Raw genomic sequence first — 57,671 nt, forward strand, 5'->3', positions numbered from 1 at the left:
GCATCAGCCCTAAAATAGAATTTACAATATATAAAGGAAAACGGTTGTTCCTACAAAAAATTTGCCGAGAAAGACCCCCTTCCTCGACAATCTGAAGTCCTAAGGATATCAATCCTTAGGAACTTTGTTATTTAATTCTGCAGTTTTTGCAGACTTTGATGGTTTGGTTTGTTTCTGTTTTAAACGGATATAACAGCTTTATTCTTGTTCTCCCACATAGAGGACATGTCCCTCGTCCTCTTGATGGCAGGTAGTTGATTGTTTTCCCTCTGTTCCTTTTCGCCATTTTCTACCCATCCCTATCTATAATAATCTTGTCTCTTTATCTAATGTTGGACTGGCTGAAAGATTGTTAGGCATTTAATTGTTTTTTGCAACAAAATTCTCCAATGCCATTATTTTCAAGTTCTCCATACATAGTGGACTTCCGGTGGTTCATATAATGGTCGATGGAGGTGGGGTTATGGTGAGACGGGTGTTGGCAGCTGCAGTATTTGGCCTTTTGCTTGTTCTAGCTGGTTGTGGGGGACCGGTTCAGGATGATATTTTAAATTATATAAATGAGGAGATGAAAACAGCACAAACCCTGGAGGATAAGGCTGTTTCTGCTTATGAAGGGGTTGCGGGAGTCAATTATACAGATGATCAAACCATGTATGATGCCTTGGTCAACGAGGTCATTCCAAACTATGCAGATTTAATTTCTGAACTTGAGACCGTTAGTATTGAAAGTGATGAGTTGAAGGAGGTCCATGAGATTTACCTTTCTGGTGCCAAACTCCAATTTAGTGCGTTTGAAAAAATTATGGAAGCACTCGAAAAACAAGATGCTAGTTTGGTTGAAGAAGCCAATCAGCTTCTAGAAGAAGGACGTCTGCAAATCGAAGACTATAATGATAAGCTGGATGAACTGGCAAAAGAACATAACGTCGAAATTGAAAAAGAGTAATAAAAAGAGGCTGACACGTTTAGTTCACACTAAGTGACCATTCGCGTCAGCCTCTGTCCATTTAACCTTAACCTTTTACATAGTAAAGATCATGGCTGGATTCAACAATATAATCAGGCTTCTCTGCCTTAGGCTTCGCCTTATGGCCGGCAATATGCTCGGGGCTCTTCTCCCAATTTTTCCAATCCTCTTCGGATTCCCATTGAACCATAACCATAACTTCTTCTTCACCACGGCGAACTTTTTTAACCAAAATCTGTCTGCCAATGTATCCAGGTCGAGTTGTCAATAAACCGCCTCGGTTTGAAAAGTTCTCGACCACCTGATCGCTATATCCCTCTTTAACTACAATCCTTCTAACTTGATAAAACATCAAATCACTCCTTATTAATAAAGCCAGGAATGAAACCTGGCTCAAATTTTTATAATGAAGCTTCGATCTCTTCAGCCATTAATTTAACAGATTCTAATCCGCCGCCGCTTAGGTACCAAGTATCTGGATCTAAGTAAATAATCTTATCTTCTTTAAAGGCCGTTGTCTTTTTAACAAGCTCGTTTTCGATTACCTTTTCAGCACCGGCTTCACCGCCTACTGCTGTGTTACGGTCAATAACAAACAATACGTCTGGGTTTGTTTCCATAATGTACTCCATGGTAATGCTTTGACCATGCGTGGATACTTCAATTTTCTCATCTGCTGCACCAAAACCATACACGTCATGGATAATACCAAAACGGGAGCTTGGTCCATAGGCACTTACTTTTCCTTCATTTGCAAGAACGATTAACCCTTTTTTGCCATTTGCAGAAGCTTTCTTATTTACCTCTTCAACGGTTGCATTAATCTCTTCTAATGCACTGGCTACTTCTTCTTTCTTATCAAAAATCTCAGCAACGAGGTTCATATTCTTCTCAAAAGATTCCATGTATTTGGTATAATCTAATTCTACAAAAACAGTTGGAGCAATTTCTGCGAACTGTTCGTACAATTCTGCTTGACGGCCGCTGATGAAAATTACATCAGGCTGCATCGCATGAATCGCTTCAAAATCTGGTTCTTTTAAACTTCCGACGTTTGTATATTTTTCACCTGCATATTTTTCTAAGTATGGAGGAATGGCTGCTTGTGGAACTCCAGTAACTTCCACACCTAATTCATCCAATGTATCTAAAATACCAAAGTCAAAAACCACTACTTTTTCTGGATTTTTATCGATTTCAACTTTCCCATACTTATGTTCAATGGTGATTTTTTCAGCCGCTGCCGTTTTTGCATCCGCTGGTTCTGCCTTACTTTCTTCCTTAGATCCGCATGCTGCTAATAATAAAATCATTGAAACCATTAAAACTAAAAAACTCCACTTTTTCACAACATATCTCTCCTTTTATTATGCGCTAAAGTATACGCAAATTCTGCAGCCATCCATTTTCTGAATGGGAATATCCATATCGTATATCTCTTTTAATGCAGCTGATTCTATTATTTCTTCTGTAGGTCCATCTTTAACAACCTTACCATCCTTCATCGCTACTATTCTATCTGAATAAACCGACGCAAAGTTGATATCATGCAGTACAATGACAACTGTTTTTCCAAGTTCATCAACCAGACGGCGCAGGATTTTCATAATTTGAACGGAATGCTTCATATCTAAATTATTCAATGGTTCATCCAGCAAAATGTACTCTGTATCCTGTGCAATAACCATCGCAATAAAGGCGCGCTGCCTTTGACCGCCAGATAATTCATCTAAAAAACTATCCTGCATTTCGGTTAGGTGCATATATTCAAGAGATTGGTCAACAATCCTTTCATCTTCCTCCGTTAGCCTCCCCTTCGAATAGGGAAAGCGTCCGAAGGATACGAGTTCGCGAATCGTCAGGCGTACATTCATATAATTGGATTGTTTTAGGATCGATACCTTCTTAGCAAAATCATTTGACTTCATCTTTTTTACATCAGATTTATCAATTAGCACTTCACCTGTATCTGCATCAAGAAGACGGCTCACCATTGATAGTAAAGTAGATTTACCTGCCCCATTCGGACCGATAAAGCTCGTGATTTTCCGCGGCTGAATATCAACGGTCACATCCTCAACAACGGATTTCTTCCCATATAACTTTGACAATCCTCGTACTTGTATCATGCAGCTTTCCTCTCCTTTAGCAGTAAATAGATGAAGTACACTCCACCGATAAAGTTAATAATGACACTTAACGTTGTTGAAAAAGTAAAGACTCGTTCAACCACCCATTGCCCGCCAACAAGAGCGATAATACTCATGAGGATCGCCCCTGTGATTAGGATATTGTGTTTGTAAGTCTTGAAAAATTGATAGGATAGATTGGCCACAATTAAGCCAAAAAAGGTAATCGGTCCAACTAAAGCAGTCGAGATTGAGATGAAGACTGCAACGACGATCAGCATTTGTTTGACGATTGAATCATATGGAACCCCTAAATTGATTGCTGTATCTCGACCTAATGACAAGACGTCTAAATACTTTAAAAAACGCCATGCATATATCATCACAAGAGCAACGATGACAATCGCCAGCCAAACTAAGTCTGAATTGATATTATTAAAACTCGCAAACATCCTGTCTTGGACAATCTGGAATTCATTTGGATCAATCAGTACCTGAAAAAACGTTGAGATACTAGAGAAAAATGTCCCCACAATGATTCCGACTAGCAATAAAAAGTAGATCGGCTGATTTCCCTTTTTAAATAAAAACTTGTATAAAATTAGTGCAAAAACAATCATTACAACAACTGAGAGTAAAAAATTCACCTGTTTATTGACGATAATCATGTGACCCGAGCCTAAAAAGAAAATAATTAAGGTTTGCAGGAGCATGTAAAGTGAATCCAACCCCATAATGCTCGGTGTCAATATTTTGTTATGTGTGATCGTCTGGAAAACAACTGTTGCATATGCGATTGTGACTCCGGTTAAAACCATCGCCAGCACTTTTATGGTTCGTTTTGGAAGAGCATATCCAAAACTCCCGTTTAATTCATGGAATAGATAGATAGCGCACACTCCGGCAGCAATTAAGGCAAAGACAAGTAGTTTGATTGAGTTACGCATATGCCTTCCTCCGGAACAGTAAGTATAAGAAAATTCCGCTTCCTATTACCCCAACCATAAGACTGATTGAAATTTCATATGGATAAATGAGCACTCTGCCCAAAATATCGCAAATCAGAAGGAAGATGGCACCAAGGAGTGCGGTATGCGGCAATGTTTTTTGTAAGTGATCGCCTTTAAAAATTGATATGATATTTGGAATAATTAAGCCTAAAAACGGAATAATTCCGACGGTCAGAACCACTGTTGTCGTTACTAGTGCAACAAGGATGAGACCGATATTCACCACACGGCGATACGCAAGTCCAAGATTCTTTGAAAAATCCTCACCCATTCCAGCGACTGTAAAGCGATTCGCATAAAAGTAAGCAATAATTAATATCGGAATACTTATGTAGAGCAATTCATATCGGCCCTTCATAATCATTGAAAAGTCACCCTGCAGCCATGCAGACATATTTTGAATGACGTCAGCGCGATATGCGAAAAAAGTCGTCACTGAGGACAATATATTTCCGAACATCAAACCCACAAGCGGTATGAATATAGCATCCTTAAACTTAATTCGGTCAAGAATTTGCATAAAAACAAACGTACCAGCAAGCGCGAAAACAAAGGCTACTGCCATTTTTTCAAGCATGGTTGCATTTGCAAACAACAGCATCGAGACAAGGATACCAAGTCGGGTTGCGTCCAGTGTTCCAGCGGTAGTCGGTGAAACAAATTTGTTTCGGCTAAGCTGCTGCATAATCAATCCTGCAATACTCATCCCAGCTCCTGCAAGTAGGATTGCTACTAGCCTTGGCATTCGGCTGATAAGGAAAATCTGTGTCTCTTCAGATTGGACATCTAACAAGTCCAATGGTGATATACTGCTAACCCCAACAAACAAGGAAACAGCAGATAAGACGATTAATCCTAGTAGTAAATATCTTTTCTTCATCATTGCAGTCCTCAACATTTCTATTTTTCTATCATTCTCAATTTTATTGAGAATCCTTATCACTTAGAAACAAAAATAAATGACATTGAAAATCATTATCAATGTCTTATACCCTTGATTATAAACAGTGTAATTTGTCTAGTCAATAAACAATCGTGAACTATTTCCAATTATTTCTGAATAATTTGTGACATAAACGTGGTGTTTACCTCGTAAATCTAATATATGATTCCTAAGCTATCCGCCTTTAGGCGGAGGAGAAATCCAATTTATGGTCAGTATTAAAATATAAGAGATTTATAAAATATTAGGAGAATTTAAAAAAGGAGTTGCTTACATGAAATATCAGCATTTAAAAAAGATATCATTGTTAAGCCTCCTATTAATCCTTCCAATCTACTATGCTTCTAACTCTCCGATTCAAACGAGCGCAAAATTTAAATCTGATGTTCATATAAACCGGACAGTTGTTGTATTCCGAAAGGAGCCCATAATGAGACAAAGTTTCCTATTAACTGTTCCAACATTGCAACAATTCCCTGAACTGCCTCGGGGCTGTGAAGTAACCAGTTTGGCGATGTTACTTAATTTTGCTGGTGTTTCCGTTGACAAACTTACTCTGGCAGACGAGATTCCCAAGGTTTCTTATTTCAGTGCTGGATACTTCGGAAATCCTCATCAGGGATTTGTAGGAAATATGTATACCTATAATCAACCTGGATTAGGTGTTTACCACGAGGTTATTGAAGACCTTGCGAACCAATATCTGCCCGGTCAAATCGATAATCTTACTGGTAATAGCTTTACTTCCGTGCAAAAAAAGCTAAACGAGGGTAAACCTGTTTGGGTAATTGTCGGCAGTACATTTGATTTTTTACCAGAAGAGCAATGGGAAACATGGAAAACAAAAGAAGGAGAAATCAATATCACCCGCAGAATGCATTCTGTTTTAGTCACTGGCTACGATGACAACAACGTGTATTTTAATGATCCCTTTTATCCGGAACAGAATAAATCAGCCAATTTTCAGAGCTTTGTCACAAGCTGGAACCAGTTCGGAAGCCAAGCAATTTCTTATTAAGCACAATTAGATGGTGCCTAAGCACCATTTTTTTGTGTAATTTTTTAAGAAGATGGTAATCCTAGCAATGGATATTGTTTCAAGAATGGAGGAGTTATCTTGGAATCAACCTTGAAGGTTGGGGATACAGCCCCTGATTTTTCATTACCGGCAACAACAAAGGATCCCCTTTCGCTTTCCGGTTATCGGGGGAAGACGAACGTGGTTGTCGCTTTTTATGGGATGGATTTTACTCCCGGCTGAATTAAAGAAATATCCTCTTGGAAAGAGGACTACAAACGATTTGAACAGCTAGGTGCAGAGGTTATTGGAATCAGTGCGGATCATATTCACTCGCACCGCGTTTTTGCAGCCAGTATGGGGACATTGCCATATCCATTAGCTTCCGATTGGCAAAGGCAGACGATTAAGGACTACAAGGTGTATAACGAAAAAGGCGGCGTTGCGGTCCGCTCCGTGTTTGTTGTCAATCGAGATGGAGTGATTACTTATATGAATACCTCCTTTAAAGCCGACAAAAAAGAAGATTACGAAGCAGTTTTTTCAGAGCTAGAAAAGCTCGTCTAAGCATTACAGAAAAGACATCTCCCGACCAATCGAGAGATGTCTCTTCTTATTTAATGCACGACCTTTAAACCAACCACTGAAAAAATAATACCTAGAATACAAGCCATACGAAGCCTGCTCTTTGATTCTTTAAAGAAAACCATACCAACTACCGCAGCTCCTACCGTTCCAATCCCTGTCCATACGGCATAGGCGGTTGATAAGGGAATCGTCTCCATCGCCCGAACGAGCAGCTGGAAACTCATTATAAACCCTCCAATTAGGATTAGATAATTGATAAAGTTACCTTTATCAGCTGTTCTTTTTAAACCGATAACCCCAACGACTTCAAAACACCCGCCTAAAAAAAGCATTAGCCAATCCATTAAACATCACCCTCCTTGTTTGTTAATTTCAAGCCAATAATGCAAGCCAAAAGTAATAAAATAAGGGCAACTCTTAATGGACTAACCGAGCCGTTTTCAAATACAATCTCGACTATAACCGTTCCTATGGTCCCAATCCCGGCAAATACAGCATATACCGTCCCAACAGGTATCACTTTTGTCGCTCTTATAATTAAATCAAAACTTAATAAAATCGCTATAAGCACAACAAGAGAAGGTACTTCTTCATATTTAAATCCGCTTGCCCAGACTACTTCAAGAAATCCTGCAAGGATCACAAATAACCATGCACTTGATTCGCTTTTTCCCTTTGATTCAACTAATCCTTTTGAATCACTCATTTTTATTTTTCCTCTCTTTCCACTACTCGCTTAATCTTACCAAATTATCATTTGCATATCATTCCCTATGAACGTATGATTGCTTATGAAAATCATTCTTTTTATAAGGATTGGAGAGTTTTACTAAATGAAACAAAACAAGGATGGTTTAAAACCATTTCTCTCTCTCATTTTATCTGCAAACATCCCGAAAGCTGCATTAGTTTTTGGGTTATCTGCCAGTCTTATTACGACACTTGCAGGACTTCTTGTTCCAGTACTAACGAAAAACTTAGTAGATGGTTTCTCTGTAGCATCGCTAAGTGTTCCACTGATGATTGGGATTGGTGCAGCATTCATCTTCCAAGCAATCATTAGCGGGGTTTCGATTTACCTGTTAAGTTTTGTCGGCCAAAAAATTGTCGCCCGACTGCGTGAAAAAATGTGGGTAAAATTAATTCGTTTACCTGTCAGTTATTTTGATAAACAATCGAGCGGCGAAACCGTCAGCCGGATTGTAAATGATACAAGTGTTGTTCGCGATTTAATTTCGAATCATTTTCCACAGTTCATCTCAGGGATTATTTCTATTATCGGTGCCATCGTCATTTTATTGATAATGGATTGGAAAATGACACTTATCATGTTAATATCTGTTCCTCTTACGTTTATGATTATGATGCCGCTCGGAAGGAAGATGGCAAAAATCTCCCGCGGCCTGCAGGATGAGACTGCCGCCTTTACAGGAAGCATTCAACAAACGTTAAGTGAAATCCGCTTAATGAAAGCATCCACGGCAGAACACCATGAAGAGACAAAAGGGGTAGCAGGCATCGGCAATTTGCTCAGTTTTGGGTTAAAAGAAGCACGAATCACCGCCTTAATTGCTCCTATCATGTACCTGGTGGTCATGATCGTCATCGTGATGATTATCGGATACGGCGGCATGCGGGTGGCCAACGGAACCATGTCTACTGGTTCACTTGTAGCATTCTTACTTTACCTTTTTCAAATCATTTTTCCGATAACGAGTTTCGCGATGTTCTTTACCCAGCTGCAAAAGGCAAAAGGGGCTACCGAGCGAATTATTGATATCTTAAACCTGCCTCTAGAAGAAGGGCAGGAAGGGCTGGAGCTGGACATCACAAATAAACCTATTCTCGTCAACCATGTATCTTTTGCCTATAGTGAAGATGAACCAGTCCTGGAAGATGTATCGTTTGAAGCACAGCCAGGTGAAATGATTGCCTTTGCTGGTCCTAGCGGCGGTGGAAAAACGACTATGTTCGGTTTACTTGAACGCTTTTATGAGCCTACCTCTGGAAAAATAATGGTAGGTAATATTCCAATAACGGATTTATCCATTGAAGCATGGCGCAGTCAAATTGGTTATGTTTCACAGGAAAGTGCAATGATGGCGGGAACCATCCGTGAAAATTTATGTTATGGGCTGCCAAATAGTAAATCAATTTCAGACGACCAGCTATGGAAAGTGGCAGAGATGGCATATGCAAGTGAATTTATTAAATCCTTTTCGGAAGGATTGGACACAGAGGTTGGCGAGCGCGGGGTAAAACTTTCTGGCGGTCAAAGGCAGCGTATAGCGATTGCACGGGCTTTTTTACGTGACCCTAAGATACTAATGATGGACGAAGCAACAGCAAGCCTTGACAGCCAATCGGAAGGAATTGTTCAGCAGGCATTATCCCGGCTAATGGAAGGCCGTACTACCTTTGTTATTGCTCACCGTTTATCTACGATTGTCGACGCTGATAAAATCATTTTCATCGAGAAAGGGCGAGTCACAGGAATGGGGACTCATCAAGAATTAACGCAATCACATGAATTATATCGTGAATTCGCTGAGCAGCAATTAACAACCGGTGATCAAGAAAGCCATAAAAAAGGTGCAGTAAGCTGAGCTTATTGCACCCTTTATTTTCTTAAGCCTGCGGCTGCTTCTCTGTCATTGAGAGGTTTGCCCCCTCGTCTTTCACATTGAATAGCGGAACTACCAGTAAGGCCCCAATCAGAAATAATACACCAGAAACAGTATAAACACCGGATAATGTCAGTGGGATTTTCACAACACCTGAAACCGACATTCCAATCACCATCATCCCCATAAACAACGGACTAAGGACTCCATTCACACGCCCAATAAATGCTTCTTCCGAATATTTTAGTATGATGGTGTTAATGCCAATATGAATACATGGGAAGAATATCCCGTTCAATACTTGTAGTACAAGTGTTACCGTAAAGCTTGTTGACCAGCCAATACTAACTGTAAATATCATGCTGGTAAATATCCCGATTGCAAGCAGTTTTTGGGGAGAAATCTTCTTGGAGAAGGCCATCACAATCCCGCCGCCAGCTAACATCCCAATACCGTTTGCCATAAGCAACCACTGCAGGGATTCCTTTGGCATTCCGAGCTTTTCAATCGTGATAAATATCATTAAAGGTGAAATCAACCCAACGGCTAAACCACATACTGCAAAAATACCACCCATTGATTTCAGTACCTTTTTTGACATTACATAGCGGAAACCATCTGCTAGTTCTTTTTTAAAGTTATTTTCAACTGCTGATTTTTCCTTCTCCAAATCACGTGGCAGGAACATTAAAACAAGTCCTGAAAGTAAGAACATCGCACCCATGACACCAATCGAAATGTAAATTCCATACTTTTGATAGACAAGGGTTCCAATCACCGGACCGATGACCATGAAAATCGCCATCAACGATTGGAACATAGCCATAACAGATTGCAGCTGTTCACCCGGTACATGCTGCTTTAATAGCTTCATTGCTGAAGGCATGGAAAATTGTGATAGAATCGCTGAAACTAGCGTTGCCAAAAAGATTGCCTGCCAAGAGCCAAAAAGTAGAGCTAGCAGTACTAAACCTATTGAAACTGCAGATAACATATCACACCAAACCATCGTCAATTTAGGTTTCCATCTGTCAGCAAAAGTCCCGCCAATAAATGAAAAAATAAATATCGGGGTAAACTCAACAACCGATATTAAGGAAACATATACCGGATCATTATCGGTAATATCGGTCACGTATAGTAAAATCGCAAAATTCCTTATCCAAATTCCTAACTGAAGTAAGAAGTTTGAAGACATAATGGCTAATACAATTCGATTTGAAAATATACTCCCGGTAGAAATGGATGTCGCGCCCTGATTGTTAACCTCCATCGTATTCCCCCTTTAATTCGTTATAAAGTTATTTTTGCCAAAATTCTGCATAATCATATCATACTGGAAAATTAATTTCAGCGAGAAACCTAAGGTTTCCGAAAATTATTTATTTTATCACGATTATTAGTTGATAGTATTGTAGATGTTTTGTTAAGTTAAAGAGTGAAGAGTATCTTTTTGAGGTGTTTTTTGATGATTAAGAATTCGAGTACTGGTTTACAACATCCAATTGTATTACTATTAGTTGTTTTGTTTGTAAAAATTTATGCTTTCCAGGTTGTCGTTTTTGAAAATATATCGTTTTTTCATGTGCTGCTTGTTGAGTTTCCAATGTGGGCATTTGTTTTATCTGTCCTAATGCTGCTTTTCAAAAAACGGACCTGGTTAGCCATATGGCTTTATAGCTTAATCCTATCCGTTCTGTTCATTGTCGTTGTTTATTATACACGGTATTTTTCAACCGTACCATCTTATTATGATGTCAAACAAATTTATCAATCCAACTCTGTTGGAGGCACAGTTGCCCTGCTTGGCAGCCCTTATGACTTTTTATTTTTCTTAGATACAGTCTTAATCGTCCCGCTAATGTGGTTTTTCAAAAAAAGCTCAACATCCTTTGTCTCAGCAAAGAGATGGGCAGTCAGCTTTGGCTGTATCGGACTCATCATGACTGTTATCGCTTTTCGCTATCCTTTAATTGATGTATCCTACTTTGCAAAGAAGCATGGCTATATCCAATCTCAATTCGTTCAAGCCTATGAAAACAGCCTTGGGACAGCCTTTGCCAGCCAGGAGTATATGTCAGAAAAGGAACTAGAAAAGCTAAAAGGCAATAAATATGTCCCAGCTGCAGAACACAGCACCTTTGGTCTTGCAAAAGACCGCCATGTTTTTATTATTCAATGGGAGTCATTACAGGAATTCACCATTAATAAAAAGATTAATGGACAGGAAATCACACCCAATTTAAATGCACTCTTAAAAGAAAGTGCCTATTTCGATAATGTTTATCAGCAAATTGGGGCAGGTAACACATCAGATGCTGAATGGCTCATGCACACATCCTTATACCCGGAAGGCATGGACCCTACCGTTAATACCCTTGAGAGTGAAGAGATTCCTTCACTTGTTCGTACTCTAAAAAAGAATGGCTACGGCGCTGCAACTTATCATGCTGATGATATTACCTATTGGAGTCGTGATAAGTTATATCCAGCACTAGGATTTGATTATATCTATACCAGTAACGAGATTCCAAATGAAAAGGAAATTGGCTTTGGTCCCGCGGATGAAGTGCTGTTTCACTTTGTGGACGAACAACTTCCTAAACAGTTGAAGACGCACGAGAAAATGTATTCGAATATTATTACGCTCACAAGCCATACCCCATTTGAAATGCCTGAAGAATACGAGTTTCTAGACTTACCAGAAAACTATAAGGAAACGTATGTGGGGAATTACTTTCAATCAGTTCGTTATACGGATGAACAAATTGGCTTATTCATCAGACAACTAAAGAAGCTTGGAATCTATGATGAATCTGTTATTCTGATTTATGGTGATCACTCTGGCCTTCACGGTGCACCTGTTACTGAAAAAGATAAGACCCTATTAAAAGAGGTTTTAGGTCACGAATATACAATGCAGGATCGCTTCGTCGTACCGGTGTTTTTTACGGTACCAGGTCTCTTTACCGGTGATAAGTATTCCCACCTCGGCGGGCAAGTTGACCTGATGCCGACCCTATTAAACTTACTCGGCATAGAACACGATACGCAAATGATTGGCCATAATCTTTTTCACTATAAAAAGAACCTGCTTGGAATGCGTTATTACCTACCAGGAGGATCGTTTATAAGTGATAAAACTTTTTACATGGCACCAAGTGCGAAGCTTCCCGCCTCCATCTATGACCGAAAAACGATGAAGAAAACAAAGAATACCAATCGCCTTCAAGAAAGCATTGATAACACCTTAGCCATCATGGAATACTCAGATTATATTCGCAAGGAACAAACAGAAGGTAAGTAAAGGACCTGAATTCCATAAAAAAACGAGCCGAAATGACAGTCATTTGCATCGTTATTGGTATATAAAAAAGGTAAAACTCGCCCTAGTTGGCGAGTTTCTTTATTAGGAATACAAATTTAATTAAATAAAACCTTGGATTTTTCCTTTAAATACGATGTCTTGTCCTTATTCGAGTATCCAGCAAAAGGACAATAAGCGGAGATTTTGGTCTTCTGTCAAGAAAGTGGACAATAAAATTTGAGACTATTGAACCAAAATCCTACCGCACTTCGTTTGGTACGCTATTAGAAATGGGCAGTCGAAATACATGACTGACCATTTCTAATACCAAATGGCCCTTATGAAATTATTTCGGATTTATTTACCGAGTGGTTTCTCTCAAATTGGTTCGGTGAGGAATTCCCCAATGTTGAATGTTTTCGTCTTTCATTATAAAAGCTGCTAATATAATAATTTACCGCCTTAATCGCCTCTACCCTTGTTTTAAATCGCCTTCTATAAATCAAATCTTTTTTAATTGTGGCATGAAACGACTCGATACAAGCATTATCATAAGGATCGCCTTTTTTACTCATACTGATGTTCATTTCTTTCTCTTTCAAAATATCAATGTAGTCATGAGAACAATATTGAGACCCACGGTCTGAATGGTGAATTATTTCCTTGCCAGGCTGTCTTTGAATAATTGCCATGTTCAATGCTTGTATAGCTAACTCTTTCTTCATATGGTCTGCTAAACTCCAACCGACTATCTTTCTTGAAAATAAATCCATTACGGATGCCTAATAAACCCAGCCCTCAAGCGTCCAAATATATGTAATATCTGTAACCCAAGCTTGATTAGGTTCTTCCACACTAAATTGACGATTGAGTATATTAGGATAAATAATTAAATCGTGACTTGAGTCAGTTGTGACCACAAACTTTTCTTTTTGTGTAGCTTTTAAACCCAATTCCCTCATCATTCGAGCTACTGTTTTTTGAGAAATCGTATAACCCCATTCAATTAAGTCGTCGTGTACTCTAGGGCTTCCGTAGGTTCCAAAGCTCTCATGAAATGACTTGCTTATTTTCTGTTGAATTTCTACACGATATTTTTTCTTTTCGGATGGGGGACTAGATTGATCCTTAAGCCATTTATAATAGCCACTCGTTGAAACCTTTAACACCTGGCACATCTTCAATATAGCGTGTTCATTTGAGTGGGCTTCAATAAAGGTATAAACTACGCTTGGTTTTTGGTGAAGATGTGCATGGCCTTTTTTAGGATTTCAATTTCCTCTCTTGCATCTGCCAATTCTTTTTCATGTTGTTTTTTTAATTTTTCAAGCTCGGTAGGTGTAATATAAGTCTCATTAGTCTTCCCAGCATTACATTTAGTCCTATAAGCTAAAACCCATCCGCTTATCGTCTTAGGTGAAATTTCTAATTCACGTGCAACATGCGATGCTTTTCGGCCTTCCTCAACAATTAATTTTGAAACATAGTCCTTGTACTCTTGATCAAAATGTTTACCCAAAGTGAACACGTCCTTCTAAATGATGATTGTATTATAAACTAAATCTCATTTTTACGTGTCCACTTTTTAGACTAACCTCAATTTTCCGGTTAAATGCAGAATGGAGCTCGTTTCGAGGGAAATAAGCGGAGTTTTTCCGCTTATGCAAAGCAAAATCTCCCATTTTCGAATTTTTCGATCCAATAGGCGGAATCTCTCCGTCTATTAAAGCCTTTTTTTATAATATTTACGAATTAAGCGGAATTTCTCCGTCTATTTATTCAGCAGGTGTTTGATCTAACATGACGTCCCAACTGTCCTAACTTTAATGTACCCCTTTCACTCGTTTCCTCAATGGAGGAACCTCTAAATAAGTGACAACACGCCAAATCCACTCTAATGGTCCAAAGTGGAAGAACCGCAGCCAAATCATACTAAAGGGAATCTGGATACTATAAATGGTTACACAAACGAAAAGAGATTGAAGATACGTTAATGACTCATACAAGTTGAATACATAGCCTGCTAGATAAATAAAAACCGTTTGAACTATATAGTTTGTCAGTGCCATCCGCCCATAGCTCTTCAAAGGAGATAACAGTTTCTGAACAATCTGGAATTGCAAAAGCAGAATTAACACCCCAACATATAAAGCGGTAACAAGTGGTCCAATCATAATTCCTATACTTAAAAATTGATAAGTTGTTTCATCTACTCCATTATAAAAACCAAATGGATACGGCGGCGCATGTTGATGCTGATAAATCAGTCCCGTTATACTAACGATTAACAAAAGAGCCACACCGATTACTACCTTTTTCACCTTCCCTGCCACTCCTTCAAACAGGCGATATTGACCAGCAGCAATCCCCAGCAGCATCAGTGGTACAACCATAAACAGCTTCGAAGCCATTATACTTAGGGCGATTAGCAAGATTAAGCCAAGGGCAAGGTTATGTTCCTTTTTCAATTTGTAAAATGGAAGTAAAAGCAGTCCAGTTATCGCATAAACGGTCAATGCCTCACCCGGGTGGAATTTAACATGGAACCAGCCTAAGATAAACAGGGCCGCCACCCGTCGCAAAAATAAAACATAGCCATTTTTCCCCTTCGCATTCGCTCTTGAGATAAATAGAAAAAAGCCTACACCGAACAAAAAAGAAAAAAGCGTATAAAATCTGCCCTCAACAAATAAAAAGAGAAACCTTTGATAGGAAGCATCCCCTGTTCCTTGTTCAGGCAATTTAACTGACAACAGCGGCAAGATATTGACTAGGATTATTCCCAGCAAGGCAAACCCCCGTAAATAATCGAGGATTTCTATTCGTTCAGTACGTTTCGTTGGCTTCAACAAACTCACCTCCATTAAATTGGAATGAAAATATACAAGGATGAAAAGAAAAAAGATCATCGATGCTGTGAGATGGAAAATCCGCACTTGATTTTTTCTGTGTTGTGCAAAATTAGTACTTTACTAAACTCATACCTTCATTCGTTTTTGGAAAGTATGTATCAATTACCTGTAAATCCTCATCCGATAAAGTCAGTTCTAATGCCTCAAGATTACTCTTAATATGTGCAGCGTTTTTGGCCTTTGGAATCGTAATGAGACCCTCATGTCTTAGGATCCAGTTTAATGCCACCTGGTAAGCCGTTGCTCCATATTTTCCGCCAATCTCATCCAACACCTGTCGTCCCTTTGTACCCTGTTCTGGGAATCCAACTCCTCCAAAAAACTGTGGGGCGTAACCAAATGGAGAGTAGCCCATGACCGTCACCTCATTCTTCTGACAGTATGGGATAACATCGTTCTCAACCCGCCTGTCATTCAAATGATATCCCACTTGATTGCACGAAAGAACATGATGACCTATGGCACTTTGTGCCTCCATTATCAATTCAGGTGTGAAATTACTAACTCCAATGAATTTAACTAACCCCTTTTCAACTAAATATGTCATAGCCCGCATCGTTTCTTCTACTTCATGTTCTTTACTAGGCCAATGCTGCAAATAAAGATCGATATACGTGGTGTTTAACCTTTCCAAACTTTTCTCACAAGCTTCAATTACACCCTTATAGGAACAGTTTTTAGCTGAGACCTTTGTGGTCAAAAAAATATCCCCGCGGCAATCCTTAATGGCCTCTGCTACTATTCGTTCTGCGCCGCCTTTCGCATATTCCTCTGCTGTATCTATTAACGTAAGTCCGTTTTCAATTCCATATCTTAAAGCCTTTATTTCTTCTAATGCTTCACTTTGATTTTCTCCATAGGTCCAAGTCCCCTGCCCTATGAGTGGTAACTTTTCATTTGTTGTCCCTAAGCTCCGATATTTCATTACAATCCCCCTTAACAACATTTTTATTTTTGAACTTGAACAAAATAAATGATCAAATCATAATTTAGTATTAAAATAAGTATAACAAAAAAAAACCGTGGACCACCTAATACCACGGTTCAACTTTATAGCACTAGAGTGAAGAATAATCCATCCTTGTCAGCCAAACAAGCTTGGATTATTTTTTGTGTTCATTTTTCAATGGTTACTACTCCTTTACATTTAAATAAATTTGATTGCGTTATCACATTTCCTTTATGCGAAATGTATTGTTTTTACATGCTCTAAATTGCGATACACGATATCCCTTTCTGCTGTTATTAGTGTTAATTGGTTATTCCAGACTTTTTGAAGTAAGCCAATCTTTTCACTGCTATCACCACCATCAATAACCACAAGCTGGTTTTCTAACTTTTTGCATTGATCTTCAAAACTTCTCGCTAATGGAATGGAGGCAGGAGCTGCTGGAAGGGTCTGATTGTTTATGGAATAGGGTGAGCTGTGCTCTGGATAAGGAATGAGCCATTTAACATGATCCATTGAAATAAATACTGTTTTGTATATAGGTGAGTAAAATACAAAGTGATTATTCATGATACTCGTCAAATAGCCGTGAATGGATTTATTACCTGTTACATATACCTCGACAAATCTTCCCTTTGCATTCGTCAATATTCCCCGAAATGAGATCGTTTGTGATTCTGATTCAAGCGGTTTTTCTAAAGGAGGTTCATACACTACCGAATTTTGGTCCACTTTTGCTTCTTTCACCCGCTGAATATGAACAGTTGGAATATAAAAGAACCTATCACTTCTTCCCACATATAAAACAAGAATATCTAATCCAGAGTCAACTAATATACCTGAGTAAAAATTCCCACCTGATATCTCTATCTCAATATTTTTTCCAAGTAATTCTTTAAACACCATCATTTATTCTCCTTTAATCGTTTCTTTACTTTACTGTAGTGCTCCACCAAATAACCATGAAACCCAATAATATAAGACAACTAATGTAAACAGCGTCGCTGGAGGAATAACAACAAATGTGATTTTTACATATTCCCACCACGTGATCATGACTTTTCCTTTTCGAACAATGTGCATCCACATTAACGTTGCAAGTGTTCCCATTGGCAGTAATAATGACCCCATATCACTTCCTATCACATTGGCTAAATAGGAGATTTTTAAGGCTAGCGGGCTAAGGTCCATATTCATTAACGTAAGCGTTCCGACCATGAGTGCCGGATGATTATTAAAGATGTTTGAGAGAACTGTTAATAGTGCTCCCATCATCACACTCGCATGGAGCAGGCTTCCTTGTACCATTGGACGTATATAATCAATAAGCATATTGGTCAAACCAATATTATGCAGACCGTAAATAATGACATACATACTAAAGGCGAAAACAAGAATATACCATGGAGTTTTTTTCAGCATGTCGTCTGGCGAAATTTTTAAATAAACCCATCTCCAGCCTAAAAGAACAAGAGAGCCAATAACAGCCATTAACGAAACAGGGATCGCAAAGTATGATGCGGCAAAGAGACTAAGGCGTACAGCAAACACAAACAGAAGGACATTTCGCATAAACCGAGAACGTTCTTTTTCAGTGGAATAAGCAGTACTAGGTTTTAGTGGATGATACGACTTCCGAGTCAATCCGGATACTTTAATAGGAACAGTTTTCGGGATTACCTTTTTAAAGCGAAGGAAAAGAAGTCCTACTAGTAACAAAAGACCGAGCGTAGCAGGTACAAACATCATCGCCGTATGCAAATACAAATCCATATCTACTATTTTTAAAGCAATAAGGTTGACGATGTTGCTTACACCAATCGGAGCGCTCGAAGCTGTAGCAATTAACCCTCCTGATAATAAATAGGGTATCTTTTGATGATTTTTCAACCCCATATGTTTTAACAACATGACAAGGATGGGCGTTGTGATTAAAATACTTCCATCATTATTGAAAAAAAGTGTCATCAGAAAGCATAAAAGGTTAACATACCAGAATAAGCGGATGCCTGACCCGTTTGCTTTAGCAGCGAGCTTCTCTGCCACCCAATTAAAAAATCCAAAACTTTCTAAAACAATCGCCATTACGATGGTGGCCATAATGGTAATGGCTGCACCTGAGATGGTTTCGGTAATAACTCCAAGGTCTGTAAGAGAAACACTTCCACTGATCATCACAAAAATTGCACCAATTGTGGCAGGAATGGCTTCATTTATTCCTCTAGGTCTCCAAAGTATAAAGATGAGCGTAGCTGCAAAAGCGAAAATGGTCATCCAAACCATAGGTTGAATCATAATTTTCTCCTTCCAATCTAACTAGTTCTTCATGATGTGTCATGAGATGACTCTACCTCCTCATAGGCCCAAGTCCGCTCATGTCCCCCCCTTCCATCTATCCCTATTGTCAGAGTGTACTTTATTTATATGTATCCTTACTGTTACAGGCATTGGGTTTGTACCCTTTTCCTCAATAAATCCACTAGAATCTATGGACAACTGTCTTTAATGAACCGACCCAGGCATTAGAAATTATATTAATTTATGCAAAAAAAACAGACAGTGATGAGGATGTCTCATTACTGTCTGTAAAGATTAAGCAATACCATTATGCAACAAGGTATTAATCAATTGTAAAAATATAAGCGATTATAAATGTCTATTAATTACTGATAAAATGTTCCGTAAATCGGTGACAGGCACCTGACCAGGAGCGGAAGCTTTCTTGGCAGCGCCAAATGTTAGTGCAGATCCAAATATTTCACCTGCTAAACGGCTGATCACTCCTTTACCTGCCATTGACATCGTAATGATTGGTCTATCTGCGTATTGCTCATTCATTGTATTGGTGGCATCCAATAAGGCTAATACGTCCGCAGTGTTCCTCGGCATAACCGCAATTTTCGGTAAATCTCCGCCCAACTCCTGAGCCTTACGTAAACGGGAAACAATCTCTTCCTTTGCCGGAGTTTTATCAAAATCATGATTAGAAATAATAACAAATACATCGCAGCTATGTGCTGTGGCAACAAGCCTTTTGACCTCTTCATCATCATTAAATAGCTCAACATCCACAATATCTACCTGACCACTCTCCGCCATCACCTTATTTAATTCAAAATAGTATGCAGCGCTGACTTCCTTTTCTCCGCCCTCTTTTTTACTGCGGAATGTAAAAACGAGCGGTGTATCAAGCAGAATGGATCGTATTGCATACAATGCCTCTTTTACTTTCTCGATATCCTCCACATGCTCAAAAAAATCAACTCGCCACTCCACAACATCTAAGTCAACTGTTTTAAGAAATGAGGCTTCTTCTACTAATTCCGTGATGGTTGCCCCAACCATTGGAACACATATTTTAGGTGCGCCTTCCCCAATAGTTAATCCTCTAACCGTAACGTTTCTTCTCATCGTCTCCACTCCACTCGAACCTTTTACTTGGTTTCGTGCAATTCCCAAGATAATTTCAGGGTTTTTACAATGCTCTCCGCTAATTCATCCATGTCTTGATTGCTTATTTCAATCGTTGAGTGATAGTTATTTTTATAAATTTCTTTTCTTTTGTAAAATAACTCTTCTATCTCTGCCATTGACTTACCTTGAAGGACCGGACGGCTGTCAATAATCGAACTTAAACGGGTCTTCCATGCCTCCCAGGTAATATCCAAATAGAATACAATACTTGATGAAAGACATACCTTTCGGATTTCTTCCTGAAGGAATGCTCCCCCTCCAACTGAAATAATCTTTAGCTTATAGTCACATAAATTCTGAATTAATTCTTTTTCCTTTTTTCTAAAGGCTTTTTCACCAATTTCAGCAAAAATTTTAGGTATTGGCATGTTGTACTCTTTTTCAATTTCTTCATCAATATCAATAAAATCTCGGTACAGCTTTTTAGCTACCAGCTTTCCAATCGTTGTTTTCCCTGCACCCATAAAACCAATAAAAACGATATTTTTTTCTTTCAATGAACTGTTTGACAACGGCTTCCATCTCCCAAGGACAAATAATATTGATTCCATTATAAGCCTTCCAATCTATAAAACCAATCATGGTTATTTTCTAATCTTTTTAGGGAATATAGGTTTAAACGGTTACTCTAAAGCTAGGAGAACTATGGGAATGTCATTTAAAAAATCACTATATTACCTAACAAAGCTTCGTAACAGAATCTTTTTTCCTCTATTTACACTATACGTTCTATTTGCGGCTTATATTGCTTTATACATTGAGCCACAAACCTTTGAAACCTATCTTACAGCGATTTACTGGGTACTAACCACACTTGCAACTGTCGGGTTTGGGGACTATGCACCAGTCACCGCTGCGGGCAAGGCATTTACGATTGTTCTCTATATTACAGGGATCGGTCTGGTCAGTGTCTTTATTGGAAAGATGTTAAAAATCGTCCATGTGTTAGATAAACTCAAGGTTGGTGGAAAAATGAAATATACAGGGAAAAACCATATCATTCTAATTGGCTGGAGTGACAAATCCAAGCTTGCTATCCAAGAAATTTTGAAATCGGACAAATCTATTGATATTGTCATTATTGACGAACTAGAAAATTCACCAATGGTCGAGAAACAATTGTATTATGTCCGCGGTGATGCAACCGATGAAGAAACCCTATTACAAGCAAATTTGCCTGAAGCAAAGGGTGTTATTATTTTTGCCGATCAAATAACTCAAGACAATTATGCAACAAAGGACCCCATGCTCGTTGATGGAAAATTGCAGCAGCCATTACATCAATAGAAGAAAAACTAAATACACCGATTCACGTAACGGCAGAAGTTGTTTATCAAAAGCACATTCGCCTATTCCAAAGAGTAAAGGTGGATGAATTTATTCCAACACAGGAAATGATCTCACATGCAGCCGTCCGCTCTCTCTTTTCTCATGGTGTTACCAACATGTATTCTGAGTTAATGAGCACCCAATATAAAGAAGCTATGTATGAGATATCGAAACAGCCTGAATGGATAACCTACCGGGATGCCTTTAGGGATTTGCTCGATAAAGGTGCAACGCTTGTAGCAGATCGGGGGAACCTTCATATCAATCAGAAACTCGACGAATCGATTCCTGAGGATGCCCAGCTTTTTGTGATTTGCGATAAAGAAACACTTTTGAAAATAAATCCTAATTACAAGCCCGCAAAATAACAAATAGGTCCTATCTAAGGGATAGAACCTATTTTTATTGGTTTCTCTAACCTAATTTAATTTTGTCTTTTGGCTCATCAAGTTTCATATGTTCGAGCTCAAGTCTCATTCTTTCCGTTTCAATTAGATAATTCTGATGTTTTAGTTTCTCTAGTTCTAGTTCCCCTTGAATCATTTTATATTTTATTTTATTCTGCTTTTGAAAATGAGTCGTTAAAATCGCAATGATTGGAATCGAAAATACCATAATAACTGCAATTGTACCCGTCATATTTCACCCTCCTCTACTTACCTAAAAATACTTGCCTTTAAAATAAATAATACCAAATTCTAGAAATAGTTTGTACAGAATTATCAAAAAATAAAACCAGATACATTGCTTACCTCTATCCTCTTATAAAAAATTTAGCAAGCGATTACTTTTGTCTTAAGAAACTTTCCCTTTGACAAAAGCATGTACGCCTATATAAGATAGAAGGCAGTGAAAAAGTTTACACTTTAAAGATAGGTGTATTTTTGTATGAAAGGTGGCTTCTTGATGACAAGAGATCAACGAAAGAAAATCACCATGTTGATGATCAACATGTTTATAGCAATTGGGAGTTTTGGAATCATTATTCCCATATTACCGGCCTATTTGGAGTCCATTAATCAAGGTGGAACAGCTGCAGGCCTGTTCATAGCCATCTTTGCCGGCGCTCAGTTCATCTTTTCTCCGATTGCAGGCAAATGGACAGATCAGTATGGCCGCAGAAAGATGATTATTTACGGACTAGCAGGTTTAACCCTGTCAATGTTTATTTTTTACGCTTCCAACTCCATATGGGTACTTTATGCCTCTCGTGCAGTTGGCGGGATTGGCTGTGCAATGCTTGTTCCTGCTATTTTTGCTTACATTGCAGACATTACAACGATGGAGCAACGTGCAAAAGGGAATAGCTTAGTTTCAGCAGCTATGTCTCTTGGAATTGTTGTGGGTCCTGGAATTGGTGGTTTCTTGGCAGGGTTCGGTTTGAAATTTCCTATTTTAGTATCAGCACTTGTATCTTTAGTCTCTGTCTTGTTTTCCGTTCTCCTATTAAAAGAGAGTCAAACAGCTCCTAATGCAGACTCAGCAGATATGCCTCACGACAATGAGTCCATGGCAAGCAAAATAGCCCGATCAGTGAAAATGCCATATTTTATTCCACTTGTTATTACACTTGTAATGAGTTTTGGATTAATCGCCTACGAATCGGTTATAGGTCTATACCTTGATAATCAATTCCAATCGTCTGCGAGAGATATTGCAGTAATGGTTACAGCCACCGGGGTTGTCAGCGTAATTGTTCAGCTCTTTGTGGTCGATAGAATTGTAAATCGGTACGGAGAAAGATCTGTATTGAATGTATTTATTGCTGTAGCTGCAGCTGGGTTTTTATTTTCACTGTTTGCTACCAACTACTCGCTATTCTTTATCATTTCACTGTTTATTTTCCTGTCCACCTCTATTCTCCGTCCGGTGTTAAATACATTGATTTCCAAGCTTGCAGGAAACGAACAGGGCTTTGCAATGGGGATGAATAATGCTTATATGAGTATTGGTAACGTACTTGGACCAACACTTGCGGGATTACTTTATGATGTCAAAATTACCTATCCTTTCATATTGGGATTTGTATTGCTAGTCATAACACTGTTCATTACCTTTACATGGCAAAAGAAATCACTCAAAACAAAAGCGGTTGTATAATAAAAAACTGATGCAGAAGCCTGCATCAGTTTTTTTACTATTTAATGGCTCGTTTATATTTATACATCTTCCACTGGTAGTGAATAAAACAGCCAATGCAAAATCCGAGGATAGCCACAAATGCCGCTGTCGCAACGATAATGGTGAACACATACTCCACTGTATTCCAGCCAAGCAGGAAACTGATGAACCCAACCGCCAAACAAAATACAGCTATTTTTTGATTAAATTGCTGCTGCTCCCAGTCCTCCGGGATATATTCTTCTGGTTTTTTCCTTAGAAACAGCTTTGCAATATTCATTACGGGATTATATTTAAAAACAATTCCTGAGATTCCTGCAAGTAATGGGATTAGTAAAAACCATCCCTCACTGAAAACCAGCGTTAATACGGCACTAATGACAATCACCCATTGGTTTGTTTTCACAAGCGGTCTTGGTATAGAACGTACTTTATCAGACAAACATAATCCACCTTTCATATAGGAATTATTGGTGATTTATCTTTTAGTTTACCTGCTTTATGGGGTTTTGTATATCTTTGTTTTTAAAAGGTAGACCCATTTTGTTTTAAAATGTAAGATGGAAGTAATAGCGTAACAAGGAGCTGTCGTTTCGTGAAAATAAAAAAAATCCTCAATAACAATGCTGTTGTAGTTTTAGATAACAATGAAGAAAAGATAGCGATTGGTGCGGGAATTGCCTTTGAAAAGCGCAAAAATGATATCATTAATCCTAATAAAATCGAAAAGCTATTTGTAATGAAGGAAAATGAGAAATTCCAGCAACTTCTGCAGCAAATACCTGAAAAACATTTCTCTATTTCTGAAGATATTATTTCCTATGCGGAAGAAAATCTCGGATTAAAATTAAGCGAGCATATCCATATTGGACTAACGGATCACTTGTCATTTGCTATTGAAAGAGCAACTGAAGGAATTCATCTGAAAAATAAGCTTTTTGATGAAATAAAAATTCTTTATAAAAAAGAATTTGATATTGGCATGTGGGCGATAAGACATATCGAAAAAATGTCAGAAGTAAAAATGCCAGTGGATGAAGCTGCCTATATTGCCCTGCACATTCATACCTCAAAACCGCAAAGCAGCGATATGAAGCAAACATTGCGGCAGACTGCTATCATCGGTGAAATGATTCAGACCATTAAAAATACACTTAACATATCAATAGAAGAAGATGACCTTTCTTATCAGCGATTAATGACTCATCTGAGATTTACCCTATCAAGGGTCAATGATGAATCTCTGCCAATTATGGATGATGAAATGCTTATGATGCTAAAGAAAAAATTCGCACTATCCTACAATGTTGCTCAAAAAGTAGCCCAGCTTCTTGTAAGAAACCACGGTATAACCCTGCCTGAACAAGAACTTGGATATATTACGATTCATATTGAAAGAATTCGAAACAGATGAGTTAAAAAACCGCTTGGACAGATAGTCCAAGCGGTTTCTTAAATTTGTTTATTATTTTCCCTTACGGATTTTTGCAATTTCATCCGCCACGAATTGTACATTTGTTCCAACAATAACCTGAATGCTGTTTTTACCTACAATATTTATTCCTGGAACCCCAGTAGATTTAATTTTCTTCTGATCTACTACATCCATATCCTTAACTTCTAAACGCAGACGTGTTACGCAATTATCTACAGAAGTAACGTTTGCGTCTCCACCTAATCCTTCATAAATCTTAGCAGCCATCGCGGCAAATTTGTTACCCCCCGCCTGCTCTTCACCTGACTCCTCTTCAATATCATCTTCACGACCAGGAGTCGTTAAGTTGAATTTTGTAATGATGAAGCGGAATAAGAAATAGTAAATGACTGCAAACACAAGACCTTGAACGAGTAACATATATGGCTGATTGGCAATTGGAATTTTTAAGCTTAATACAAAGTCAACCAATCCAGCACTAAAACCAAATCCTGCTGTCCAATGGAATGCAGCTGCAATTGTTAATGAGAGACCTGTTAAAATAGCGTGTGTTACATATAAAGCAGGAGCAGCAAACATAAAAGCAAATTCAAGTGGTTCAGTAACACCAGTGAAGAAAGAAGCTACACCTGCAGCCATCATTAAGGCCGCAACTGTTTTTTTCTTCGAAGATTTAGCAGTGTGGTACATCGCTAATGCAGCTGCTGGTAAACCAAACATCATAACTGGGAAGAAACCAGCCTGATACATACCGGTTACACCCTGTTCACCTTTACTTGACCAGAAATTACCGATATCGTTAATACCCGCTACATCAAACCAGAATACTGAGTTAAGAGCATGGTGTAATCCGATTGGAATTAATAAGCGGTTAAAGAAACCATAAATACCTGCACCAATTGCACCTAGGTCACTAATCCCTTTACCAAAAGAAACGAGTCCAGAGAAAACTACTGGCCAAACAAAGAACATCACCAATGATACTGCTAGCATTGCTACAGAAGTCATTATAGGAACAAGGCGTTTCCCACTAAAGAAAGATAACGCATCTGGTAACTTAACATGACTGAAACGATTATACATAATGGATGCAATAATACCAGAAAGAATCCCTGTAAATTGTGTTCCGATTTTTCCAAACGCTGCGTTAACGGCTTCTGGATCAATTCCTTGAAGCAAAGCCACTGAGTTTGTTGATAATACAGTCGTAATAACCAAATAAGCAACCAATCCGCTTATTGCAGCTGAACCATCCTTATCTTTTGACATACCAAGCGCTACCCCAACCGCAAAAAGGATAGCCATATTATCTATAATCGATCCACCGGCTTTAATTAAGAAAGCCGCAACCGGACTATCAGCACCCCAGCCTGTAGGGTCAATCCAATAACCGATCCCCATTAATATTGCAGCAGCAGGCAAAACGGCTACTGGCAGCATTAAGGAACGGCCTAGTCTTTGAAGATATTTCATCATTTTTTATTCCCCCTATCTTTTTATAAAAACAATAACTTTCTTGTCTAGTTTGACTCGAGGACATTTTTGGCCAGATTGAAATGGTTTCCTCCTGCTTGAACAGCGGTAAAAATAAATAATAATTGCTTTGCATCAGGGATTTCACTACTATCAATCTTCCTAGCTAATTGAGATCAACGGGCAAGAGTCTATGCTTATTTTTTAAGTCAATCACCTCCTTTAATGGAAGATTCATCAGGAACCTGTGATGATTACCGTCTTTCCTTGTACAGCATTTTCCTCCTCTGTGAGAATAAATTGCTTGTCTTCAGAATTTGTAATCACAATGGGTATTATCTTGCTTTTTGCATTTTTACTAATATATTCCCAATCAGCTTCCATTATCATCTGCCCAACGGAAATCTTATCCCCTTCATTGACACCTACCCTAAAGCCCTTTCCATTTAAAGCTACTGTTTCCAGCCCTACATGCAGGAGGATTTCAGTCCCATCATTGGCACGAATTCCAACAGCATGCTTAGTGGATGCTATGAGAATAACCGTTCCGTCTACCGGAGAATAAACATTTCCCTCACTTGGAAGTATTGCGATCCCTTCTCCCATCATCTTTTGACTGAACACTGGATCTGGAACCTCCTCTAACGGAATAATGGCTCCATTGACTGGTGCTACTACTTTTAACTTTTCCTTCTTAAAGAAATTAAATACCATAACGATTACCCCTTATCTGTAAAAAAATTAGACAATAAAAAAAGGCATGGGGGTACAATAAAGGGCAGCGAATTGCCTTTTATTTTACCACCATGCCTGATCGTATCAGTAACATGTGATCACTATTTATTATTAATTTAATCATACCATTTAATTTTTAAAAAACAAGTGAAAACGGTATCATTTTTCACGAAAAGTTTACATGAATCGACAAAATAATTACAATAATTTATTTAATCTAAAAATATATATTATTTTAAAAAAACTTTCTTTTTACCCGAAAAATTCCAACATTCCTGTTATAACAATCTTTCTATTCACTAAAATCGTAATTACCAAAAATAGTTTTTGACAATTGAAAACAATCGAAAGTATTATAATATAATATAAAGGGAGGTAGAATTATGTCGAATTATAATAGGCAGAAAATTGTGGATAGTGTCCCTCAGAAAGGTTTCTTTGGACATCCAAAGGGCTTATTCACTCTTTTCTTTACAGAATTCTGGGAACGTTTCTCTTATTACGGAATGAGAGCCATCCTAGTCTACTATATGTACTATGAAGTTTCAAAAGGCGGATTAGGGCTCGACGAAAACCTAGCTCTATCCATAATGTCCATCTATGGATCACTCGTTTATATGTCCGGTATCATTGGAGGCTGGTTAGCTGACCGGATATTCGGTACATCTAAAGCCGTATTCTACGGCGGAATACTGATCATGCTCGGTCATATTGTCCTTGCAGTACCAGGCAGTGTTGCTATGTTCTTTGTATCTATGGTATTAATCGTACTCGGAACAGGGATGCTGAAGCCAAATGTTTCTACTGTAGTTGGTGAAATGTACAGCGAAACAGACGAACGTCGTGACGCTGGATTTACCATTTTCTATATGGGGATTAACGCTGGGGCATTCTTATCACCACTAATTGTCGGAAGTGTGATGGATTACAGCTTCCACTTAGGTTTTGGTATTGCAGCTGTTGGTATGTTCCTTGGATTAGTTATGTTTGTACTAACTAAGAAGAAAAACCTTGGTCTTGCAGGTACTACTATTCCAAACCCTCTTTCAAAAGCGGAAAAGAAAAAAACTTTTACTTTGATCGGTTTAGGTGTAGTTGTTTTAGCTGTCTTATGCGCTGTTTTAATCCCTATGGGCGTTTTAACATTCGCTAGCTTCATTAACATCGTTACATTTCTCGGTATCTTAATTCCTACTATTTATTTTGTAGTTATGTACCGCAGCCCTAAAACAACAACGGTCGAGCGTTCACGTATTATTGCTTATATCCCGCTATTTATTGCAGCGGTTATGTTCTGGTCTATTCAGGAGCAAGGTTCAACCATTCTTGCAAGTTATGCGGATAAGCGTACTCAACTAGATTGGATGGGTATTCATATATCACCAGCTTGGTTCCAATCTTTAAACCCATTATTTATTATTGTTTTTGCGCCTATTTTTGCAGGATTATGGATGAAATTAGGAAAACGCCAGCCAACAGTACCGCAAAAGTTCTCATTATCGTTATTATTTGCTGGTTTGTCCTTCTTGGTCATTCTTATCCCAGCATATCTTGGCGGTACAGATTCATTGGTTAGCCCAATGTGGCTTGTCCTTAGTTATTTAATTGTTGTATTTGGTGAATTGTGTATGTCACCTGTAGGTTTATCAGCAACTACAAAATTGGCTCCTGCAGCATTTTCAGCACAAACAATGAGTTTATGGTTCCTAGCAAGTGCGGCTGCTCAGGCACTTAATGCACAAGTTGTTAAATTTTATACTCCAGAGAATGAAATGGCCTACTTTGGCAGCATCGGCGGTGCCGCTATTGTACTAAGTATAATTCTATTTGCATTAGCTCCGAAAATTCAGGGCTTAATGAAAGGTATTCGCTAAATTTTATTAAAAGCAGTATCCCAGCATAATTGGGATACTGCTTTTTTGTTCTATTGCCAAACTTAACTAAATCGCGTATGATTAAATCGTACACGATTCAAATTACACGCTATCCATCAGGGAGGAAGTTAAATGAAAACAGTCCATGATTTTTCAGTAAGAATGACCAACGGTGAAGTAAAATCTCTCAAAGAATACGAAGGTAAACCTCTAATTATCGTGAATACTGCCAGTAAGTGCGGGTTAACCCCTCAATTCCAAGGTTTACAGGAATTATATGATACCTACAAGGATCGTGGTCTAGAAATTTTAGGTTTCCCTTGTGATCAATTCAATAACCAAGAATTCGATAATATTGAAGAAACGACTCAGTTTTGCCAGTTAAACTACGGGGTAACCTTTCCAATATTCGCAAAGGTTGATGTGAATGGTGATAAGGCGGACCCATTATTTACTTACCTGAAAGAACAGAAGAAAGGTTTACTTTCTAAAAACATTAAATGGAATTTTACTAAATTTCTTGTTGACCAAAATGGCCAGGTAATTGAACGATATGCACCAACAACAGAACCAGAAAAAATGAAGCATGATGTAGAAAAATTATTATCCTAAAAGGTGATAACCTTGAAAGACTTCATGACACTAAAAAATCAACTTTGCTTTGCCGTATACGAGACGGCTGGTGAATTTAACAAATTATATTCCAGTGTACTTCAGCCATTTGGTTTAACCTATCCTCAATATTTAGTCTTATTGGCTTTGTGGGAACAGGATGGGGTGACATTAAAGGAACTAGGGGCAAAGTTAAATTTAGGCACTGGGACATTGACTCCTATGGTTTCACGCATGGAAGCAAGTGATTGGGTAAAAAAACAACGTTCAAAAGAGGACGAAAGAAAAGTATATATCTATTTACAAGAGAAGGCTGTAAAAGAAAGAAATGCTATTACCAGTAAAGTTGTAGAGGCAATCCAATCCTGTCAAATAGAACTCAAAGAATATGAGCAATTAATGCAGCAGTTGAATGCTTTACAGAAAAAAATGAGAGAAAGACAAGTTTAATTGAAGTTTTTAAAAAGTTGTCCTAATTGGATGACTTTTTTTACTTCGGACTTTTTTTATTAATATCCTTCCCTTATCAAGGAAATAGTAACAATATTAAAAGAAGGAGGCACCACTATGCTTGATAGAAACAGTACTAACGGTAATAATATGAATCCATTTGTTGTTACAGATTTTGATGCAAGCGCTGGAGTAAAGTTAAACGAGGATACATATGAAGTATTTGTAAATGGAAGTTTTGTTGGACGTAAAACGCTTAAAAACCAAGGAGAAGATCTATCAGATATTGATGACTTCTTACGTAACCAAGGATTCAGTGACTTTACCACCTCTGTGGATGGTGACCACTATATGATTGAAGTCAGTAATCAAGAGGATAACTTCTCAGATGCCCTATCTGTTTATTTCAATAATCGGTAACTCAACTATTCTACATCTGGTCAAAGAGAGTCTTTCATATCGAAAGACTCTCTTTGACCAGACATTACAAGTGCTTTTTTAGGAGCGTAGGATAATTGCCATCATAGATTTATCCTCCTTAAAATTCCAGTCAATAAAGATGTCCATTACAGACTTATCAAAAATATCCTCAAATCGACCATCGCGGTGAAAATACTTTTTTTCAAGTTCATCTTTTGTAAATTTCAGTTCATTTTCAAATCCTTTTTCAATTAGTGCCTTTTCTATTTGAATAAGGATTCCGCTTCTTTCGATTAAGTATATAGAAGGAGAAATGGGATATATATTTATTTTGTCTGGAACTTTTTCAACCATGAAGCTGATTCGCTCCACTTCCAATTCTACCCTTTGGATATCGACATCTGTTCTATATTCCCGCCCCGAATCCGTATCTAATACAAACATAAGCACACCTGAGTTATTTGGCAAATTCCAATCATGATAATATTCTACTACTTCAACATCGAGCGTAACTTGAACTACGCCTTTAATTTCATCTAGAAGGTGGGTGATAATAACGTTTCTCGCATAATCAACGTACTTGTTCTGACCATATTCTAACAAGATATCCTCCATTGGAGATAAAAATCCACGTATATATGTGACGAGATAATTTTTGGAAACCGTAGTTTGACAACTTTGAGGGCCCCTGCCGAACTTTTTTCGCAACAGTTTACTAATATAACTACTGATATACTCTTCCTTTTTTTGGTCGGTCATTATTTTACTCCTTACTGGGAAAGTTGCCTTTATATTCCTTTAGTATGTACGAAAGCCCTCTTTATTAAAATTTATTTAAACACAAATAAAAAAACATATTGTATTTTAGGAATCCCTTCTTTACAACATGTTTCTTTAGGTTATTTCATTGTGTAAGTTTGTTAAAAATAAAAACAAGATAATTTCTATTATTCTTATAGTCCCACATTATAAACATATCCTCGATTAAACGACAGAATAGACTTTCGAATTGCTCCTTGTTCTTCCAATACCCATCTTTTATGTTCCAGGCATGATGGAGCAGCAAATCTACATTCCCTTTTTCATAGGCTAATTTCTCAAGTGGCAGAAGTACATCTTTCGATTCGATTGCACATATATTTTGTGTGAATTTTACAATTTTGAAGCTGGAAGGTTTCTTAGTGTATTTTGAACCTACATTTTCAATTAAGTGGAATAAGCTAGTTTGAAAACTGTTATCAATCTTCTCCTCATGATTAGGTTGAGCATGGTCTAATAGGAGGATGCCTGTGTTTTTATCATAGTTCCAATCATGAAAGAAATAGTCAAAGGATATCCCTAAAATCTTTGATACCTCTGGAATAAACTCTTGAGTAACTGAATTCATCACAGTTGACCGGAAGTTATGTGCTAGTTCTAACTGGTCTTGGTTCATCAATACATTCTCTGCAGGTGTAATAAACTGTCTCATATAGACGTAAAATCTATTGCCTTTTAAGAAAACATTACAGGCTTCTGGCCCCTTTCCAAATCTGCGTTTAAGCAATTTACTAAATTTGCTGCTGAGATACACCAAATTCTCCTGATTTGAATTAATATATACCTCTCCTTTCACCAAAAGTAAAAAAGGCCTAACTTCAAAAAAGAAGTTAGGCCACGGTTCAGACGACTATATTACTAGTTTCTTCCATTTACCACACAGTATACGAGTATAAATTTTTATGTAAAAAATAATAGATTTCTAAAACTAATGACTGCAAGACATTAGACTTATATATTTTAACACTGAATTCATTTTACTGCAATTGAAATATAGAAGGTAAAATTACCTCAATACAAGTGCCTTCCGCACTACTAAAAATATTACTTTTCCCTTTATGCTCCTCAATAATCTCATCGCATACAAGCATCCCTAGACCAGTGCCATGTTCCTTCGTTGTAAAAAACGGCTCACTTATACGTTCTAAAATTTCATTTGGAATTCCACCGCCTTCATCAATAATACGAATATGAACACTATCATTAAGATGTATGCCTTCAACGATGATTTTCCCTCCATCTGGCATTGCTTCAATCGCATTCTTTAGATAGTTGATGAACACTTGTTTCAATTGATTTTCGTCCCCAATAATCATTACCTCTAGTGCATGGAAATTTTTTATCACTTCGATATTATTTAATAATGTCTGTGACTCCATCAATGTCAGGACTTTGTCCAAAAGACCGCGGACGTCCAACTCTTGATAGTTAATTTTTGTTGGTTTAGCCAGAACCATTAACTCCTTTAGAATCATTTCAACACGATTAATCTCTGATTCTACAATATTATAGTACGTCGTATCCCCTTTATGCTCCCCCATCATTAATTGCATAAAGCCTTTTATTGCCGTAATTGGATTGCGAATTTCATGCGCAATTCCTGCCGCAAGCTGCCCTGCCGCTGCTTGTTTTTCCGACAGCAATTGTCTCTCCCTCTTAATCATTGTGATATCTTTTAACACAACATAACTCCCAACTACTTCATCATTAAAAAGAATTGGAAAAGCAGTTACGTTTACGTCCATAGCGTGACCAGGTCTCATACTAATCTTAGAATCAAAATTTGTAAGTTGTTCACGCTCCTTTTTACTAAAAAACGTTTGAGAGTCACTTAAAACAGATGAGATGAAAATATTACTTAGCTTCATACCTACTAGATCTTTTCTAGAACACTGCAATATTTCCTCACAGACTTCATTTACATAAACCAATTGACCTGACATACTCAATATAAAAAATGGATCAGTGGTTTTAGAAAGCACAGAGAAATCTTTATCGACATTAACATCTACGTATATTTCGAGTAAGAAGTTTAGCCGCTTCATTTCATCTTTATCCATTAGATACCATCCCTCCCGTTTTTAGCATTAAAAAAAGCCAAAATAAGCGTAGATATCCCTACGTCTTATTTTGGCTTAAATTCTAGCGTCTACATATCTAGAAAATCATTACCGAGTAAGTTAAACATGAAAACTCAACATAAAAGAGTGATTCATAATAGAACAGAGCATATATCCCTATTTCCACCTTTAATACTATACTATTATTTAAGAATATTCAAACATTTACTCTCTGCATCAACCATCTACTACTCCAGTATTATAAATTAGCGATTTTGGATTTAGCGATTTCCGCAGCGACTTCTACGATCATATCCTCTTGACCGCCTACTACTTTACGTTTTCCTAATTCAATTAATATATCACGAGAATCTACGCCAAATTTCTCAGCTGCACGCTTGGAATGAAGGGCAAAGCTTGAGTAAACACCTGCATACCCTAGCGTTAAGCTATCTTTTGTAATTTCTTGCGGCACTGGTAAAAGTGGTGCAATGATGTCTTCAGCTAAATCCATCATTTTATATAAATCTACCCCAGTTTTAATCCCCATTCGTTCACAAACGGCTACAAGTACTTCAGTTTGGGTATTACCAGCACCTGCTCCTAAGCAGCGTACACTTCCATCAATTCGAGTAGCTCCTTCTTCGATAGCTACAAGTGTATTAGCCATCGCCAGAGATAAGTTATTATGACCATGGAATCCAATGTTGACGCCGACGGACTGCTTAAGTGCACGAATTCTTTCGCGAACTTGACCTGGCAGCAGGTAACCGGCAGAGTCAACTACATATACCGTATCGGCCCCATAGCTTTCCATTAATTTTGCTTGTTCTACTAGTTTATCGACGGGAGCCATATGATTCATCATTAAGAATCCCACAGTTTCCATACCTAGTTCTTTTGCATAAGCAATATGCTGTGGAGCTACGTCCGCCTCCGTTACATGTGTTGCGATACGAGCCATCTTTGCGCCTAAATTTGCCGCTTCTTTCAATTCATGCAGCGTACCAATCCCTGGCAATAGTAGGACGGCAATTTTAGATTTATCTGCCACAGATACCGCGGCCTCGATTAATTCCATTTCATTTGTACGGGAAAGACCATATTGCAATGATGATCCTGCTAACCCGTCACCATGTGATACTTCGATATACGGAACATTTGCGTCGTTCAATGCTTTTGTCACTTTTAGGACTTGATCCACTGTATATTGGTGAGAGACTGCATGACTTCCATCTCGTAAGGCAACCTCAGTGATTAGAATATCTCTTTCGTTTGTCATTTTATTTACCCCTTTCTACAGCTTAAACTGCTTCTGTCTTTAATAGATTTTTAGCAAACTCTTCGGCAACTTTCACACCTGCAGCAGTCATAATATCAAGGTTTCCTGAATATTTTGGCAGGTAATCCCCTGCACCTTCTACTTGAATAAAGATGGTGATTTTATTTCCATCGAAAATAGGTTCAGTACGGAGTTGATAACCCGGAACATAGGATTGAACGACTTCTGTCATATCTGCAATTGATTTTCTAATACCTTCTTCGTCCATTGTTCCTTCCTCTACAAGCGTATACACAGTATCACGCATGATGATTGGAGGTTCAGCTGGGTTTAAAATAATAATCGCTTTCCCCTTTTTAGCCCCGCCGACTACTTCAATCGCACGGGAAGTTGTTTCAGTAAATTCATCGATATTAGCACGCGTTCCTGGACCTGCACTTTTACTTGAAATGGTGGCAACAATCTCAGCATATTCTACTGGACTTACACGATTTACAGCGTGAACCATCGGAATTGTTGCCTGTCCGCCACAAGTAATCAAATTGATATTATCTTTTTCTAAATGCTCGTCAATATTAACAGCCGCACACACATATGGACCTACAGCTGCTGGTGTCATATCAATGACTTTAATACCTGCTTCTTTTAACACCTTTGCATTATAGAGATGTGCTTTTGCTGAAGTGGCATCAAAAACGATATCCGCTTCTAATTCAGGATCTGCTAAAAAGCCATCAATTCCAGTATCAACCCCTGCATAGCCTAACTCTCTTGCTCGTCTTAAACCGTCTGATTGCGGGTCAATTCCAATCACAGCAGTTAACTCTAAAATTTGCGAGCGACTAAGTTTAATCATTAAATCTGTACCAATGTTCCCTGAGCCAAGAATCGCCACTTTTACTTTTGACAAAATAATTCTCCTCCTTGAATTTACCTTTTTATGTTTTCTTTACTCTAGCTACTTTCTAAAAGTTATTACCTTTGTAACCTAAAGACTTTGAAATCTCAGCTGCAGCACTCTTAATCCCCGCTATTACTCTAGGAAGCTTCTCTTCAACAAGTCTCATTTTAGGTGCGGCACAGCTAATTGAAGCGATTACATTTCCCTTATGATTGAATATTGGAGCGGCTATACATTTAAGTCCCAACTCAATTTCTTCATCATCGACAGCATATCCAGTCTCACGAATAGTAACCAACTGTTTTTTAATTTGGTTTACGTCTGTCATTGTGTAACCGGTAAAGGCTTCTAAACTTGCTGCTGATAATAGTCTATCCACCTCTTTTTCACTTAAATGAGCAAGTATTGCCTTCCCCACACCTGTACAATGAACCGGTGCTCTTTTTCCAATATGCGAATAAATAGTAAGAGCTCTTGGACCTTCTACTTTTTCAATGTAAATGACTTCATCTCGCTGTATGGTAACTAAGTGGACGGTTTCATTTACTTCGTCGGCTAATTCTCTAATAATCGGTCTAGCAATGTTTCCAATATCAAGATGTTTCCCAACAAAGTTACCTAATGTGAAAAGTTTTATCCCGAGTTTATACTTCAAATCCTCTGGATTCTGTTGAAGATATCCTCTATGTTCCAATGTCTTAATTATTCCATGAACAGTGCTTTTCGATAATTGGAGCTTATCACTAATCTCTTTAACACTTAGTTCTGGACCATTGGTCAAAAATAATTCCAGGACATCAGCTGCCCTTTCAATCGATTGAATTAAACGTTCAGTCATTACCATCCTTCTTTCATTCGCCATTGTCGAACAGCGTTCGTATATATTTAATCGATGTATTTATACTACCTCGCCAACTACCTGTATGTCAATACAATCAGACTAATTATTCTGAATATTTTAATGCAAAATAAAAAGAGCTCTTCAATATTAGAAAGAACCCTTTAAATTTATAAAATATTAAATTATTTCAAACCTTTCTTCTATATATTAAAAAAACTGCCCAGTAAATATGATATCCATCTGGTTTGGGGATGGTTTCGAATATTTTCTAGTAAACCCTTAATAATAGCCCGGCCAAATGTTGGTTCAATCAGCTGCTGTTTTAACAGTAATAAAGATTCCTTTTCTACAGACTCTTCCATTTCTTCTATTTCTTGATCCAACGTTAAGAGAATCTGTTCTTTTGTTAAATCTTCTAATTTTGGCTCTTCAAACACCTCAATCAACCCTTTTGAAATAAAAGGAATGGTGGCGTTTTTAGCAAGCAGATTTGTTTTTTCAACTAATGACGTTGATAACAAATCCAAATCCAATGGTATGTTATAAAACAAGAATAGCTGAGAATACATACTCATAAAGCCCTTGATACAAAATACTAAATCATATTTTATCTCTTTTACTTTATCATCTCCATACAAACGCTCTACCATCGAAAGAATTGTTTTATCCATTAATCGGTCGTAGTAACGCATTTTAACGATGAAATCCTCATTAAAAGAACGCGACTGTTCCTTGATTAGTATTTTTCCAAAATCAGAATGCTTTCGAAATGAGTCGAAAATCGCATAATAAAATTTATATAGAAGATTTTCTCCCTCCCTTGCATTTCTGACTAGATAGTCAATTTCAGAAGTGAATTGAATCATAAAGTGATCGATTATCTCGATAATCAATTCATCTTTTGACTTAAAAGATAGATAAAAGGCACCTTTTGATATTCCGCAATGTTCTGTGATTTGTTGGACAGATGTGGCTTCAAAACCCTGTTTAGCAAAGAGTTCTATCGCTTTTTCCATAATTAATTGTTTTTTCATCGTTCATTCTTCACTCCTAGGTTCAATCATTGACAGATGACCGGTTAGTCAGTATTATAAGTAAATGGGTTAGATAAGTCAATTAAGGGTAGGTGTAAGTGTGAAAGGTTTAGTCAACTTTGTTCTTGGAAATAAACTAGCAGTATGGTTACTTACGATTATTATAACAGTATCTGGTATTTATTCAGGTACAAGAATGAATATGGAGACCATTCCGGATATATCAATTCCATACTTAATGGTAATGGATGTATATCCTGGTGCCACTCCAGAGCAAGTAATGGAAGATGTCTCAAAACCCTTAGAGAAGGCTATAGAAAATCTTAAGGGTGTAAAATCCGTTTATTCTAATTCAAATGCTAATATGGCAAGTCTTCAAGTGGAATATGAATACGGTGAAGATATGAACGAGGCAAATCGTGCCTTAAAATCGGCAATAGAGGCAGTGAAGCTGCCAGAAAATGCACAAGAGCCTATTATTACAGCAATTAGTATGAACATGATGCCTGTTATGGCACTTAGTGTAAGTAGTACAACAGAGGATATCGTTGAATTAACGTCAACAGTTGAGGATATAATCCTTCCAAAAATTGAGAAAATCGATGGTGTTGCCTCTGCCACCATTACAGGTCAACATATTGAAGAAGTTCAGCTTACGTATAACGATGCAAAAATGGCTGAATATAGTTTAAAAGAAGATACTGTTAAACAAATGATTCAAGCAAGCGACCTGGCAGTTTCATTAGGTCTTTATGAATTTGAAGAAGGCGAACAGGCTGTAGCTATCGACGGGAAGTTTATGACTGCGGATGAGTTAAAGGAAATGCTTATACCTGTAACACCATCTGTAGACCAGCCTTTACCATTTGTGAAACTTAGTGATATCGCTGAAATTGAAGTAGTCGGTAAAGTACAATCGATTTCACGTACAAATGGTGAAAATGCCATTGCCATTCAAATTGTTAAAGGCCAAGAGGCAAACACTGTAGATGTAGTAAACAGTGTGAAGGATTTAGTAAAGGAACAAAAGGAAAAAATTGATGGCCTAGTCATTGATGTATCACTTGACCAAGGGGCACCAATTGAAAAGTCGGTTTCAACGATGGTTGAAAAGGCATTATTCGGTGGTTTAATCGCCGTATTAATTATCCTTTTATTCCTACGTGATTTTAAATCAACCATTATTTCGATCGTTTCTATTCCAGTTTCTATTTTCATGGCATTCCTTCTGCTCAACTGGATGGAGATTACCCTTAATATCATGACGCTCGGTGCTGTTACGGTTGCCATCGGTCGTGTCATCGATGACTCGATCGTCGTTGTTGAAAATATTTATCGACGTCTTCATTTAAAGGAAGAGAAATTATCAGGTCGTGCGCTTGTCCGCGAAGCGACAATTGAAATGTTCAAACCAATCCTTTCATCAACATTAGTAACGGTTGCAGTATTTGCGCCTCTTATCTTTGTTGGCGGTATGGTCGGCGAATTATTCACGCCATTCGCACTTACTATGACATTTGCCCTTGGCGCTTCGCTAGTTGTTGCGGTTACCATCGTTCCTGCATTGTCTCACTTCTTATTTAAGAAAAAATTATATGGTGAGAAAACAGAAAGCAGCCATAAAGAAGTTGGTAAATTGGCGAACTGGTACAAAGGAATCCTTGGATGGACACTTAACCATAAAGTGATTACCTCTGTTATCGCTGTTGTGTTATTAGCAGGAAGTTTGGCGTTAACGCCATTAATTGGTTTTAGCTTCATGGGCAGTGAAGAAGAAAAGGTAATGTATTTAACGTATACACCAAAAGCCGGAGAGCTAGAGGACGAGACATTAGCGAACGTTCAAGCTGTAGAAGAAGAAATGCTTAAACGTGATGATATTGACATCGTTCAGATTTCTGTAACAGAAAGTGGAGATCCGATGGCCGCGATGATGGGCGGTGGCGGAGATGGTGCGTTAATGTACCTTATTTTTGATCCAGACATGGAAAACTTCCCGGAAGTCCGTGAAGAAATTGAAGAATATGTGTTTAATATCGGACAGACAGGCGAATGGAAGTCACAAAACTTCGCACCTACATCAATGGCTTCAAATGAAGTCAGCTACACGTTCTACAGTGAAGATTTAAATAAACTAAATGAAGCTGTAAAAATGGTAGAAGGCGTTCTGAGCAAAAATGATGGCTTAGAAGATGTTTCTTCAAGCGCTGAGGAAGCATACGTTGAATATACATTCAACGTAGAACAAGATGAATTGCTGCAATATGGGTTAACCACTGGTCAAATCGTCATGATGTTAAACCCAACAAAAACTCAAGATGTTTTAACAACGGTTGAAAAGGACGGTAACGAATTAGAAGTAATCGTACAGCAGGAACAAGCGGCACAGCCAAAATCCATTGACGATATTTTAGCAACACCAGTACCGACTGCACTTGGTACGACGATGCCTCTTTCTGAACTCGTAACAGTTGAAAAAGGTACAACATTAAATACACTTGCACGCAGCAAAGGTGAATACTATGCAACGGTTTCAGGTACGATCCTTGATAAGGATATTTCAAAAGCAACGGCTGCGGTTGATAAAGAAATTGACAAATTAGATTTACCAAAAGGTGTTACCATCGGCGTTGCTGGTGTCCAGGCAGATATGACGGAGACATTTACACAGCTTGGTATGGCTATGCTTGCAGCGATCGCGATTGTATACTTTATCCTAGTTGTAACCTTCCGTGAAGGTGTCGCACCGTTTGCTATCCTATTCTCATTGCCATTTGCAGTGATTGGTTCATTTGTTGGTTTATTAATTGCAGGCGAAACCATCTCTGTATCTGTTATGATGGGACTATTGATGTTAATTGGTATCGTTGTTACGAATGCGATTGTACTGGTTGACCGGATTATCCATATGGAACGTGATGGTATGACGATGCGTCAAGCCGTACTAGAAGCAGGTGCTACACGTCTGCGTCCAATCCTAATGACAGCTATCGCAACGATCGGTGCGTTAATCCCATTAGCAATTGGCCAAGGCGGGGGCGGTTTAATTTCTAAAGGTCTTGGTATTACCGTAATCGGTGGTTTAACTAGTTCAACTTTATTAACACTAATTATTGTGCCAATCGTTTATGAGGTATTATCTAAGATTTTCAAGAAAAATCGTAAAGAAATCCAAGAAAACTAATAACAAAAGGGCCTGAAAGGTGCATACACTTTTCAGGCCCTTTTCTATTTTTACTACCAAATAAATAACCCAACTATCATTGCACTTAGTAGAGAAACAGCTATTCCGCTGACGAGAAGCTTCCATACGTTTTTACCAATAATCACTGATTTCCCTTCTGAAAGAATGGAATTAAACGTTCCATAGATCATTCCCACTGTACTAAAGTTAGCAAATGAGGTTAAAAATGTTGTAGCAACAGCAACTGTATGCGGTGACAATGTATCCAATTGCTTTTTCAGATCCATCATGGCGACAAATTCATTGGTAGCTAACTTTATACCCATTAACTGGGCTACATAAAGAGCATCCTTCACTGGCAAACCTAGTAAAAAGGCAAACGGACTAAAGATATACGAGAAGATTTTTTGGATTGTAAGACCATTGACAATCACCCCTAATATTCCATTAAGCGCAGCTGTTAATGCTACATATCCTATTACCATCGCTAAAATAACAATGACCATATTCATACCAACTAACATACTGTTAGAAATCGTGGAGAAAAAGTCCTTTTTCTCCGATTTTGGCGGTTCGTAAATAATATCTTCCTCTTTTGGCACTGTGATTGGATTTAAAATGCTAACTACTATAAGAGCATTTAAACAGTTTAAGGGAATAGCGCTAAAAACATAGGTTGCCGGAACCATCGATAAATACGCGCCTATAATCGAACCGCTGATACTGCTCATACTCATAATTCCAAAGGTAAGTAACCGATAATCCTTTAAAACAGACAGTTGATTACGAATTACAGCTAATGCCTCCGTGTTTCCTAAGAACATCATTTGAATGGAGAAAAAGCTTTCTAACTTGGGCATTTTTGAAACCTTTGAAATAAGCCAACCCACTTTATCAATAATCCATGTTAAAATACCAAAATAAGATAAAATATCAAAAAATGTCACAATAAAGATAATCGGCAACAAAGCACTAAAGAAAAAGTCTATTGTCTCATTTGCCATGGCACTTGGAAATACAAACGCAATCCCTTCACTTGCACAAGCAATTAACCAGGTGAAGAATGCAGCGATTTGATTAATCAGCCAGCTGCCAATATTTGTCCCCAACATAAACCAGGTAATAAGCAATTCAACCACAACAAGCGAGACAATCGCTTTCCATTTAACCTCTTTCTTTTTTGGAGAACATAAAAATACAACGCCCATCACAACAAAAAATCCTATGAGATTAATTAAAAAATACATTTCAGCAACTCCTAGATGTTAATTAAATATCAAAAAGCCCTTCTTCTCATTATTCCCAACAAAAGGGTAAAGAATGAAAAGAAGAGCTTCCGCAAAAAAATTTAAGGTTTTAATAAAACTTTCCCTGTACTTTTTCGGCTTTCTAGTAATGTATGTGCTTTAGCGCCATTTTTTAAAGAAAAAACAGTTGGTTCTTGAACGATGATTTTCCCTTTTAGGATCCAATCAAATAATTGTTTTGAACGTGCCTTCCTTTCTTCTAAAGAAGTAAGAACATTCCAAAGGTCCCCGCCAGTGAGTGTTTTCGAAGTATCCATAAGCATCCGAGGATCAACTGGTACAGGGTCACCCCCTGCCATGCCATAAAAGACAACAGTTCCTCCAACTCTAGTAGCTTTAAAGCTTTCCTGGAGAGTAGAACCGACAGAATCATAAACAACATCCACACCATAACCATTTGTTACCTTCTTTACTTCCTCAATCCAGTTATCATTGTATAAAAACACATGATCCGCTCCTGCTGAATATGCAGCTTTTGACTTCTCTATTGAAGAGGTAAGGCCAATTACTTGTCCGCCTAATAATTTTGCGATTTGAATAAGAATTTGGCCAACTCCGCCTGCAGCGGCATGGACTAGAATTGATTTCCCTTCTTTAACTTCATAACTGTCTCTTGTTAAGTAGTGGGCTGTTAAACCTTGTAGTAAAACAGCCGAAGCAGTTTCAAAGGATATCTCATCTGGTAATGGAATGGCCTTTTCTAAAGGAACTGAGACTAACTCAGCATTCGCAAACGGCACATCTGCAAAAGCAATTCTATCTCCTACTTTTATAGCAGTAACTCCAGCACCAACTTGTTCCACAATACCTGCACCTTCATAACCCAATATGTATGGGGGGGTGCCCGCTAGATGATAATTCCCTTTTCGACGATAGATATCTGCGAAATTCAATCCAACCGCCTTCATCCTTACCAAGATTTCATTATCACTAATGACTGGATCAGGGATATCTTTATATTGTAATACCTCGGGTCCACCGAAACTCTCAAAGATAAGTGCCTTCATTCTTCTGCTCCTCACATTCAAAAATATATTTCACATTGTATAGTTTTTTAAGAGGAGATACAAAAAAACCGCTTTTACAGTGGGCTAGAAGACAACTACTGACAATATTTATCATAATCAATTGAAATCCGTCGCAAAAAAACTTCCAAAAGGAAGGTTTTTCTTGTTTTTTTATTTTTGAATCAGGTAATTTGAGCTGGATTAAAAATTGTAAAATCATTATAGAGTTTATATTTTTCTGCCAAACATTGCTTACGTCCACTTGCCACATCAATAATTTCATTAAATAATAGAGTTCCTATTTCTTGTAGCGTTGCTTCCCCTGTTGCTATCGGACCTGCATTGATATCAATTAAATCTTCCCACATATCTTTCATGTCATTCCTGCTGCATACTTTGATAACAGGCGCTTCCGCCAATCCATATGGAGTCCCACGTCCAGTCATAAAGACTTGCAGCGTAATCCCACTAGACAATTGACAAGAACCACAAACAAAATCACTTGCAGGTGTGGCAGCAAATATCATTCCTTTTTTCGTTGGTTTTTCTCCCGGAGAAAGTACCTCTACTATTGGTGAAGTACCTGACTTGGCAATCGATCCCATTGCTTTTTCTACGATGTTTGAAAGCCCGCCTTTTTTATTTCCAGGAGTAGGATTTGCACTTCTGTCGACTTGGCCATTTGCAAGATATTTGTCATACCATTTCATTTCAGCGGCAAGCTTTTTACCAACTTCTTCATTCGTACAACGTTCAGCTATAATATGGACCCCGTCTCTTACCTCCGTTACCTCAGAAAACATTACGGTTGCTCCAGCCTGAACTAACATATCAGCTGCATAACCCGCTGCCGGATTTGCTGTTACTCCTGAAAATGCATCACTTCCCCCACATTGCAGCCCGATACACAAATCAGAGAGAGGCAGGGTGATACGCTCTCTTTCATTCAACCTTTTAAGTTTTTTGTCCGCCATAGCCATTATTTCTTCAATGATTGCATTATGACCCTTCAAATCTTGTAAGTTCACAACATTTTCAGGAGAATTATAGGAATCATCCAATAACATTTCTAATGTTAACTTTTCACATCCCAAAGAAACAATCATCGTCTCTCCACCAAAGTTCGGATGTTTGACCATGTTTCGCAGCATTCGAATAGGTATTTTTGCTTCCTTTGCATTAATTGCAACACCACAACCGTATGAATGGTTAATTGCTACCACATCCTCTACATTTGGGTAGTGTGGAAGAAGTTCATCCTTTATTCGCTTTACCGCATTATTTAAATACCTGTAACGCATTGCACCGTGGTCACAATTCCTAGTATGTTTCTTGTACCTGCGTAACCCCCGCTTGGATTAGGGTAGCCCTCAAACGTCTTTATTGGAGCTTCAGGTAAATTAGTTTTTATATTAACTGCAAAATCCATTTCATCTAAGGAAGGCGGTGATGGAGGTTGAGGCATATGTTCATTAATCCAATCACCTTTTTTTATAGGATCTAACGCATAACCCAAAGTGACCCCATATCGTATGATGGCTTCGCCTGCAGACAAATAACGTAAGGCAATCTTGTGTCCTTGTGGAATATCTTCATTTGCGCAGATACCATCCAAGACAATCGTTCCTGATGAAATAGCACTTACAGTAATGGCTACATTATCCCTCTCATTTAATTTAATATAATGATTAAACCCCACTAAAATCCCTCCTCCATACTCTTGTTATTTAGTTAATTTCATCGTAATCTGAAATCACAAAAAAGAAAAAGTGTTAGTTTTTGGACTTCTCTTAATAAAATTAAGAGTAAAGAGGGGAATTCTTTTATGGATGTACTGCCTTTAGAATATATGATTAAAATTGCAGAAGAAAATAATATAACGAAAGCCGCCGAAAAACTGTTTATCACTCAATCCGCTTTAAATCAACAGCTTTTAAAGCTTGAAAAAGAATTAGGAACCCAGCTTTTCGTTCGATCAAGAAGCAATTGGCACCTAACACAGGCTGGAGAGGTCTATATTGAAAATGCAAAGAAAATGATCCAGATACAAAAGAAACATACAATCGGATTAATGATATTGTAGATACAAAGAAGGGGATTATTACTTTGGGGTTAACACCGGAACGTGGCACAGAAATGTTTGCGGCCATCTATCCAACTTTCTATAAAAAGTACCCTGCCATAAAAATTGAGCCTATTGAGTTGACGGTTAAACAGCAGCAATATGAAATTGCACAAGGAAAAATTGATATTGGCTTTTTAACCTTACAAAGCTCCCAAAAAACGAATGATGAGTATATCCATATATGTTCAGAAGAAATCATTTTAGGTGTACCAATCTCTCATCCTCTTGCACATTTAGGAGGAAAGCTTGGCGAAAAACTGCCAAGTATAAGCTTAAAGTGTTTTGAAAATGATAATTTTGCCATTATGCAAAAAGGTTCTACCCTTCGTGAAATCTATGATAATCTCATCACAGGTGAAGAAATATTCCCACCTATTCTCTTAGAAACTAGGAGCTGCCATACCTTATTTGATATGGTTGTGGAAGGTATCTGCTGCTCCGTATTTCCAATCTCATATGCAAAGCACAATTCTAACATCTCCTATTTTTCGATAAAACAAAATCCAGTCTGGGAAATTGCAGCTAGTTATAAAAAAGGCTGCTACCTAAGTGGGGCTGCTAAGGAATTCATTACTATTTGTAGTGATTATTGGATAAGAAAAATGAGCCCATCTCTATAATGGAAAAGGCAGCCTACAAATCGGCTGCCTTTTTTGAATTCTATTAGATACATTTATCCTCTATATTTTAAAGCTAATCCTTTTAAGAAATTTCTAGCGTATTTATCAAGGCATTGCTTATAATTCTTATGGCCTTCTTTTCTAAGCATTGCACTCAATTCACCTTTTGTTACCGTAATCCCTGCTCTTTCAAAGATATCAAGCATATCCTCACTGGTTAACGCCAGCGCTATCTTCACCTTCTTTAATAGCTGGTTATTAATACTTTCTCTACTCTTTGAAGGTACTGGTGTATCCGGCTGTCCTGGTTTTGGTTCTTGTTTACCTCTTTTAAACGTAATAAAGCCATTTAAAAATGACTCTAACATACTATTCGTACATTTAATATGTTCCTCATCTTCCGGAACATCATCTTCATAATAATCTTCTTCATCGTAACTGTCCTTTGGTTTTGTAAGGATTTTTAGGACATCTTCTTTTGCTACCTCAACGCCGCCAAATTTAAAAATTTCAACCATATCTTTATCTTTAATATCGAGCGCATATCGTAATCGAATTAATATATCATTATTCTCCATTTATAACCCTCCAATAAGATTGCTATATGTATAGCACAAGTATATCCGTTTCAAATGTTAAACAGTCATTTTCCAACTGGATAACGCTAACCAGTTCTCCTGTTGCTTATAATCGGGAAGTATCTTACCAACAAGCCTCCAAAAAGATCGATCATGATTCAAATGGACCATGTGGCACATCTCGTGGACAACTACATAGTCAATCACACTCTGCGGCGCCATCGCCAGCCGCCAATTAAAGGTTAACTGCTGTCTTGAATCACAGGTTCCCCAATTCGTCTTATTATCTGTAATCCTGATTGACCTTGGCTTTGATTTAAAATTACTTTGATAAGATTTAATACTCTTCTCTACTAACATCTTACATTGCTGATAGTAAAACCGTTTTAATGCTTGTTTTATTTTTTCATCCTCAAGATGTTTCACAATAATATGTAACTTTTCTTTTTCAAACACTACACGGTCTTGCTCGGTATTTATATCATGAGAAATCTCAATGGGATATTCTTTCCCTAAATAAAGGAAGGTCTCGCCATGTTCATAGGTTTTTACCTCCGACCCATGGGTTCTATCCTTCATTTCCTTCAATTTTTGCTGGATCCACTCCCATTTTTCCTCTAAAGCCTGAAGGACGCGTTCATCGGAAATTCCTTTAGGAGCCTGAACTTCAACATTTCCATACAGATCGATAGAAATGCTCATCGAGGTACGCTTTTTATACTTTATCTCAAAACGAATCGTCTGCCCTAAATAGTTATGAATCATTTCAACACCTCTTATGTAAAAAACGAAACTCCGAGAATTTATGCCCCTCAGAATCATACTTTGTTTTTTTCCTGCCGGCAACTAGACAGAATATTTAATTTCTTAAGTTTTATCTTTAGTTTGTTATGGTTCATTATTTGGGGTATCAAGCTAGAATTATAGAATGAGAGGAGGTTTGTCTTTTTTAAGCGCTTTACCCGTTATAATTAATAATCTTTTATGGGGGAATGCAGAAAATGAGAAGAAAATTGAAAAGAATTATTTTATTACTTCTGGCAGCTATGTTGATAATCCCGTCAGGCTGGATTACACAGGCTTCAGCAGCTGAAACAAACAAAGATATACCAGTTCTACTGTACCATCGAATTGTTGATAATCCTAGTAATCAATGGACGGATACCAGCATTGAAACGTTTAAACAGACTATGCAATACCTAAATGATAACGGTTACAATACCTTATCAGCAGAACAATATGTAAAGATCATGGATGGAACGGCAACGGCGCCTGAAAAACCGATTCTATTAACGTTTGATGATGGTACACCAGAATTTATTACCAATGCTCTTCCAGTTTTAAAGCAATATAACATGAGAGCTGTTCTGTTTATTGTCAGTGACTGGATAGGCGGCGGTTTCAGCATGTCAAAAGAACAGCTGCAAAGTTTGGCGAAAGAACCATCTTTAAGTCTCGAGAATCATACGAAAACCCATGACGGTACTATTTGGGGAACAAATGGCGGTGTACGTAGTACGATAACGAAAGAACAAGCTGCGGACCAAATTATATCAGCGAATACTTATCTTAAAAGTATTACAGGTAAAGACCCAGTCCTAATGGCATACCCTTATGGCAGCTATAATGATATTGCAAAACTAGTAAACCAAGAAAATGGTATTAAGTACGCATTTAAAGTAGGATACCCTAATGAAGATAATTATGCTATGGGGCGTCACTATGTAACAAATCAAAGTGTGGCTCAAATTGCCCAAATGATTGGCGGCCCTGTGCCAGAACCAACTCCAGAACCAGGAAACCAGACAGAAACCGTCTATCAAGAAACCTTTGCCAGTGGTATTGGTGTAGCAGTTCAAGCGGGTAACCCACAAGTAACCCACGTTTCTGGTAAGGTTTTTGCAGGCAATGAAGATGGAAAAGCCATCTCTATTAGCGGAAGGACGAACAACTGGGACGGCATCGATATCCCATTCAACAATGTCGGTATGGAAAACGGCAAAACATATACGATTACAGTTACTGGTTTTGTTGACGAAAATGCAACTGTTCCTGCTGGCGCACAAGCTTTACTGCAGAATGTAGACAGCTATAACGGTTTGTATGTTGCAGCAGATTTTGCCGCGGGACAGACTTTTACTTTAACGGGTCAGTATACCGTGGATACTAGTAAAGATAGAGCACTACGTATCCAATCAAATGATGCTGGAAAAAATGTTCCGTTTTACATTGGAAACATCTTGATTACAACGGAAAAAACAACTGCACCTCAAACCGATAGAGTAGTATTTCACGAAACATTTGAAGCTGGTCTTGGTGTGGCTACACAAGCAGGAAGTGCAAAATTGACGCCTGTTTCTGAGCTCGTTTTTGAAGGCAATAGTGATGGAAAAGCGATTTCTGTTAATGGAAGGGCAAACAACTGGGACGGAGTTGATATCCCGTTCAGCAGTGTCAGCATGCAAAACGGCAAAGCCTATACCATTACAGTCACTGGTTTTGTTGATAGCAGTGTGAGTGTTCCTGAAGGTGCACAAGCTTTGCTTCAGAATGTAGACAGCTATAACGGCCTGTATGCAGCGGCAGATGTTAAGGCAGGTCAAACCTTTACTCTAACGGGTCAATATACCGTTGATACGAGCAAAGATAGAGCACTACGAATTCAATCAAATGATGCAGGGAAAAGCGTTCCCTTCTATATCGGAGATATTCTCATTACCGAGAAGACAGTTGCTGGTGGTGACGGGGACGATGGAAGACCACCTGCCGAACCATTTACAACAATTGATTTTGAAGACCAAAATATGGGTGGTCTCGAGGGAAGAGCTGGTACCGAAACACTAACAGTAACCAATGAAGCCAATCATACTGAAGGCGGTTCCTATTCTTTGAAGGTTGAAGGCAGATCACAAGCTTGGCATGGACCAGCATTACACGTAGAGAAATATGTTGACAAGGATTCGGAATATAAAATTTCTGCCTGGGTGAAGCTGATTTCACCAGCAACTTCACAGCTTCAGCTTTCCACACAGGTCGGCGATGGCGGCAGCGCTAGTTACAATAATCTTCAAGGAAAAACAGTCAGCGCTGAAGATGGCTGGGTTAAACTCGAGGGAACGTACCGTTATAGCAGTGTAGGTGATGAGTTTTTAACCATTTATGTAGAAAGCTCGAACAACAGCACAGCCTCCTTTTATATCGATGATATTACCTTTGAATCGACTGGTTCCGGACCAATTGAAGTTCAGGATTTAACTCCGATAAAAGAGGTTTATAAAAACGATTTCTTAATTGGAAACGCGGTCTCTGCTTCTGATCTTGAAGGCAATAGACTTAAGCTTCTCAACATGCATCACAATGTTGTCACAGCAGAGAATGCAATGAAGCCAGATCAAGCGTATAATGCGGAAAAACAATTTGACTTTACTGATGAAAATGCGCTTGTCGACAAGGTTTTGGCTCAGGGATTGCAGCTGCATGGTCACGTGCTTGTATGGCATCAACAAACTCCAGAATGGTTATTTACAGCTGAAAACGGTGCCCCTTTGAGCCGTGAGGCAGCACTAGCAAATTTAAGGACCCATGTTAAAACAGTCGTAGAAAATTACGGTAACAAGGTAATTTCATGGGACGTGGTAAACGAAGCAATCATCGATAACCCGCCGAACCCAACGGATTGGAAGGCATCACTTCGTCAATCCGGCTGGTACAAATCGATTGGACCAGACTTCGTAGAACAATCCTTCCTTGCTGCAAAAGAGGTACTGAATGAAAAAGGCTTGAATATCAAGCTATATTACAATGATTACAATGATGATAATCAGAGCAAAGCCGAAGCCATTTATCAGATGGTGAAAGATATCAATGAAAAGTATGCTAAAGAGCATAATGGAGATCTTCTCATTGACGGAATTGGAATGCAGGCTCACTACAATAAAAACACAAACCCAGATAATGTTAGACTCTCCTTAGAGAAGTTTATTTCCTTGGGTGTAGAAGTAAGTGTAACTGAACTTGACATTACAGCTGGAACCAACAACGTACTTACTGAACAGGAAGCAACGGCACAGGGCTATTTATACGCACAATTGTTCAAGATTTACAAAGAACACGCAGAGCATATCTCACGTGTAACTTTCTGGGGACTAAATGATGCAACGAGCTGGAGGGCTGCACAGAGTCCATTGTTGTTTGATAAAGATTTGCAAGCAAAACCAGCTTACTATGCTGTTATCAATCCAGACAAATATACTGCAGAAAATCAACCTGAGGTAAGAGAGGCTAATCAAGGAAGTGCGGTTTCCGGCACACCAGTGATTGATGGAACTGTAGATGGTGTTTGGAGCAATGCAACGGAACTGCCGATTAATCGCTTCCAAATGGCTTGGCAGGGAGCAAACGGGGTATCCAAGGTCCTCTGGGATAATGAAAACCTTTATGTTTTAATTCAAGTAAGTGACTCACAGCTCGACAAATCGAGTCCAAATCCATGGGAACAGGATTCCATTGAAGTCTTTGTCGATGAGAATAATGCAAAGACTTCTTCCTTCGAAGATGGTGATGGACAATATCGAGTAAACTTTGACAATGAAACATCATTTAACCCTGTCAAAGTTGCAGAAGGTTTCGAATCTGCAACCAAAGCATCAGGTACTGGCTATACCGTTGAAGTAAAGATTCCGTTCAGAACCATTACACCAGAAAACAATACGAAAATCGGTTTTGATGTTCAGGTTAATGACGGTAAAGATGGTGCCCGTCAAAGTGCTGCAACATGGAATGATTTAACTGGTCTGGGATATCAGGACACTTCTGTGTTCGGCGTCCTGACACTTATGAAGACTGACACCACTGCACCTGTTACAACCGATAACGCACCAGAAGATTGGGTTAATAAAGATGTAACGATTGCTTTCAGTGCAAATGATAATGATACAGGTGTAGCAGCAACCTATTATAGTATTGATAATGGGATCGTACAAAACGGTAATTCAGTTACTATTTCTGAAGAGGGTGTTCACACTCTAACATACTGGAGTGTAGACAAAGCTGGAAATGTCGAGCAGGTTCATACAAAAACAATTAAACTTGATAAGACCGGACCAACCTTTGATATTAAACTCGACAAAACAACATTATCACCAGCTAATCATAAGATGGTGCCAATATCGGCGACTATTAGTGCATCTGATGCCGATTCAGGAATTCATTCAGTAGTGTTAACATCAATTACTAGCAATGAATCTATCCAACCTGATGATATTCAGAATGCCAATTATAATAAACCTATTACAGGTACTACCGATTCCTTTAAACTTCGTGCAGAAAGATTAGCAAACAGTAATGGCCGTGTTTACACCATTACTTATACGGCCACAGATAAAGCTGGTAATGTGACAACAAAAAGTGTTGAAGTTTCCGTTCCACGCGACAATTCTAAAAAATAAAATGTCATTTACGAAGTACCCTGAATGTTTTCATTCAGGGTGTTTTGTTGTTGAATAGCAAGCAGAGTGCGCTCAAAACAAAACCCTTTTCCCATCAACCACAACATTTCTTTAACTTTTTACCACTGCCGCATGGTCAAGGATCATTTCTTCCTACTTTTGTTACTTTGATTTGGGGAGCATTTCTAGATGACTTTATTGTTTTTTTCCACTCTTGCACATAATGATGACTTGGCTTTTGCATTTCAATGATTTTTGCTTAAGCACCATAGATTCTTGTGTCATTTCTAGCTTATTGTATAGCTCTTCCAGTCGTTCCATTACATCAATTTTATCTTCTAGACCTTTTATCTCAAGAGCTCTTCCTAAGATAATTAGTCGTTTGATTTGACCACCTTTAAAATATTAAATTCTACATCAATTGCTATAATTCTACTTATTTGCAAACGAAATTCACTAATTAAACGTTTAATTAAATCAAGCAAAGTCCAGCTTTGAAGCTGTTCCCGGCTAATTTCCCATGCAATAATTGTCGAGGAAATAAATACTTTTTTTAATAGACAAACGACCATTCTCCTGCAGCTATCCGAGGTAATTAATTAGCCCAATCATTTAGATAGTTTATTAAAAATGTTAAAATAACCGTGATAATAAAAATAATGAGGTCTTCGCTATGGGTAAGAAAAAGAAAAGCAAAAGTAAAAAGAAACAATTTTGGGGATTACCTAAAGAAGTCCGAATGGAGCAAGCAAAGTCTTGGCTTGAAAAGTATGATGGTGAGCATAGCATAAAAGCATATTCCAAATTCTTTGGCCTTAATTTAAAAAATGCTTTGAAAGAATTGGAATTAGTCGGGGCTAAAATTAGTACCCAAGAAAGGGAATACACAAAAGAACTAATCAAAAAAAGAAAACAGGAAAAAGAACGAAAGAAAGAAAAACGCAGAATTGCTAAGGCACAATATGAATTTGAAGATTACGATGATACTTTTGCATTTATTGCAGGATATACAGCTGGCGGTGTACCTTTTGGGATGACTTATGAGGAAATGGAAGAAGATATTAAATAAATTTTATAAGTGACCGCTCTTCCTTCTTTTTGCTATTCTCGTGCTAAACGCTAACGATCAAAAAAGGCAACACCCAACAAGGGAGTTACCTTCTTCTCTTGAAGTTTGAATCCATGAATGAGTTATAAAAAAATCAAGATAGAAATAAGTCAGAGGACAGATAACGTTCTCCCGTGTCTGGAGCTAAGCAAAGCACTCTAGCTGATGATGGCAGATTCTTTGCTATCTCGACTGCAAAATAGGCAGAAGAGGCACCTGATGCACCTACAAAGATCCCTTCTTCTGCAGCAAGTCGGCGTGCCGTTACTTGGGCGTCTTCATCCTTAATGAGCAATATTTCATCATAAATAGTACGATTTAAAATCTTCGGAATAAAACCAGGTCCAGTTCCTGGGATTTTGTGCGGACCAGGCTCACCACCTGATAACACAGGGGATCCAAACGGTTCTACTACATAAATTTTTAAGTTTGGAATATGCTTTTTCAACTCTTCCCCTACACCTGTGACGGTTCCTCCTGTTCCTGCTGTCAACACAAGGGCATCCAAATTCCCTTCAAAAGCCTCTAGGATTTCAACTGCGGTTGTTCCGCGATGTGCATCTGCATTTGCGGTATTTTCAAATTGCATGGGAATAAAGACATCAGAAATTGATTCAGCCAATCTGTTTGCTTCATCAATAGCCCCTTGCATTCGTAAACTTGCTGGTGTTAGGTGAACCTCTGCTCCATATGCTTTTATAATTTTCACACGCTCAAGCGTCGCGTTATCTGGCATTGTAATAATACACCGGTACCCTTTTACTGCACATACCATGGCAATTCCAATCCCAGTATTACCAGAAGTTGGCTCGATAACGGTACTCTTCCCTGGAATTAATTTACCCTCTTTTTCTGCACGTTCAATCATATTGATAGAAGCACGGTCTTTGACACTGCCTCCTGGGTTAAACGATTCTAGTTTTATGTACACTTCCCCTCCTGTTGGGTCAGGTAATTTATTCAGTTTAACAATCGGAGTTTTTCCAATTAATTCAAGAATTGAGCGATAAAGTTTCATTGTCCTTCCACCTTTCGATATTCTTTCAAAAATAATCCCCCATAATAAATTCAGAATGGGGGATAATGTTTATCCATTTTAATTCCACTAATATCTTACCATTTTCAAGTGATAATAATAAGTTTTCCTCCCTCATAACTTTTACTTTTTAAAGGATAACTTTTTTATTAGTAAGAGTTTTCCCTATAATATATTTTAAACAGGCCACCCACCCTATTTCCGGGCAGACTTCCATTTAGACAAAAAAATCGAATTACATTTTTTACAAAAAATTCAAGATAGAAAAAACAGCTAAAATCTAGTAAGATATCTACATGTGACATTAGATAAGGGGTTAAAAAAATGAGCGTATTAAACGTACAAAATTTAAGTCATGGTTTCGGTGATCGTGCGATTTTTAATAATGTGTCTTTTCGACTTTTAAAAGGCGAACACGTTGGACTAGTTGGAGCAAATGGTGAGGGTAAGTCTACTTTCATGAATATTGTTACCGGGAAACTGCAACCCGACGAGGGGAAAGTAGAGTGGTCACGAAAGGTTCGTGTTGGATATTTAGATCAGCATGCTGTTCTTCAAAAAGGTACAACGATGCGTGAAGCTTTAAGTACTGCCTTTCAATATCTATTCGATGCTGAAGCGGAGATCAATGAACTTTACGCAAAAATGGGTGATGAAGGTGCTGATATCGATGCACTGCTTGCTGAAGTTGGAGAGCTGCAAGAAACATTAGATAGTAATGATTTCTATCAAATTAATTCAAAAGTGGAGGAAGTTGCTCGTGGTCTAGGATTAGACGATGTTGGTCTCGATCGAGATGTAGATGATCTTAGCGGTGGGCAACGTACGAAGGTTTTACTAGCTAAGCTTTTGCTAGAAAAGCCTGAAATCCTATTACTTGATGAGCCTACGAACTATTTGGATGAACAGCATATCGAATGGTTGAAGCGCTACCTGCAGGAATATGAGAATGCATTTATCTTGATTTCACATGATATTCCATTCTTGAACAATGTTGTTAATTTGATCTACCACATGGAAAACCAAGAGTTGAATCGCTATGTTGGTGACTATGATAACTTCCTAAATATTTATGAAATGAAGAAGCAGCAGCTAGAGTCTGCTTACAAACGTCAACAACAAGAAATTGCGAATTTGAAGGATTTCGTTGCTCGTAACAAGGCAAGTGTGGCAACACGTAATATGGCGATGTCTCGTCAAAAGAAGCTCGACAAAATGGAAATTATTGAATTAGGGAAAGAGAAGCCAAAACCTGAGTTTAACTTTAAAGAAGCTCGTTCATCTAGTCGTTGGATTTTCGAGACTGAAGATCTTGTTATAGGTTACAATGAACCACTTTCTCGCCCTCTGAATTTAAAAATGGAACGCGGTCAAAAAATTGCATTCGTGGGCGCAAACGGTATTGGTAAGTCTACTCTTTTAAAAAGTATTCTTGGTTTGATTAATCCCATTTCAGGTAAAGTGGAACGTGGTGAGTATCAATACGTCGGTTACTTTGAGCAGGAAGTGAAACAGTCTAACTACAACACTTGTATTGAAGAGATTTGGAGCACGTTCCCAAGTATGAATCAGGCCGAAGTCCGAGCTGCTCTTGCAAAATGCGGATTAACAACAAAACATATTGAAAGTAAAGTCGAAGTCCTTTCTGGTGGAGAAAAGGCCAAAGTTCGCTTATGTAAAATTATTAACACAGAAACGAACTTATTAATTCTCGATGAACCTACCAATCACTTGGATGTTGACGCAAAAGAAGAATTAAAGCGTGCTTTAAAGGCCTATCGCGGAAGTATCTTGATGGTATCACACGAACCTGATTTCTATCGTGAAATTGCGACTGATATTTGGAATTGTGAGGATTGGACTACGAAAGTGTTTTAAATAAAGATTAAGGGGTACCCAATGCACTTGGGTACCCCTTTTTATTAACCATCCAAAATATTTAAAAAAATATACTTTTAGATTTCTTAAAAAAGCTCATCCAAATTAAAGGTAGAATGAGTATTTTTCAAGTTGAAGGCTAATGTTTGAAAAGATTCATTGCACTAAAAAAATTGCTAAATAAGCAACTTTTTCCATTTTTCTTGTTTTTATTATTGACGAATATCAATCCACCAACGATCTTCCGCATTCATATTTTCAGTGTCACCAAATCCACTGTAATGGAAACTATCAAGGAAGATTGAATCCAGTTTATCCGCATCTACAAAATACCCTAGGTTAACCTTCATCGTTTGTCCAGGCTGGATACTGCCAATATTGTAAAAGCTTTCTCCATTTCCGTGAGGTTCTAGATAATCAACTTCGCCCGTCATAATACTTTCTTCGGCGATTCCAAGACGTATTACGTTGAGAAAAGTTTACATTAATTATAAATATTTTTTTATGATTCATCGATTTACTTCCTTCTTGTTTTCTTCCCCCAGATTAAAGGCCCAGTCCTAATAAGACTGAGTCTAATTTAATCACACATTAATATTAACTGTATGTCCACCAACGACATAGAGTGAGTCGTAAAGTACGCCATACTCTTATAAAGATTAACAAACTTATCTGTTACCTGTTGGTGAACAATGAAAATTAAAGTGCAAGAAAACCGTCCCCATGCTTTTCTTAAAAATAAATTGAGAAACATAGAAAAAGCACTTTCCCTTTGCTTAAGGAAAGTGCTTAAAGATTATTTAGTGGTAATTACCTCATGCTGCCCGTAAGTTAAAGCTACTTACGTGCCCAATCATTAATAGCTTTTATATCTTCAGGTTTCGTCCTACAACACCCACCTATTATTTTTGCTCCCGCTTCGTACCAGCGTTGAGTGCAAATGGTAAATTGTTTAGAAGAAGCTCCTTCATTCCATTTTTTATTCGTAGCATCATATTCTTCACCTGAATTTGGATAAACAATAATTGGTTTAGAAGTTTTGCCTTTTATTTCTTTAATTAATGAATCAATAAAATCTGGTGATGAGCAATTAATACCAATGGCAGCTATTTGCTTCTCCCCTTCTAGCCACATCACACAATCAGACATTTTTTCTCCATTACTAATATGAAGCTCATCTTTTGCACTAAAACTAATCCAAGCGTAGATTTCTGGGAATTCTCTTATCACCCTTGTTATTGCTTTAGCCTCTATCAGACATGGAATGGTTTCACACGCTAGGATATCAGCACCAGCTTCAACTAGTATTCTAATTCTCTCTCTATGAAAAGAAACTAGTTCATCCTCATTTAATAGATAATCCCCACGATATTCAGAACCATCCGCAAGAAAAGCACCATATGGACCGACTGATGCAGCCACTATTGGTTTAGGTCTGTTCTTCTGATTTTCGGTATTATCCCAAAATTCATCACGTGCATTAATAGCAAGTTGAACAGACTTTTTAATTAAATCAGTGGCCTCTTTTTCAGATAGCCCTCTTTCCTTATAACCTTCAATAGTAGCTTGATAACTAGCTGTTATGGCACAATCTGCACCCGCTTTAAAATAATCTAAATGAACCTGCTTGATTAGCTCTGGATTTTCCATTAATATCTTTGCTGACCATAAACGGTCATTTAGATTACACCCATAATTCTCAAGCTCTGTAGCCATTGCTCCATCGATAATCATAATTGGATAATTATCTAAGATCTGTTCTATCGGATTCATTTTACTTATCCTTCTTCCTAGTAAAATAGCCTACTTTTTTAATACTTTACCTATAAACTGCTTCGTTCTTTCAACACTTGGATTTGTAAACATTTGTTCTGCTGTTCCTTCTTCAAGAATCATTCCATTTTCCATAAAGATAATTCGATCAGAAATTTCACGTGCAAAATTAAGCTCGTGTGTGACAATCAGCATGGTATTGCCTTCCTTTGCTACTTCTTTTATAACAGTTAACACTTCCCCAACTAACTCTGGATCAAGCGATGAAGTCGGCTCATCAAATAATAAAACCTCTGGA

At 38.0% G+C, this 57,671-nt stretch carries 54 protein-coding genes and 2 pseudogenes (1 of these 56 running past the window's edge); 19 read left to right on the top strand and 37 right to left on the bottom strand.

Annotation, left to right across the window (positions count from 1 at the left end; genetic code table 11):
• Positions 1-463: 463 nt before the first annotated feature.
• Positions 464-949 carry a hypothetical protein gene (locus F4694_RS26885; protein WP_179602997.1) on the top strand — a complete coding sequence of 162 codons (486 nt, stop codon included), beginning with the start codon at positions 464-466 and terminating at the stop codon, positions 947-949.
• Positions 950-1,016: 67 nt separating this feature from the next.
• On the opposite strand, the gene F4694_RS26890 is transcribed toward F4694_RS26885, so the two are convergent.
• The 5 genes from F4694_RS26890 to F4694_RS26910 are packed head-to-tail and all read right to left on the bottom strand — an operon-like array spanning position 1,017 to position 4,989.
• Positions 1,017-1,322 (bottom strand): antibiotic biosynthesis monooxygenase family protein, encoded by a 306-nt coding sequence (locus F4694_RS26890; protein ID WP_179602998.1) that lies wholly within the window; start codon positions 1,320-1,322, stop codon positions 1,017-1,019.
• Positions 1,323-1,371: 49 nt separating this feature from the next.
• Positions 1,372-2,319 carry a siderophore ABC transporter substrate-binding protein gene (locus F4694_RS26895; RefSeq protein WP_179602999.1) on the bottom strand — a complete coding sequence of 316 codons (948 nt, stop codon included), beginning with the start codon at positions 2,317-2,319 and terminating at the stop codon, positions 1,372-1,374.
• An 18-nt stretch (positions 2,320-2,337) separates the two neighbouring features.
• Positions 2,338-3,099, bottom strand: a complete 762-nt coding sequence (locus F4694_RS26900) for an iron ABC transporter ATP-binding protein (protein WP_179603000.1) — start codon at positions 3,097-3,099, stop codon at positions 2,338-2,340.
• On the bottom strand, positions 3,096-4,046 hold the full coding sequence (locus F4694_RS26905; protein ID WP_179603001.1) for an iron chelate uptake ABC transporter family permease subunit: 951 nt from the start codon (positions 4,044-4,046) through the stop codon (positions 3,096-3,098). Before F4694_RS26905 ends, F4694_RS26900 begins: the two co-directional genes overlap by 4 nt.
• Positions 4,039-4,989 (bottom strand): ABC transporter permease, encoded by a 951-nt coding sequence (locus F4694_RS26910; protein ID WP_179603120.1) that lies wholly within the window; start codon positions 4,987-4,989, stop codon positions 4,039-4,041. Before F4694_RS26910 ends, F4694_RS26905 begins: the two co-directional genes overlap by 8 nt.
• A 337-nt stretch (positions 4,990-5,326) precedes the next feature.
• On the opposite strand from F4694_RS26910, the gene F4694_RS26915 reads away from it, so the two are divergent.
• Entirely contained in the window at positions 5,327-6,070 is a 744-nt protein-coding gene (locus F4694_RS26915; protein WP_179603002.1) for a C39 family peptidase, read from the top strand.
• A 111-nt stretch (positions 6,071-6,181) separates the two neighbouring features.
• On the top strand, positions 6,182-6,637 hold the full coding sequence (locus F4694_RS26925) for a redoxin domain-containing protein (protein WP_257029423.1): 456 nt from the start codon (positions 6,182-6,184) through the stop codon (positions 6,635-6,637).
• A gap of 50 nt (positions 6,638-6,687) precedes the next feature.
• Here F4694_RS26925 and F4694_RS26930 read toward each other — a convergent pair whose 3' ends face one another.
• The gene (locus F4694_RS26930; RefSeq protein ID WP_179603004.1) at positions 6,688-7,002 is read right to left on the bottom strand and encodes a DMT family transporter; all 315 of its coding nucleotides are present in this window, start codon (positions 7,000-7,002) and stop codon (positions 6,688-6,690) included.
• Positions 7,002-7,364, bottom strand: coding sequence for a DMT family transporter (locus F4694_RS26935; protein WP_179603005.1), 363 nt, complete (start codon positions 7,362-7,364; stop codon positions 7,002-7,004). Before F4694_RS26935 ends, F4694_RS26930 begins: the two co-directional genes overlap by 1 nt.
• A gap of 127 nt (positions 7,365-7,491) precedes the next feature.
• Between F4694_RS26935 and F4694_RS26940 the strand changes: the two genes are divergently transcribed.
• Positions 7,492-9,264 carry an ABC transporter ATP-binding protein gene (locus tag F4694_RS26940; RefSeq protein ID WP_179603006.1) on the top strand — a complete coding sequence of 591 codons (1,773 nt, stop codon included), beginning with the start codon at positions 7,492-7,494 and terminating at the stop codon, positions 9,262-9,264.
• Between the two features lie 22 nt (positions 9,265-9,286).
• On the opposite strand, the gene F4694_RS26945 is transcribed toward F4694_RS26940, so the two are convergent.
• Complete coding sequence (locus F4694_RS26945) at positions 9,287-10,555, bottom strand: MFS transporter (protein WP_179603007.1); 1,269 nt, start codon at positions 10,553-10,555, stop codon at positions 9,287-9,289.
• Positions 10,556-10,750: 195 nt separating this feature from the next.
• On the opposite strand from F4694_RS26945, the gene F4694_RS26950 reads away from it, so the two are divergent.
• A complete protein-coding gene (locus tag F4694_RS26950) occupies positions 10,751-12,589 on the top strand; it encodes an LTA synthase family protein (RefSeq protein ID WP_179603008.1) in 1,839 nt (612 codons plus the stop codon).
• A gap of 338 nt (positions 12,590-12,927) precedes the next feature.
• Here the strand turns inward: F4694_RS26950 and F4694_RS26955 are convergent, their stop codons facing one another.
• The 9 genes from F4694_RS26955 to F4694_RS26995 form a co-directional block, all read right to left on the bottom strand.
• Positions 12,928-13,362, bottom strand: a complete 435-nt coding sequence (locus F4694_RS26955) for an IS3 family transposase (RefSeq protein ID WP_179603009.1) — start codon at positions 13,360-13,362, stop codon at positions 12,928-12,930.
• 9 nt (positions 13,363-13,371) lie between these two features.
• On the bottom strand, positions 13,372-13,767 hold the full coding sequence (locus tag F4694_RS26960) for an IS3 family transposase (protein ID WP_218895856.1): 396 nt from the start codon (positions 13,765-13,767) through the stop codon (positions 13,372-13,374).
• A gap of 47 nt (positions 13,768-13,814) precedes the next feature.
• On the bottom strand, positions 13,815-14,108 hold the full coding sequence (locus F4694_RS26965) for a transposase (RefSeq protein WP_179603011.1): 294 nt from the start codon (positions 14,106-14,108) through the stop codon (positions 13,815-13,817).
• A gap of 304 nt (positions 14,109-14,412) precedes the next feature.
• Positions 14,413-15,453, bottom strand: coding sequence for a DUF418 domain-containing protein (locus F4694_RS26970; RefSeq protein WP_179603122.1), 1,041 nt, complete (start codon positions 15,451-15,453; stop codon positions 14,413-14,415).
• A 97-nt stretch (positions 15,454-15,550) separates the two neighbouring features.
• Positions 15,551-16,426, bottom strand: coding sequence for an aldo/keto reductase (locus F4694_RS26975; protein ID WP_179603012.1), 876 nt, complete (start codon positions 16,424-16,426; stop codon positions 15,551-15,553).
• A 255-nt stretch (positions 16,427-16,681) separates the two neighbouring features.
• Positions 16,682-17,359, bottom strand: coding sequence for a DUF2642 domain-containing protein (locus F4694_RS26980; RefSeq protein ID WP_179603013.1), 678 nt, complete (start codon positions 17,357-17,359; stop codon positions 16,682-16,684).
• Positions 17,360-17,386: 27 nt separating this feature from the next.
• A complete protein-coding gene (locus F4694_RS26985) occupies positions 17,387-18,745 on the bottom strand; it encodes an arsenic transporter (protein ID WP_179603014.1) in 1,359 nt (452 codons plus the stop codon).
• A gap of 351 nt (positions 18,746-19,096) precedes the next feature.
• On the bottom strand, positions 19,097-19,861 hold the full coding sequence (gene aroD, locus F4694_RS26990; protein ID WP_179603015.1) for a type I 3-dehydroquinate dehydratase: 765 nt from the start codon (positions 19,859-19,861) through the stop codon (positions 19,097-19,099).
• A gap of 23 nt (positions 19,862-19,884) precedes the next feature.
• A complete protein-coding gene (locus F4694_RS26995) occupies positions 19,885-20,475 on the bottom strand; it encodes a shikimate kinase (RefSeq protein ID WP_179603016.1) in 591 nt (196 codons plus the stop codon).
• Between the two features lie 58 nt (positions 20,476-20,533).
• Between F4694_RS26995 and F4694_RS27000 the strand changes: the two genes are divergently transcribed.
• Complete coding sequence (locus F4694_RS27000; protein WP_308806784.1) at positions 20,534-21,211, top strand: potassium channel family protein; 678 nt, start codon at positions 20,534-20,536, stop codon at positions 21,209-21,211.
• 107 nt (positions 21,212-21,318) lie between these two features.
• On the top strand, positions 21,319-21,621 hold the full coding sequence (locus tag F4694_RS27005) for a hypothetical protein (protein WP_218895857.1): 303 nt from the start codon (positions 21,319-21,321) through the stop codon (positions 21,619-21,621).
• A 46-nt stretch (positions 21,622-21,667) separates the two neighbouring features.
• Here F4694_RS27005 and F4694_RS27010 read toward each other — a convergent pair whose 3' ends face one another.
• A complete protein-coding gene (locus F4694_RS27010; RefSeq protein WP_179603019.1) occupies positions 21,668-21,892 on the bottom strand; it encodes a hypothetical protein in 225 nt (74 codons plus the stop codon).
• A gap of 267 nt (positions 21,893-22,159) precedes the next feature.
• Here F4694_RS27010 and F4694_RS27015 point away from each other — a divergent pair, with 267 nt between their 5' ends.
• Entirely contained in the window at positions 22,160-23,353 is a 1,194-nt protein-coding gene (locus F4694_RS27015) for an MFS transporter (protein ID WP_179603020.1), read from the top strand.
• A 37-nt stretch (positions 23,354-23,390) separates the two neighbouring features.
• Here F4694_RS27015 and F4694_RS27020 read toward each other — a convergent pair whose 3' ends face one another.
• Positions 23,391-23,816, bottom strand: a complete 426-nt coding sequence (locus tag F4694_RS27020; RefSeq protein WP_257029420.1) for a DUF4395 domain-containing protein — start codon at positions 23,814-23,816, stop codon at positions 23,391-23,393.
• Positions 23,817-23,969: 153 nt separating this feature from the next.
• On the opposite strand from F4694_RS27020, the gene F4694_RS32865 reads away from it, so the two are divergent.
• Entirely contained in the window at positions 23,970-24,788 is an 819-nt protein-coding gene (locus F4694_RS32865) for a PRD domain-containing protein (RefSeq protein ID WP_179603022.1), read from the top strand.
• Positions 24,789-24,839: 51 nt separating this feature from the next.
• Here F4694_RS32865 and nagE read toward each other — a convergent pair whose 3' ends face one another.
• Positions 24,840-26,285 (bottom strand): N-acetylglucosamine-specific PTS transporter subunit IIBC, encoded by a 1,446-nt coding sequence (nagE, locus tag F4694_RS27030; RefSeq protein ID WP_179603023.1) that lies wholly within the window; start codon positions 26,283-26,285, stop codon positions 24,840-24,842.
• Between the two features lie 234 nt (positions 26,286-26,519).
• Positions 26,520-26,996: a PTS sugar transporter subunit IIA gene (locus F4694_RS27035; protein WP_179603024.1), complete on the bottom strand. Its 477-nt coding sequence runs from the start codon at positions 26,994-26,996 to the stop codon at positions 26,520-26,522.
• Positions 26,997-27,400: 404 nt separating this feature from the next.
• Between F4694_RS27035 and F4694_RS27040 the strand changes: the two genes are divergently transcribed.
• From F4694_RS27040 to F4694_RS27055, 4 genes are all read left to right on the top strand, one after another.
• Positions 27,401-28,891: a peptide MFS transporter gene (locus tag F4694_RS27040; protein ID WP_179603025.1), complete on the top strand. Its 1,491-nt coding sequence runs from the start codon at positions 27,401-27,403 to the stop codon at positions 28,889-28,891.
• 132 nt (positions 28,892-29,023) lie between these two features.
• Positions 29,024-29,503 carry a glutathione peroxidase gene (locus tag F4694_RS27045; RefSeq protein ID WP_179603026.1) on the top strand — a complete coding sequence of 160 codons (480 nt, stop codon included), beginning with the start codon at positions 29,024-29,026 and terminating at the stop codon, positions 29,501-29,503.
• 12 nt (positions 29,504-29,515) lie between these two features.
• Positions 29,516-29,953 carry a MarR family winged helix-turn-helix transcriptional regulator gene (locus tag F4694_RS27050; RefSeq protein WP_179603027.1) on the top strand — a complete coding sequence of 146 codons (438 nt, stop codon included), beginning with the start codon at positions 29,516-29,518 and terminating at the stop codon, positions 29,951-29,953.
• Positions 29,954-30,070: 117 nt separating this feature from the next.
• Positions 30,071-30,373 carry a hypothetical protein gene (locus tag F4694_RS27055; RefSeq protein ID WP_179603028.1) on the top strand — a complete coding sequence of 101 codons (303 nt, stop codon included), beginning with the start codon at positions 30,071-30,073 and terminating at the stop codon, positions 30,371-30,373.
• Between the two features lie 78 nt (positions 30,374-30,451).
• Here the strand turns inward: F4694_RS27055 and F4694_RS27060 are convergent, their stop codons facing one another.
• From F4694_RS27060 to F4694_RS27090, 7 genes are all read right to left on the bottom strand, one after another.
• On the bottom strand, positions 30,452-31,132 hold the full coding sequence (locus tag F4694_RS27060) for a Na-translocating system protein MpsC family protein (RefSeq protein ID WP_179603029.1): 681 nt from the start codon (positions 31,130-31,132) through the stop codon (positions 30,452-30,454).
• Positions 31,133-31,277: 145 nt separating this feature from the next.
• The gene (locus F4694_RS27065) at positions 31,278-31,988 is read right to left on the bottom strand and encodes a Na-translocating system protein MpsC family protein (protein ID WP_218895858.1); all 711 of its coding nucleotides are present in this window, start codon (positions 31,986-31,988) and stop codon (positions 31,278-31,280) included.
• Between the two features lie 181 nt (positions 31,989-32,169).
• Positions 32,170-33,252, bottom strand: coding sequence for an ATP-binding protein (locus tag F4694_RS27070; RefSeq protein ID WP_179603031.1), 1,083 nt, complete (start codon positions 33,250-33,252; stop codon positions 32,170-32,172).
• A gap of 259 nt (positions 33,253-33,511) precedes the next feature.
• Entirely contained in the window at positions 33,512-34,534 is a 1,023-nt protein-coding gene (gene dmpG / locus F4694_RS27075) for a 4-hydroxy-2-oxovalerate aldolase (RefSeq protein ID WP_179603032.1), read from the bottom strand.
• A 22-nt stretch (positions 34,535-34,556) separates the two neighbouring features.
• A complete protein-coding gene (locus F4694_RS27080) occupies positions 34,557-35,444 on the bottom strand; it encodes an acetaldehyde dehydrogenase (acetylating) (protein ID WP_179603033.1) in 888 nt (295 codons plus the stop codon).
• A 55-nt stretch (positions 35,445-35,499) separates the two neighbouring features.
• Complete coding sequence (locus F4694_RS27085) at positions 35,500-36,273, bottom strand: IclR family transcriptional regulator (RefSeq protein ID WP_179603034.1); 774 nt, start codon at positions 36,271-36,273, stop codon at positions 35,500-35,502.
• 203 nt (positions 36,274-36,476) lie between these two features.
• Positions 36,477-37,310 carry a TetR/AcrR family transcriptional regulator gene (locus F4694_RS27090; protein WP_179603035.1) on the bottom strand — a complete coding sequence of 278 codons (834 nt, stop codon included), beginning with the start codon at positions 37,308-37,310 and terminating at the stop codon, positions 36,477-36,479.
• Positions 37,311-37,410: 100 nt separating this feature from the next.
• Here F4694_RS27090 and F4694_RS27095 point away from each other — a divergent pair, with 100 nt between their 5' ends.
• Entirely contained in the window at positions 37,411-40,494 is a 3,084-nt protein-coding gene (locus F4694_RS27095) for an efflux RND transporter permease subunit (protein WP_179603036.1), read from the top strand.
• 53 nt (positions 40,495-40,547) lie between these two features.
• On the opposite strand, the gene F4694_RS27100 is transcribed toward F4694_RS27095, so the two are convergent.
• From F4694_RS27100 to garD, 3 genes and pseudogenes are all read right to left on the bottom strand, one after another.
• Positions 40,548-41,741 (bottom strand): nucleoside transporter C-terminal domain-containing protein, encoded by a 1,194-nt coding sequence (locus tag F4694_RS27100; RefSeq protein WP_179603037.1) that lies wholly within the window; start codon positions 41,739-41,741, stop codon positions 40,548-40,550.
• Positions 41,742-41,842: 101 nt separating this feature from the next.
• Positions 41,843-42,808, bottom strand: a complete 966-nt coding sequence (locus F4694_RS27105) for a quinone oxidoreductase family protein (protein WP_179603038.1) — start codon at positions 42,806-42,808, stop codon at positions 41,843-41,845.
• A 182-nt stretch (positions 42,809-42,990) separates the two neighbouring features.
• Positions 42,991-44,513, bottom strand: a pseudogene (gene garD, locus F4694_RS27110) (galactarate dehydratase).
• Between the two features lie 120 nt (positions 44,514-44,633).
• Here garD and F4694_RS31895 point away from each other — a divergent pair.
• Together F4694_RS31895 and F4694_RS27115 are read left to right on the top strand one after the other, a co-directional pair.
• Positions 44,634-44,891 (top strand): LysR family transcriptional regulator, encoded by a 258-nt coding sequence (locus F4694_RS31895; RefSeq protein ID WP_218895859.1) that lies wholly within the window; start codon positions 44,634-44,636, stop codon positions 44,889-44,891.
• Positions 44,892-44,908: 17 nt separating this feature from the next.
• The gene (locus tag F4694_RS27115) at positions 44,909-45,553 is read left to right on the top strand and encodes a LysR family transcriptional regulator substrate-binding protein (RefSeq protein ID WP_308806786.1); all 645 of its coding nucleotides are present in this window, start codon (positions 44,909-44,911) and stop codon (positions 45,551-45,553) included.
• 53 nt (positions 45,554-45,606) lie between these two features.
• Here the strand turns inward: F4694_RS27115 and F4694_RS27120 are convergent, their stop codons facing one another.
• Positions 45,607-46,131: a YehS family protein gene (locus F4694_RS27120; protein WP_179603039.1), complete on the bottom strand. Its 525-nt coding sequence runs from the start codon at positions 46,129-46,131 to the stop codon at positions 45,607-45,609.
• A gap of 57 nt (positions 46,132-46,188) precedes the next feature.
• Positions 46,189-46,896, bottom strand: coding sequence for a M48 family metallopeptidase (locus tag F4694_RS27125; protein ID WP_179603040.1), 708 nt, complete (start codon positions 46,894-46,896; stop codon positions 46,189-46,191).
• A 236-nt stretch (positions 46,897-47,132) separates the two neighbouring features.
• Here F4694_RS27125 and F4694_RS27130 point away from each other — a divergent pair, with 236 nt between their 5' ends.
• Complete coding sequence (locus F4694_RS27130; RefSeq protein ID WP_179603041.1) at positions 47,133-51,578, top strand: endo-1,4-beta-xylanase; 4,446 nt, start codon at positions 47,133-47,135, stop codon at positions 51,576-51,578.
• 673 nt (positions 51,579-52,251) lie between these two features.
• Positions 52,252-52,647, top strand: coding sequence for a hypothetical protein (locus F4694_RS27135; RefSeq protein ID WP_179603042.1), 396 nt, complete (start codon positions 52,252-52,254; stop codon positions 52,645-52,647).
• A 133-nt stretch (positions 52,648-52,780) separates the two neighbouring features.
• Here F4694_RS27135 and cysK read toward each other — a convergent pair whose 3' ends face one another.
• Positions 52,781-53,704 carry a cysteine synthase A gene (gene cysK / locus F4694_RS27140; protein ID WP_179603043.1) on the bottom strand — a complete coding sequence of 308 codons (924 nt, stop codon included), beginning with the start codon at positions 53,702-53,704 and terminating at the stop codon, positions 52,781-52,783.
• 342 nt (positions 53,705-54,046) lie between these two features.
• Between cysK and F4694_RS27145 the strand changes: the two genes are divergently transcribed.
• Positions 54,047-55,600 carry an ABC-F family ATP-binding cassette domain-containing protein gene (locus F4694_RS27145; RefSeq protein WP_179603044.1) on the top strand — a complete coding sequence of 518 codons (1,554 nt, stop codon included), beginning with the start codon at positions 54,047-54,049 and terminating at the stop codon, positions 55,598-55,600.
• Positions 55,601-55,812: 212 nt separating this feature from the next.
• Here F4694_RS27145 and F4694_RS27150 read toward each other — a convergent pair.
• The 3 genes and pseudogenes from F4694_RS27150 to F4694_RS27160 form a co-directional block, all read right to left on the bottom strand.
• A pseudogene (locus F4694_RS27150) lies at positions 55,813-56,061 on the bottom strand (anti-sigma factor); the annotation flags it as partial.
• A 376-nt stretch (positions 56,062-56,437) separates the two neighbouring features.
• Positions 56,438-57,373 carry a homocysteine S-methyltransferase gene (mmuM, locus tag F4694_RS27155; protein ID WP_179603045.1) on the bottom strand — a complete coding sequence of 312 codons (936 nt, stop codon included), beginning with the start codon at positions 57,371-57,373 and terminating at the stop codon, positions 56,438-56,440.
• Between the two features lie 30 nt (positions 57,374-57,403).
• Positions 57,404-57,671 carry the end of an amino acid ABC transporter ATP-binding protein gene (locus tag F4694_RS27160; RefSeq protein WP_179603046.1) on the bottom strand. 470 nt of this gene lie beyond the right edge of the window, so 268 of the gene's 738 nt are visible here — the last part of the coding sequence; its start codon lies off the right edge, out of view; its stop codon occupies positions 57,404-57,406.

This window comes from Neobacillus driksii (assembly GCF_013409995.1).
GTDB lineage: Bacteria > Bacillota > Bacilli > Bacillales > Cytobacillaceae > Neobacillus > Neobacillus driksii.

Excerpts from the sequence above, each read along its gene's own strand:
- F4694_RS26885 (WP_179602997.1), top strand. The coding sequence starts at position 464 with ATGGTGAGACGGGTGTTGGCAGCTGCAGTATTTGGCCTTTTGCTTGTT.
- F4694_RS26890 (WP_179602998.1), bottom strand. The coding sequence starts at position 1,322 with ATGTTTTATCAAGTTAGAAGGATTGTAGTTAAAGAGGGATATAGCGAT.
- F4694_RS26900 (WP_179603000.1), bottom strand. The coding sequence starts at position 3,099 with ATGATACAAGTACGAGGATTGTCAAAGTTATATGGGAAGAAATCCGTT.
- F4694_RS26905 (WP_179603001.1), bottom strand. The coding sequence starts at position 4,046 with ATGCGTAACTCAATCAAACTACTTGTCTTTGCCTTAATTGCTGCCGGA.
- F4694_RS26910 (WP_179603120.1), bottom strand. The coding sequence starts at position 4,989 with ATGAAGAAAAGATATTTACTACTAGGATTAATCGTCTTATCTGCTGTT.
- F4694_RS26915 (WP_179603002.1), top strand. The coding sequence starts at position 5,327 with ATGAAATATCAGCATTTAAAAAAGATATCATTGTTAAGCCTCCTATTA.
- F4694_RS26930 (WP_179603004.1), bottom strand. The coding sequence starts at position 7,002 with ATGGATTGGCTAATGCTTTTTTTAGGCGGGTGTTTTGAAGTCGTTGGG.
- F4694_RS26935 (WP_179603005.1), bottom strand. The coding sequence starts at position 7,364 with ATGAGTGATTCAAAAGGATTAGTTGAATCAAAGGGAAAAAGCGAATCA.
- F4694_RS26940 (WP_179603006.1), top strand. The coding sequence starts at position 7,492 with ATGAAACAAAACAAGGATGGTTTAAAACCATTTCTCTCTCTCATTTTA.
- F4694_RS26945 (WP_179603007.1), bottom strand. The coding sequence starts at position 10,555 with ATGGAGGTTAACAATCAGGGCGCGACATCCATTTCTACCGGGAGTATA.
- F4694_RS26950 (WP_179603008.1), top strand. The coding sequence starts at position 10,751 with ATGATTAAGAATTCGAGTACTGGTTTACAACATCCAATTGTATTACTA.
- F4694_RS26955 (WP_179603009.1), bottom strand. The coding sequence starts at position 13,362 with ATGGATTTATTTTCAAGAAAGATAGTCGGTTGGAGTTTAGCAGACCAT.
- F4694_RS26960 (WP_218895856.1), bottom strand. The coding sequence starts at position 13,767 with ATGTGCCAGGTGTTAAAGGTTTCAACGAGTGGCTATTATAAATGGCTT.
- F4694_RS26970 (WP_179603122.1), bottom strand. The coding sequence starts at position 15,453 with ATGGAGGTGAGTTTGTTGAAGCCAACGAAACGTACTGAACGAATAGAA.
- F4694_RS26975 (WP_179603012.1), bottom strand. The coding sequence starts at position 16,426 with ATGAAATATCGGAGCTTAGGGACAACAAATGAAAAGTTACCACTCATA.
- F4694_RS26980 (WP_179603013.1), bottom strand. The coding sequence starts at position 17,359 with ATGATGGTGTTTAAAGAATTACTTGGAAAAAATATTGAGATAGAGATA.
- F4694_RS26985 (WP_179603014.1), bottom strand. The coding sequence starts at position 18,745 with ATGATTCAACCTATGGTTTGGATGACCATTTTCGCTTTTGCAGCTACG.
- aroD (WP_179603015.1), bottom strand. The coding sequence starts at position 19,861 with ATGAGAAGAAACGTTACGGTTAGAGGATTAACTATTGGGGAAGGCGCA.
- F4694_RS26995 (WP_179603016.1), bottom strand. The coding sequence starts at position 20,475 with ATGGAATCAATATTATTTGTCCTTGGGAGATGGAAGCCGTTGTCAAAC.
- F4694_RS27005 (WP_218895857.1), top strand. The coding sequence starts at position 21,319 with ATGATCTCACATGCAGCCGTCCGCTCTCTCTTTTCTCATGGTGTTACC.
- F4694_RS27010 (WP_179603019.1), bottom strand. The coding sequence starts at position 21,892 with ATGACGGGTACAATTGCAGTTATTATGGTATTTTCGATTCCAATCATT.
- F4694_RS27015 (WP_179603020.1), top strand. The coding sequence starts at position 22,160 with ATGACAAGAGATCAACGAAAGAAAATCACCATGTTGATGATCAACATG.
- nagE (WP_179603023.1), bottom strand. The coding sequence starts at position 26,285 with ATGATGAAATATCTTCAAAGACTAGGCCGTTCCTTAATGCTGCCAGTA.
- F4694_RS27035 (WP_179603024.1), bottom strand. The coding sequence starts at position 26,996 with ATGGTATTTAATTTCTTTAAGAAGGAAAAGTTAAAAGTAGTAGCACCA.
- F4694_RS27040 (WP_179603025.1), top strand. The coding sequence starts at position 27,401 with ATGTCGAATTATAATAGGCAGAAAATTGTGGATAGTGTCCCTCAGAAA.
- F4694_RS27045 (WP_179603026.1), top strand. The coding sequence starts at position 29,024 with ATGAAAACAGTCCATGATTTTTCAGTAAGAATGACCAACGGTGAAGTA.
- F4694_RS27055 (WP_179603028.1), top strand. The coding sequence starts at position 30,071 with ATGCTTGATAGAAACAGTACTAACGGTAATAATATGAATCCATTTGTT.
- F4694_RS27060 (WP_179603029.1), bottom strand. The coding sequence starts at position 31,132 with ATGACCGACCAAAAAAAGGAAGAGTATATCAGTAGTTATATTAGTAAA.
- F4694_RS27070 (WP_179603031.1), bottom strand. The coding sequence starts at position 33,252 with ATGGATAAAGATGAAATGAAGCGGCTAAACTTCTTACTCGAAATATAC.
- dmpG (WP_179603032.1), bottom strand. The coding sequence starts at position 34,534 with ATGACAAACGAAAGAGATATTCTAATCACTGAGGTTGCCTTACGAGAT.
- F4694_RS27085 (WP_179603034.1), bottom strand. The coding sequence starts at position 36,273 with ATGACTGAACGTTTAATTCAATCGATTGAAAGGGCAGCTGATGTCCTG.
- F4694_RS27090 (WP_179603035.1), bottom strand. The coding sequence starts at position 37,310 with ATGAAAAAACAATTAATTATGGAAAAAGCGATAGAACTCTTTGCTAAA.
- F4694_RS27100 (WP_179603037.1), bottom strand. The coding sequence starts at position 41,741 with ATGTATTTTTTAATTAATCTCATAGGATTTTTTGTTGTGATGGGCGTT.
- F4694_RS27105 (WP_179603038.1), bottom strand. The coding sequence starts at position 42,808 with ATGAAGGCACTTATCTTTGAGAGTTTCGGTGGACCCGAGGTATTACAA.
- F4694_RS31895 (WP_218895859.1), top strand. The coding sequence starts at position 44,634 with ATGGATGTACTGCCTTTAGAATATATGATTAAAATTGCAGAAGAAAAT.
- F4694_RS27120 (WP_179603039.1), bottom strand. The coding sequence starts at position 46,131 with ATGGAGAATAATGATATATTAATTCGATTACGATATGCGCTCGATATT.
- F4694_RS27125 (WP_179603040.1), bottom strand. The coding sequence starts at position 46,896 with ATGATTCATAACTATTTAGGGCAGACGATTCGTTTTGAGATAAAGTAT.
- F4694_RS27130 (WP_179603041.1), top strand. The coding sequence starts at position 47,133 with ATGAGAAGAAAATTGAAAAGAATTATTTTATTACTTCTGGCAGCTATG.
- F4694_RS27135 (WP_179603042.1), top strand. The coding sequence starts at position 52,252 with ATGGGTAAGAAAAAGAAAAGCAAAAGTAAAAAGAAACAATTTTGGGGA.
- cysK (WP_179603043.1), bottom strand. The coding sequence starts at position 53,704 with ATGAAACTTTATCGCTCAATTCTTGAATTAATTGGAAAAACTCCGATT.
- F4694_RS27145 (WP_179603044.1), top strand. The coding sequence starts at position 54,047 with ATGAGCGTATTAAACGTACAAAATTTAAGTCATGGTTTCGGTGATCGT.
- mmuM (WP_179603045.1), bottom strand. The coding sequence starts at position 57,373 with ATGAATCCGATAGAACAGATCTTAGATAATTATCCAATTATGATTATC.